Below are 57,671 nucleotides of genomic sequence, written 5' to 3'. Positions count from 1 at the left end.
GTCGAATTCGCGTTGCCTATGAACGTTGAAAGTATCTTCGTGGTGGTACTCGGAATGGCGCTTGGGTGTGCCATGGGTAGCCTGCAGAGAATGGTGATTATTGAGAGCCGCCAGAATGCAGCGTTTGTTGCCGGGCTGCTGCTGGTCAGCGCCTGTTCTGTGGCTTTCCTGTTGCCGGTTATCTTCGGCGCTGTGAACCACTGGCTGGGTGTCCGCAGTGCCGTGTTCATGATTCTGTTTCTACTGCTTTGTATCTGCCAGTTCATGTTTGGCCGCTTCAGTCGCCGCCACGAGCGCCAGACTCTTCTCCAGCCGGGGATATAGGCTCTGTACCCCCTCGGTGGTAGAAGCCGGTTATGTGGTAGTAACCACGCAGATTTCAGGGTTGTTCTCCCACACAATGGTCTCAATTCGGGAAAAGCGATCCTGCAGACGGGTTGATGGAGAGAGAGACCATGAGTCATTTGATCGATAAGCTGAGCTACTTCAGCAAAAAGCGCGAATCGTTCGCGAACGGCCACGGCGAAACCCACGATGTGAATCGTGACTGGGAAGACAGCTACCGCCAGCGTTGGCAGCACGATAAAATCGTGCGTTCCACCCATGGCGTGAACTGCACCGGCTCCTGCAGCTGGAAGATCTACGTCAAAAATGGCCTGGTCACCTGGGAAACCCAGCAAACCGACTACCCCCGTACTCGCCCGGATCTGCCTAACCATGAACCCCGTGGCTGCCCTCGAGGCGCCAGCTATTCCTGGTACATGTACAGCGCCAACCGTCTGAAATACCCGCTAATGCGTAAGCATCTCATGCAGCTTTGGCGCGCCGCCCGCATCCAGTTCAATGATCCGGTAGATGCCTGGGCTTCCATTGTGGAAGACCCGAAGAAAACTGCAGAGTACAAACCCCGCCGTGGTATGGGCGGTTTTGTGCGTTCAGACTGGAACGAAGTCAACGAGCTGATTGGTGCGGCTAACGTTTATACCGCCAAAAAGCACGGCCCGGATCGCATCATTGGTTTCTCGCCAATCCCTGCAATGTCCATGATTTCTTACGCCTCTGGCAGCCGCTATCTTTCACTGATCGGCGGCGTTTGCCTGAGTTTTTACGATTGGTATTGCGATTTGCCGCCGGCGTCACCGCAAGTCTGGGGTGAGCAAACCGACGTTCCTGAATCTGCAGATTGGTACAACTCGGGCTATATCATTGCCTGGGGCTCCAACGTTCCACAAACCCGTACTCCGGACGCGCACTTCTTTACCGAAGTGCGCTATAAAGGCACCAAGACCGTTGCCATTACTCCGGATTACGCCGAAGTTTCCAAACTGTCAGACGAATGGCTGAACCCCAAGCAGGGTACGGATGCGGCTCTGGGCATGGCCATGGGTCATGTCATTCTCAAAGAATTCCACATCGACAACCCCAGCGAATATTTCACCGACTACGTGCGTCGCTATACCGACATGCCGTATCTGGTGAAGCTCGACAAAATGGAAGATGGCCGTTATGTACCCGGCCGTTTCCTGCGCGCCAGCGATCTGGTGGGCGGACTGGGTGAAGAGAACAACCCGGAATGGAAAACCATTGCCATTGATGAAACCAGCAATCAGCTGACCGCGCCCAACGGCTCTATCGGCTATCGCTGGGGTGAAAAAGGCAAGTGGAACCTGAAGCAGACTGCAAAAACTGAAGACGTGAATCTGCAGCTGTCGATGGTTGAGAAACACGATGAAGTGGTCGATGTTGCCTTCCCTTATTTTGGTGGCATTAAACACGAGCACTTCAAGTCGGTTGAAATCAGCGACACTCTGACTCATAAGCTTGGAAGCCGTAAAATAGAACTAGCCGACGGCGGCGAAGCCCTCGTGGTTACCGTTTATGACCTGATGATGGCCAACTACGGCATCAGCCGCGGCCTGGGCGATGATGACAGCGCAACTTCCTACGATCAGGTCAAACCTTATACTCCGGCCTGGCAGGAGAAAATTACCGGCGTGCCCGCCGAAAAAGTAATTCGCATAGCCCGTGAGTTTGGTGAGAACGCCCACAAAACCAAGGGTCGTTCGATGATCATCGTTGGTGCCGGTATGAACCACTGGTACCACATGGACATGAACTACCGCGCACTGATCAACATGTTGGTTATGTGTGGATGTATCGGCCAAAGCGGTGGTGGCTGGGCCCACTACGTTGGCCAGGAAAAGCTGCGTCCGCAAACTGGCTGGCAGCCTCTGGCATTTGGTCTGGATTGGCAGCGTCCACCGCGTCAGATGAACGGCACGTCGTTCTTTTACGCCCACTCAGGGCAGTGGCGTTACGAGAAGCTGGATGTCAGCGAAATCCTGTCGCCCCTGGCCGACAAATCCAAGTTTGGTGGCAGCCTGATCGATTACAACGTGCGCGCCGAGCGCATGGGCTGGTTGCCATCCGCACCACAGCTTAACCGCAACCCGTTGGGTATTGCTGCGGAAGCTGAAAAAGCCGGAATGGACGTGCCTGCCTACGTAACCCAGTCCATGAAGGACGGCTCGCTTGCATTTGCTGCAGAAGATCCGGAAGCCCCGGAGAACCACCCGCGCAATATGTTCATCTGGCGTTCCAACCTGCTGGGCTCTTCCGGTAAAGGGCATGAGTACATGCTCAAGTACCTGTTGGGCACCACCAGCGGTCTGCAGGGCAAGGACCTGGGTCACAACGACGGTGTTAAGCCGAAGGAAGTGAAGTGGCACGACGAGGCGCCGGAAGGCAAGCTCGACCTGCTGGTGACTCTGGACTTCCGTATGTCTACCACCTGCCTGTATTCAGACATCGTTCTGCCGACCGCTACCTGGTACGAGAAGAACGACCTGAACACGTCAGACATGCACCCGTTCATTCACCCGCTGACTGCCGCTACCGACCCGGCGTGGGAATCCCGCAGTGACTGGGAAATCTACAAAGGCATCGCCAAATCCTTCTCGAAGGCGGCCGAAGGCCACCTGGGTGTCGAGAAAGACGTAGTTACCATGCCGCTGATGCACGATGCGGCGGCCGAGCTTGGCCAGCCGTTCGACGTGAAAGACTGGAAAAAAGGTGAGTGTGAGCTGGTTCCGGGCAAAACAGCGCCGAACTTCATAACAGTGGAGCGCGATTACCCGAATACCTACGCCCGCTTTACCTCTCTTGGGCCGCTGATGGACAAGCTGGGTAACGGTGGCAAGGGCATCAACTGGAATACTGAAGATGAAGTCAAGTTCCTGGGTGACCTGAACTACAAGCACATCGACGGCGCCAACGCAGGCCGGCCGAAAATTGAAAGTGCGATTGATGCAGCAGAAGTGATTCTGACTCTGGCGCCGGAAACTAACGGCCACGTAGCGGTGAAAGCCTGGGCTGCGCTGTCGGAGTTCACCGGGCTGGATCACAGCCATCTTGCGGTGGGTAAAGAGCACGAAGCGATTCGCTTCCGCGACATCGTCGCGCAGCCGCGCAAGATCATCTCCAGCCCCACCTGGTCTGGCCTGGAAGACGATCACGTGTCTTACAACGCCGGCTACACCAACGTGCACGAGCTGATTCCATGGCGCACGCTGACCGGTCGCCAGCAATTCTATATGGACCACGAGTGGATGCGTGCTTTCGGTGAAAGCCTGCTGGTGTATCGCCCGCCGATCAACACCAAAGCGGCAGCGCCGCTGCTGAACGCCAAGCCAAACGGCAACCCTGAAAAGGCACTGAACTTCCTCACGCCGCACCAGAAGTGGGGTATCCACAGCACCTACAGCGACAATCTGCTGATGCTGACCCTGTCTCGCGGCGGCCCCATTGTGTGGCTGAGTGAAGACGACGCCCGCGATGTTGGAGTGGAAGATAACGACTGGGTAGAAGTGTTCAACGCCAACGGCGCCATTTCGGCGCGGGCCGTGGTCAGCCAGCGGGTTATGCCGGGCATGATGATGATGTACCACGCTCAGGAACGGATTGTGAACATTCCCGGCTCGGAGATTACCGGTAGCCGTGGTGGCATTCACAACTCGGTTACCCGGGTATGCCCGAAGCCCACTCATATGATTGGTGGCTACGCGCAGTTCTCCTACGGCTTTAACTATTACGGAACCGTGGGTTCCAACCGCGACGAGTTTGTGGTGGTGCGCAAAATGAAGAACGTTGACTGGCTTGATGGCGAGGGCAACGACACTGTTCAGGAGGCTGTAAAATGAAGATCCGTTCCCAAGTAGGCATGGTGCTGAACCTGGACAAGTGCATCGGTTGCCATACCTGTTCAGTGACCTGTAAAAACGTATGGACCAGTCGCGAAGGCATGGAATACGCCTGGTTCAACAACGTCGAAACCAAGCCCGGTATTGGCTACCCCAAAGAGTGGGAAAACCAGGATAAATGGAAAGGCGGCTGGATGCGCGATGCCAGCGGCAAAATCCGCCCCCGCATTGGTGGCAGGTTCCGCGTGTTGGCGAACATCTTCGCCAACCCGGATCTGCCGGAAATTGACGACTATTACGAGCCGTTCGATTTCGATTACCAGCATCTGCACACCGCAGGCGACAGCAAGCACCAGCCGGTTGCACGGCCGCGTTCGCTGATCTCCGGCAAGCGTATGCAGAAAATCGAGTGGGGCCCGAACTGGGAAGAGATTCTGGGTACCGAGTTTGCCAAGCGTCGCAAGGACAAAAACTTCGATCAGATTCAGGCCGATATTTACGGCCAGTTCGAAAGCACGTTCATGATGTATCTGCCGCGACTGTGCGAGCACTGTCTGAATCCCACTTGTGTGGCGAGCTGCCCGAGCGGCGCTATCTACAAGCGGGAAGAAGATGGCATCGTGCTGATCGACCAGGACAAGTGTCGCGGCTGGCGGATGTGTGTATCCGGCTGCCCGTACAAGAAGATCTACTTCAACTGGAAAACCGGGAAATCTGAAAAGTGCATCTTCTGCTATCCGCGCATTGAAGCCGGTATGCCGACAGTGTGCTCCGAGACCTGCGTAGGCCGTATCCGTTACCTGGGCGTGCTGCTTTACGATGCCGACCGCATCGAAGAAGTCGCCAGCACTCCGGGTGAGCATGAGCTGTACGAGAAGCAGCTTGAGATCTTCCTCGACCCGAACGACCCGAAGGTCATTGAGCAGGCAACGAAAGATGGCGTGCCGATGAACGTTATCGAGGCTGCGCAGCGGAGCCCGGTGTACAAGATGGCGGTGGACTGGAAGCTGGCGCTGCCTCTGCACCCGGAATACCGTACGCTGCCCATGGTGTGGTACGTGCCGCCTTTGAGCCCGATTCAGTCGGCGGCGGAATCCGGCAAGGTTGAGTTCGACGGCGTGCTGCCGAAGATCGAAAGCCTGCGCATTCCGGTGAAATATCTGGCGAATCTGCTCACTGCAGGGGACGAGAAGCCGATCGTGCGTGCGCTCAAACGTATTATGGCCATGCGTCTATACAAGCGTGCAGAAACCGTAGACGGCGTTGAAGACCTGCGGGCACTGGAAGAAGCCGGTTTGACCAAGGCTCAGGCCGATGAAATGTACCGCTATCTGGCCATAGCCAATTACGAGGATCGCTTCGTGATTCCTACCAGCCATCGTGAGCTGGCGAAGGAGGCCTTCCCGGATGCCCATGGTGAACGCGGTGGTTGCGGCTTCAGCTTCGGCGACGGTTGCAGCGGTGGTGACAGCGAATTCAGCATGTTTGGTGGTCGTAAAAACACCTCCACCATGGTGCAGAAGCTGACCACGGTAAAGCAGATCGACCCGAAACAGCTACAGGAATAAAGAGGCCACTATGAAACTTTTAAAAGTACTGGCACGGATCCTGGAATATCCGTCCGCGGAGCTTCAGGCCTCCAAAGACGCCATGGTTGCGGTTGTCCTTGAGGACAGCCGGCTGCCACGGAAAAACAAGGAGCAACTGCTCCAGTGTATCGAGCGACTGTGCGACGGTGAGCTGTTGGATCTTGAAGAGATCTACACAGGTACCTTCGACAAGGGGCGCGCTACATCTCTGCTGTTATTCGAGCACGTGCACGGTGAATCCCGTGATCGTGGCCAGGCGATGGTTGATCTGATGGAGCAGTATCGCGCCAACGGTTTGGAAATCGACGCCAAAGAGCTACCGGATTACCTCCCGCTGTTTCTGGAGTATTTGTCTACGCGGCCCTGGGAAGAAATCAGGAACTGGCTGGAAGACATTCACCACATTCTTGGCTTGTTGGGTGAGCGGTTGTACCAGCGCGAGAGCTTTTACCATGTAGCGATGGACTCCCTGCTGGAGCTGTCTGGCAGGAAAACGGGTCGCCAGGAACTGGCCCAGATCGTAGCCTCGGAAGAGCGCGATGATACGCCAGAGGCGCTGGACAAGGTCTGGGAAGAGGAGATGGTGAAGTTTGTGGATGATCAGGGCAGCTCCTGCAACACCGGTGGCGTTGTTGGCCAGCGCCGCCGCGAGATGGAGCAGACCCAGACTATTCACCTCAGTGATCATCTGATGACGGATGTAACGCCCGCTCAGGCGCGTGCCGCCGCGAGAGACGCCTGACGGCGCAGGAGGAGACCAAGATGATGTCTTATCTGAATACACTGATTTTCGGGATTTATCCGTACATCGCCCTGGTGGTGCTGGTTGTTGGCACCTGGGCGCGATACGACCACGGGCAGTTCACCTGGAAGGCGCACTCGAGCCAGATGCTGCGCAAGAAAAACATGGTAATGGCCAGCGTGCTGTTTCATGTGGGCATACTGGTGATTTTCTTTGGCCACCTGGTTGGTCTGCTGACACCGCATTTTATGTACGAACCCTTCATGAGCGCAGGCACCAAACAGGTGATGGCAATCGTGGTCGGCGGCATTGCCGGCGTAATGACCCTGATTGGTGGCACCATGTTGGCGGTTCGCCGCCTGACCGATCCGCGGATCAAAGCCAGCAGCACCTTTGCCGATAACATGATCATCGTTGTTCTGGTGGTTCAGGTGGTACTGGGGCTGCTGACCATTCTGCCGACACTGGGTCACCTTGACGGTGGCACCATGATGCAGCTTGCCAGCTGGGCGCAAAGCATCTTCACCTTCCAGGGCGGAGCAGCCGAGTATATGGTAGGCGTACACTGGATCTACAAGCTCCATATGTTCCTGGGCCTGACGATCTTTGTGCTCTTCCCGTTCACTCGATTGGTGCACATGCTGAGTGTGCCGCTGGAGTATTTCGGACGGAAGTACCAGGTGGTGCGCAAGCGGGCGTAGCAAATAAAAACGCACCCCCTCTCCCCAACCCCTCTCCCTCCGGGGGAGAGGGGCTTTTACTGCACGGCTCTCTGGCTTGGGTATATTTTTGCCGGCATGGGTTGTGTGGCTCCCCTCTCCCCTTGCGGGAGAGGGGTTGGGGGAGAGGGGGCAGCACTGAACACATTTACGGAGACCTACCATGCAACTGATCCCCACCGGCGACGCCGAAAAGCCCAGAAACCAGTTTCCGCCAGTGTATGTGGGTGAAACCCTGATATCCGAGGAGGATATAGCACGGGAAATGCAGCACCATCCCGCTGAAGAGGTTGCCGAAGCATGGCATCAAGCCGCCAAGAGCCTGGTTATCCGTGAACTTCTGCTGCAACAGGCACAAGCCCTGAAGTTGCCTGAAGATCTGGATGAAGAGGCCTCCATCGCGCGCGTGCTCGAGCAGGAGCTGGATGTACCGCAACCGAGCGATGAAGATTGCGAGCGCTTCCACGCATCCAACCCCGGTCGTTTCCGGAGCCAGACGCTGATGGCTGTGAGCCATATCTTGCTGGCTGCGGCACCAGACGACGTGCAGGAACGCATGCGCCAGGAAGAAGTCGGAAGGCAATTATTGTCTTCCCTGCTGGAAGGTCGCGCTCAATTTGCGCCGCTGGCCCAGCAATATTCTGTCTGTGAGTCCCGCCATCAAGGCGGCAGTCTCGGCCAGATCAGCAAGGGACAGACCGTTGAAGAGTTTGAGCGGCCGGTTCTGACGCTTAAAGAGGGTCTTAACCCGGAATTGATCGAAAGCAGGTATGGCTGGCACATTGTGCGCGTAGATCAGCGTATTGACGGCGAACAGTTGCCGTATGAGCACGTGAAACCTCAAATACGTCAATATCTGAGTGAAAGCGTTACACGCCGCGCATTCCGCCAGTACCTGCAGGTACTGGCAGCTGAGACCGGCGTCAAAGGTGTGGATCTTGAGATACCGGACTCGCCGTTAATGCAGTGAATGGTTTTGCGCTGATTTGTGCGTGTCAGTCGGGATATTGATAGCAATGAAAACTATTGATTTAGGTCAATTTGTTGGAGTTAAGCGCTGTTCTACCCCCATGGAGGGAGCGATTTTCCGGGAGTATCCTCTTATTATCATAAAACATTATTCTGAATGCATGATATGAAAGAGGATAAAACGATGGTGGCGATGCAATCTACGGAAACCCGCTACACTAAACCTGTTCTGGTGGCTACCAACAAGCTGACGGGCGATGAAAGCGGGCTGGAGCCGCTGCGCAATCATGCTCTGTTTAACACGCTCAGTGATTCAGACCTCCAGAACGTTATTCTGCAGTCCCGCCGTCTTCGTCTTGGTCATCATCAACTGCTCTACCGGCAGGATATGCCGGCCCATCACTTCTTTTTTGTCATGTCTGGTCGCTTGCGGCTATACCGACTGGATTCGTCTGGTATTGATCGTACGCTCGACAGTATCGCTCCGGGTGACTGTTTTGCGGAGGTCATGATCTATGCAGATCCGCCTCGTTATGCCTGCTATGCCGAAGCCCTCAAATCCAGTGAAGTTCTGATGATTCCGGTAAAAGCGTATCAGGATATGCTGGACAAAAACCCGGAATACGCTCATGCAGCACTCCGGCATTATGCCCAGCGCGCTGTTTCCAGGTTCCATGACCTTGAAATCATGACGGTTCAGAATGCCCGCGACCGGTTGATTCGTTACCTGATTGACCTGCTGCCGAACGGCGCCGCAGAGGGCGGAGAAGTAGAGCTGCCTTTGCCGAAATGTCTGGTCGCGTCCCGGCTTGCGATGCAGCCGGAAACCTTTTCCCGAATTCTTGCAGATCTTAAATCCAATGGGCTGGTGCGCGTCAACCGCAGCAAGTTGTTCATCTCCGACCCCAAGCGATTGATCGAAATCAGCCAGTAGTCATTCTTCAACAGAAAGCCGTTTTCAGAAAGGATATTGTATTCATGATTGGCAGTTACAGTGATCTTATCAAAGCGACCCAAACCGAACAGGAGCCTCAACGTTTGCTGTTTGTGTTCTGTCGGGCCGAGCTTCCGGATGACGCCTCTGCAGAGGAAAGAGCCGCATTTGAACAGGGCGAAGGCGGTGCGCTTACCCCGGTTATCTGTGTCGACAAGACCCCGGACGAAGCCTCGGAGTTTTCATTACTGGTTGAAGAATCCCGTAACACCGGTCAGTCATGGGATGTTGTGTTTGTCGCTGCCATGTCCGGCAGAGCTGGCACCCCGCCGTCTTCAGATGAAGCGCAGCAGCCAATGACCATGATGGTGGAGTCGGTTCGTCTGGGATATGTCAGCAACTACCTGCCTCTGGATAAGAGCGGAAATGTCGTCAGCCTCGGCTGATCCAGGCCCTCTCATCGGTTTTCACGGGAAGATATATCCATATAGAGGTATTTGTTTTATTTCTCAATTGCCTAGGCTATTTAACTCAGGCTCAGGTGATTCGCTGTCTCTGTCGAGGGTTTGTTTTGAACGTTTTTTTCCGCACAGTGTTTTGTTTCTTCGCGTTTCTGCTGACGCTTGTGCCACAGGTTCAGGCCGAGCCGATCAATGCGTATGAACCGGTTGCCGGGCGCCAGGTTATCCAGAAAGCTTTCCCGGAAGTTACCCGGCTCGAACCCCGGGAAGGCAACCGCGCCATACAGGAGCTGTATGCCGGTGACGAGCTGGCAGGTTATGCCTACCAGTCCCTTGACTTCGTGCAGACACCAGCCTATTCCGGCAAGCCACTGAATGCCATGGTGGTGCTGGATACCGAAGGCGCTATCCGTTTTGCCAAAGTGATTCACCACGATGAGCCCATACTTCTGGTGGGTATCCCCGAGAGTAAACTTCACGCATTTACGGACCAGTATGCCGGTCTAAAGGCCGATCAGCGCGTAACGGTAGGCGGCACCTCCACCGAGCGCAAGGTTGCCGTTGATGGACTCTCGGGGGCAACCGTAACGGTGATGGTTGTTAATGAGGTCATCATGCGCACGGCCCATCGCGTGGGTGTTGAGCTCGGGCTGGTTGAAGGCAGTGGCACCAAGCGCCCGCCAACGGCCGAAGTGGTCCAGGACGGTTTTCAGCCCCGCACCTGGGAAGAACTCACCGGTGATGGTTCCATTCGCCGCTTGCTGCTCACCAAAGGCCAGGTTGATGATTCCTTCAAGGGCACAGAGGCGGAAGGCATAGAAACGGCCGCGCCTGATGCGCGTGGTGAGCCGCTGATTGATCTGTACACGACATACCTGAATACACCCACTATTGGCCAGAATCTGCTCGGTGAACGTCAGTACGAATGGCTCACCTCTGAACTCAAGGAAGGGGAGCAGGCCATAGCGGTTCTGGGCAGCGGTGAGTATTCCTTTAAGGGCTCGGGCTACGTGCGAGGCGGTATATTCGACCGCCTCCAAATTCGTCAGTACGGCGACACCTTCAATTTCCGCGATCTCGACTTTTACCGCCTTAGCGATGTTTACGCCGAGGGCATGCCTGATTTCACGGAAATGGCGATTTTTATCGTTCGGCAACAGCATAACTTTGACCCGGGCACGCCCTGGACTCTGGAGCTTACCGTAAAGCGCCAGACAGGCCCTCTGGACAGCGAGTTTCAGGTATTCCCGTTGGAGTACCAACTGCCGGAGCAATATTACACCCGCGCAGAGCCGGTACTTACTGAAGAAGAATGGCTTGAAGAGCAGCCGCTGTGGGTCCAGGTGTGGTATCAGCGCCAGTTCCAGGTGATCGTACTGGGGATCGGTATCTTTGCGCTGTTGCTGATTCTGTTTTTCCAGGATTGGCTGGTGAGCAAACCGAAGATCACTCGCTGGATTCGTCACGGGTTTCTTACCTACACGCTCTTCTTTATCGGCTGGTACGCGTTGGGTCAGCTGTCCATCGTTAACGTTCTTGCTTTTGTACACAGCCTGGTGAGCGGCTTTACCTGGGAAACCTTCCTGATTGATCCGATCATCTTTGTGCTCTGGGCCGCCGTAGCGGGCATCGTTCTGCTGTGGGGTCGTGCCGTTTACTGCGGTTGGCTGTGCCCGTTCGGTGCCCTGCAGGAACTGATCAACGAGATTGCGCGCAAGTTCAAGGTGCCACAATACACAGTGCCCTGGCCTATTCACGAGCGTTTGTGGGCAGTGAAGTACATTATTCTGCTGGTATTGTTCGGGGTGTCGCTGGACTCCTTGGCAACGGCGGAAAAAATGGCAGAAATCGAACCTTTCAAAACAGCCATTACCCTGCATTTTGATCGCAGTTGGCCGTTCGTAACTTACGCAGTTGCGCTGCTTGTTGTGAATATTTTTACCCGCAAAGTGTTCTGTCGCTATATGTGCCCACTCGGGGCCGCACTGGCATTGCCCACCAAGCTCCGTGTCTTTGACTGGCTGAAGCGCCGCAAGGAATGTGGTAACCCTTGCCGCCTTTGCGACAAAGAGTGCGAAGTGCAGGCCATCCATCCTGACGGCACCATCAACTATCAGGAATGCCATTATTGCCTGGATTGTCAGATGACCTATTTCGATGACCATAAATGCCCGCCGCTGATCGTCAAGCGCCGGGGTAAGCGTCGTGGTCACAACGCACCGGGCCACCCGGAGGAGATTCCGGTGGTTCAGGTGACCTAGCAGTGCAAAACCAAAAAAATAAGAAATAGAACCGCCATTACCAATAACGGAGTTGGACAGTATGAAAAAGACAAATGAGTTCGAAAAGGACATGCCGGAAACCGGTGAAAGCGGCTTGAGCCGTCGCCGGTTCCTGGGCGCCACGGCTCTGGCTGGCGCCGTGGGCGCTGCGGGCCTCGGCAGTGCCGTAATGACCCGTGAGTCTTTTGCCGCAGCGGCAAAGGACGCCCAGAACAAGATTCATGTGGGGCCTGGTGAGCTGGACGAATACTACGGTTTCTGGAGTGGTGGTCACCAGGGCGAGGTGCGCGTTCTTGGCATCCCATCCATGCGTGAGCTGATGCGGATCCCGGTCTTCAATGTTGATTCAGCCACAGGCTGGGGTATTACCAACGAGAGTAAAGACGTTCTCGGTCATGACAACAAATTCCTGAACGGCGACTGTCACCACCCACATATTTCCATGACCGATGGTCGTTATGACGGCAAGTACCTGTTCATTAACGACAAAGCCAACACTCGTGTGGCGCGTATCCGTCTGGATATCATGAAGTGCGATAAAATCACTCATATTCCGAACGTGCAGGCCATTCACGGCTTGCGCTTGCAGAAAGTGCCTCACACCAAGTACGTTTTCTGCAATGCCGAATATGTGATTCCCCATCCGAACGACGGTAGCGACTTCTCCATGGAGAACAGCTACACCATGTTCAACGCACTGGATGCGGAAACCATGGAAGTCGCCTGGCAGGTGATCGTAGACGGTAACCTAGATAACACCGATGCCGACTACACCGGTAAGTACGCTGCCTCTACCTGCTACAACTCTGAGAAAGCTGCGGATCTGGCGGGCACCATGCGCAACGACCGCGACTGGGTGGTGGTGTTCAACGTTGAGCGCATTGAAGAAGCCGTGAAGAACGGTGACTTCAAAACCTTGGGCGACTCCAAAGTTCCCGTGGTTGACGGCCGTGGCAAATCCAGGCTGACCCGTTACATTCCGGTGCCGAAGAACCCGCACGGTGTGAACACCTCACCGGATGGTAAGTACTTCATTGCCGCTGGTAAGCTGTCACCCACTTGCTCAGTGATTGCCATTGATAAACTGGACGATGTGTTTGATGACAAAATCGAGCTGCGTGATGTGATTGTTGCTGAGCCCGAGTTGGGCCTTGGGCCTCTGCACACCACCTACGATGGCCGTGGCAATGCCTACACCACGTTGTTTATCGACAGCCAGGTAGCCAAGTGGAACATTGCGGATGCCATCAAGCACTACAACGGTGAAAAGGTTAATTACCTGCGCCAGAAGCTGGATGTGCATTACCAGCCGGGGCATAACCATGCGTCACTGACGGAATCCCGCGATGCCGATGGCAAGTGGCTGGTTGTGCTGTCGAAGTTTTCGAAAGACCGCTTCCTGCCGGTTGGCCCGCTGCATCCGGAGAACGATCAACTGATCGATATTTCCGGCGAAGAGATGAAGCTGGTTCACGATGGCCCTGCATTTGCCGAGCCGCACGACTGCATTATGGTGCGCCGTGATCAGATCAAGACCAAGAAGGTCTACACTCGCGACGATCCATACTTCGCCAGTGCCCGTGCTCAGGCTGAGAAGGACGGCATTACTCTGGAATCCGACAACAAGGTAATTCGTGACGGCAACAAGGTGCGCGTTTACATGACGTCGGTTGCGCCCATGTACGGCTTGACGGAGTTCACGGTGAAACAGGGCGATGAGGTGACTGTATATGTCACCAACCAGGATACCATTGAGGATGTGACTCACGGTTTCTCTATGGTAAACCATGGTGTGAGCATGGAGATCAGCCCCCAGCAGACGTCTTCGGTAACGTTTATTGCGGATAAGCCGGGCGTTAACTGGTATTACTGCAACTGGTTCTGTCACGCTCTGCACATGGAGATGACGGGTCGGATGCTGGTCGAGAAGGCCTGATTTAGTAGGTATAGCCGGAGCCCTTTGTTGGGCTCCGGTTTTTTTAGTCATACTTTGGAGAAGCAAATCAAGGGAAGAGGGCCTTTCAAAACACGCTGTGAATACGTCCGTGTACGCTTGGCTCCGCCATCCATGGCTTCGCACAGTTTTGAAAGGCCCTCTTCCCTTGCTTTGCCAGAATTTATAGCAAGCCTTGAACTCACTTGAGTAACTGTTAATGCACCACATTTTGCGTTTAGGAGCGGCCCTGACAGTCGCTTTGCTATCGCTAACCGCGCAGGCTGATATTCAGCAGCAACTGGACGATCTGGAGCCGGGCGCTACTTTTGAGCTTCCCTCTGAAAACCTTTCGCCGTTGGCCATTCGGGTGCCGGGGGTAACTGTTGCATGCGGTCCGGAAACGCTCATTGATGGTGGAGGCACGGGAAATGCGGTGGAGATTCTGGCAGAGGGTGTAACGCTCACCGGGTGTCGTATCCGGAACTGGGGTACGGACCTGAATGAGATGAATGCGGGAATTTTCATTAGCCGAGAGTCGGTTAATGCGACGGTTGAGAACAACGATTTGCAAGGTACAGCGTTCGGTGTCTGGCTGGATGCGACACCGGATGTGACGGTTGTGAACAATACCATTCGCGGCGATGCGACCGTTCGCCCGAATGATCGTGGTAATGGTATTCACCTGTTCAACACGACCGGGGCGTTGATCGAGGGAAATGACATCCGTGAGACGCGGGATGCGATTTATATTGAGACGGCTAACGGGAACAGGATTCGTAATAACACGATGACGGATCTGCGCTATGGCATTCACTATATGTATTCCATGGATAACCTTCTGGAAGGCAATGTGACCCGGGGCACGCGCACGGGCTATGCGTTGATGCAGAGCAAGCGGCTTACGGTGATCAACAACCGGTCTGAGAATGATGAGAATTACGGCATTCTGATGAATTTCATTACCCAGTCGGTGCTGCGGGGGAATGTGGTTTCGGGGGTGTCGCAAGGGCAGACTGCCGGGGTGTCGGTTTCGGGCGCGGAAGGCAAAGCCGTGTTTATTTACAACTCTTTGTACAATACTTTTGAAAACAATGTTTTTCGGGATAGCGGCGTGGGTATTCATCTGACCGCAGGCTCGGAAGACAATGAGGTTTTCCGTAATGCGTTTATCAACAATCAGCGTCAGGTGAAGTATGTGGCGCTGCGCACCCAGGAGTGGTCGAAGAACGGCGAGGGTAATTTCTGGAGCGATTACCTGGGTTGGGATCGCAACCAGGATGGCATTGGTGATGTGCCTTATGAGCCTAACGATAATGTGGATCGCCTGTTATGGACCTATCCGGAAGCCAAGATCCTGATGTTCAGCCCGGCGGTGGATACGCTGCGCTGGGTTCAGGAGGCTTTTCCAGTGGTCAAGGCCGCGGGTGTCAGTGATTCGCACCCGTTGATGAGTCCTCCCAAAATGTTACAACCGGAGTCCTGATGAGCTGCTTTCGTCTTGAGAATGTGAGCTACCGGTACGATAAGGCGCTGGTATTGAATGGCATTGACCTGCGACTTGAACCCGGGGAAATTCTCGGGTTGTTTGGCCACAACGGCGCCGGCAAAACCACCAGTATCAAGCTGATTCTGGGGCTGATGGAGCCGTCCCAGGGCAAAATTTCGGTGCTGGATGGTGAAGCGGGCGACCCCAAAATCAGCCAGTGCATCGGTTACCTGCCTGAAAACGTGATGTTCTACCCGCAGCTCACCGGGCGTGAAATCCTTGCGCATTTTGCTCGGCTGAAGGGCGCGAATCTGCGCCAGGTTCCTGAGCTTCTGAGCCAGGTGGGGTTGGATGATGCCATGGACACCCGGGTTAAAACCTACTCCAAAGGTATGCGCCAGCGTCTGGGGCTTGCCCAGGCTTTGCTCGGCAAACCGCGCCTTTTGATGCTGGACGAGCCTACGGTTGGTCTGGACCCGGTCGCCACGGCTGATCTTTACCGGTTGTTGCGCACACTGCGCGATCAGGGCACCGGCATTGTTCTGTGCTCCCATGTGCTTCCAGGTGTGGAGCCGTACATAGACAGAGCGGCTATTCTTACCGATGGCAGCCTGAAAGCCGCTGGAGATCTCGCCTCGCTGCGCCGGCAGGCGAACATGCCAATAACCCTGTCTCTTGAGCCGGAGAACAGCGTGGCCGCGCTGGAAACTGTCGTTAACAACGCCCAGGCCTCTGCTGGCCTGATGATGCGGCGTGACAACGGGCGGCTTCATGTGGATGTCCGGTCAACGGAAAAAATGGCGCTGGTTAAAACCCTGATGACATCGGGCGAGGTGCGTGATCTGGGCATCTATCAGCCAACACTGGAAGATGTGTACGTGCATTTTATCGGCTCCGGTGGCCTTGCTCATCGCGGAGGTGCGCAATGAACAGTATCTGGACCATCGCCCGCAAAGAACTCAGCGACAGCCTGCGTAACCGCTGGCTTATTGCCATCGCTCTGGTCTTCGCCACGCTGGCAGTGGGCATCGCCTGGTTCGGCGCGGCTGCGTCCGGGCAGGTGGGCTATGCCTCCACGCCAGCGACGATTGCCAGCCTCGCCAGTCTGGGCATATTTCTGATCCCGCTCATAGCACTGCTGCTGGCTTACGATGCCATTGTAGGCGAGGAGGAGGGCGGCACTCTGTTGCTGTTGATGACTTATCCGCTGAGCCGCGGGCAGTTGCTGTCCGGCAAGTTTCTCGGCCACGGGTTGACACTGGCGCTGGCCACTCTGATGGGCTTTGGGGTTGCCGGTGTGGCCATTGCCCTGCTGGTAGAAGATGTTGGCGTTGGCGCGCTCGCCGTTGCCATGCTGCGCTTTATTGTTTCTACTACCCTGTTGGGCTGGAGCTTTATTGCACTGGCGTATGTGGTCAGTGTGCGGGTGGGGGAGAAGCCGGTTGCTGCCGGCCTGGCCCTCGCCATCTGGTTCTTTTTCGTGCTGATTTTCGACTTGCTGCTGTTGGGCACACTGGTTGCCAGCCAGGGCGAATTCAATCCCGATTTGCTGCCCTGGCTTCTCTTGCTCAACCCTACGGATATCTACCGTTTGCTCAATATCGTCGCCTTCAGCGATGGTGCCCAGCTAAGCGGTGTTCTCAGCCTTGGCGCGGACTTACCCATTGGCCCGGCAGGGCTATGGCTGGCACTGGTGCTTTGGTTTGTCATCCCCTTGACTGGCGCTTGGGCACTGTTCCGTCGCCGTCGTATTTGATTCCGGCTAATCTGTTTCTGGAGAGCTTAATGAAATCTGTTCGTTTTAAATTTCTGCCTGCATTGCTGATGTTTGCGGTATTCCTGAGCGGGTGCTCTGGCGAGGCGGAAAAAGTCGCCGAAAAGCCCGCCCCAGTGCATATTGAGGACAGCGATGAGTGCCACGTATGCGGCATGGCCATTACCCGTTTCCCAGGGCCTAAAGGCGAAGTGATTACGGAGAAAGAACAGACCGTCCACAAGTTCTGCTCCACCCGTGACATGTTCGCCTGGGTGCTGCAGCCTGAGAATGTCATGCGCAAACACACTCTGTACGTTCACGACATGAGCCAAACCGAATGGGCCAGCCCGGACGACGCAGCCCTGATCGACGCCCGCGAGGCGGTTTACGTGGTTGGTTCAGAACGCAAAGGTGCTATGGGCCAGACATTGGCATCGTTCTCCACCGAATCGGCTGCCCATGATTTCATGATGGAATATGGCGGTGAAATTTTGCAGTACGATGCAATCACCCTGGAGCATCTCAATACAGAGATGCCCGCTGGTGATATGCACGGTGATATGCAGCACTGAAATCGGAGGAGTTTGCGGGGCGGGGCGTTCCGAAACTGTGCGGAGCCATGGATGGCGGAGCCAAGCGTACATGGATGTATCTACAGCGTGTTTCGGAACGCCCCGCCCCGCAAACTCTTGGCACTATTGCTAAGGCCGGACTTTTCTCCAAAGAGCCCGTCCGACAACCCGTATCTTGTCCCGGCTCGCCATGCGGCCTAGGTTTGTCTTCACAACGCCGTTGGTGAAGCGTGTCGATTTGGAGTAATCAATGCGCACGTCTATCAGTACGGGACGGCCAGCTGCTGATTTCTGAAGCGCGATCTCTATGCTTTCGGAAATGTTCTGATTCCCCGCCAGAGAAACGAACTCAACGCCGCAGGCCTTGGCAAAAGCTTCATAGTCCACCGCGCCAAGCACCGTGCAGGTTTTCTGGTTGTAGGGGATCTGTTGCGCCTGGGCAATCTGCGACAACTCGCCATCGTTGAACACGAAAATCATCACCCCGACCTCCAGGCGTGCGGCCGTTACAAGCTCCATGCCGGTCATCAGCAGTGCACCGTCGCCCACAATGCCCACTACCTGACGCTTGGGGTTGGCCAGTTTTGCGCCGATAGCGCCGGGAACACAGTAACCCATGGCGTTGAAATCGCTGGGTGACATGTAGTTCCGGGCACCCAGTATGGGCATCAGCTCAGCAACCAGGAAGGTATGATTGCCGTCGTCAGCTACGATAATCGCCTCGTCGTTCAGGCGCTCGCGCAGGTGGCTGAAAAACAACTCCGGGTTCACCCTGTCGCCGCTGTCGTAGTCCCGCCACTCTTTTTTGTAGGCGGCTTTGTCGTTGGCAATCTGTTCGCGGATGCCGGTATTGGACGCAGAGGGTTTCAGTGCTTTTACGGCTTTCAGGAGAGCAGGCACGGTCACCCTCGCGTCTCCCTCGATGGTATGGCTGGCAGGGTAGTTCGCGCTGAACACCTCGGGGTTTATGTCGAGGTGAATCAGGCATTCCGGCGGATTGATGCCATAGCTGCCGGTGGGGATTTCCGAGAATCGCGTACCGATCGCCAGCAGACAATCTATCTGGGCGAATGCATTGGTCGCTGCCGGTACGGCATAGTTACCCATGCCCATTCCGGTATGCAGCGGATGGTTGCCCGGGAAGGCGCTAAGCCCTTGAAGGGTCGTTGAAACAGGTGCGTCCAGCAGCTCCGCCAGTTCGATCAGATCGGCCTGGGCATCAACCGAACCCCAACCCGCAAAAATCCCCGGTTGGTTTGCCTGCACCAGTGCCTCGGCTGCAGCATCAACCAAAGCTTGTTCCGACGTCGACGGTTTCGGCGAGGGCGGCGCCTGATAAAGTGGCATATCGTCGACGTCGCCCAGAAAGTTGCTGATGTTGACCGGGATTTCGATAAAAACAGGCCCGGGCTCGCCACCCATTGCTAGGTCATAGGCTTCGTACAGCGTCGGAATGATTTCCCGGTGGCTGGCAATGCGCCAGGTTTTCTTGGTGATTGGCTTGAGCAGGGTGTGCTGATCCATCTCATGGAGTTGGTAGCGGTGCCCGGATTCCGAATGAATTCCGCCGGAAATGATCAGCATGGGTATGCCGTCAACGCCGGCTTCGCCGATGCCGCTTGCAGCGTGGGTAACGCCCGCCGCTGGCACAATCAGCAGGGTGCCCAGTTCGGTGCCGGTACGGCTTATTGCGTCAGCCATGAATGCACCACCACACTCATGGGTAACAAGCGTCGGCTCGATGCTTTCCGAGCGGTTCAGCTCGTCATAAATTTCAGTGGTGTGCACGCCCGGAATACCAAACGTGCGGCGTATGCCGAGCTGTTCCAGTGCGTGGCGAACGAGGGTAGCGCCGGTTTTCTTCATGGGTATGTCCTGAAAATTATTATTGTGGATGCACGGTGATTATTGCAGCGCGGCTAGGCAGTGCACTGAAGCCTTAAAGCTTGCCAGCGATACCTTGAGCGGCCCTCCGACCATTGAGAATACAGTTGGACAGAAATGTGCCTTCCAGAGATCTTATGCCGGAGATACCGCCACCGCCAAACCCGGTGGCCTCGCCCGCAGCATAAAGCCCGGAAATGGCCTCTCCGGCTTGGTCGAGAACGCGGGACTGGGTGTCTGTTTGCATGCCGCCCATACTTTTTCTGCTGATTAACTGTTCGCGAATTGCGATCAGTGGGCCTGCGGCGGGGTCGATTATGGGCTGCAGGTTGCAGGTGCGAAAACGGTCGGGCAGCCAGTTCCGGAGCTGGATGAGCCGGCGTATCTGGTCGTCATTCTGCAGTTTTTTACCCCGGGCTATGTTGTTGTCGTAGGTGCGTATATCGCGAATCATGTCTTCGGCGCGAACATCATGGTTGCCGGCAGCCTGGTTCATCTTCGCAACCAGTTCTTCCGGGGTGTTTGCGCTGACAACATCCGGGCACTGCTCTATGAGCCAATCCATAAGCGCCGGATCGCCGCCGCGCAGGCTGTTCCAGACCACACGGAGCAGTTTGCCATCACGAAAGTCCGGGTTGGTATCGGTGCCTGACACAGCTAGCTCCCGCACCGCAATCCGGTAGTTCATAACCTGCCAGGAAATCTGTCCAGGCAGGTTTCCGATCTGTTTGCAGAGATCGTGTGTATCGAAGCCGGTAATCAGCGGCATGGGGCCAATCCGACGACCATGCTGATCCAACCATAGCGCCGAGCGCGGAGGTATCAGGCTGAGGCCGTGGTCAGGAAAGGCGGGTTCCGGGTGGCGAACGCCCGCAGCGTAATTCCACATCTGGTTGAGATTGACGACCCGACCGCCAGCCCTGGCAACTTCATCGTGCATGGCGCCGTCGGCATCCGGGCTGGACCCGCTGAGCAGGTTTGCCGGAGCCGAGCCGTAGCAGGGGTCCCAATGTTGTCGCACTTTTTCCAGATTGCCGTTGATCCCTCCGGTACAGACCACCGTGTGAGTGGCGGAAACAGAAAAAACGCGGCTGCCTGGTTCGCTGTCATTGCCAGTGATGATGCCTTCGCAACCGGTGATCTTTCCATCGCTCAGGCTCAGGGTGCTCACACGGTGGCCGCTGAGAAAGGTGAGCTGTTTAAGGTTCGGGTGGGATTCCAGTTGCCGTACTAGTGTTTGCACCACGCCTCGGCCACAGCCCCAGGCAATATGATACCGGGGCACACTGTTACCGTTGCCGAAAAGGCCACGTTCAACCCACTGCACGGAAGGGAAAAAGCGGATGCTGCGCTGCTTCAGCCAGTCGTAGATCATGGGCCGGTTCTGTTCCGCATAGAGCTCAGCCCAGCGTTTGGGCCAATGGTCGTCGTCACTGAAACAGGCCGCATTGTGCCAGTCAGCCAGCAGTAATTCCGGGGAGTCCTTGATCTTGTTGCGTGCTTGCTCAGCCGTGTTGCTCAGCAACATGCCACCAAACGCTTCGTTAGCCTGGCCTCCGGGTTTGCCATCCGGCGCGCCATCCAGCAACACAACCGGCACGTTGAGGTCGAGCAACTCCAGTGCCGTTGCAATTCCGGCAAGGCCGGCACCTATCACGACGACTTCACTCTTGTAGGTATGCATGGCTCGTTATCAGCTCATTCTTATTGTTTGTTGATCTAAGAGCTTAATGCTTAACGATAAATCAAACCAGTGCAATGACGGGCGTCAAAGGTTGGAGAATTGCCGGGATTAGCCCCCGGTCATATTCATGAAGCGCAGAATCTGAACATCGCCATTGGTGGAGAAGTGATGGCGCTCGGGCTTCAGGTCCATGGAGTCAATAATAGTTTGCCGGAGTTTGTCATCGGTTACCGGGTAGCCGCGCAGAACCCGCCGAAGGTCGACTGAGTGCTCGTTCCCAAGGCAAAGCAACAGTCTGCCTTCAACTGTTACTCGCACCCGATTACAGGTGGAGCAAAAATTGTGGGAGTGGGGCGAAATAAAGCCCACCTTGATAGGGCTATCAGACATCCGGTAGTAACGGGCTGGGCCACCTGAGTCTTCCGGTGTCGGGATCAGTTCATGGTGCTGGCAGACGATGTCACGCACTTCATCACTGGTGCACAGCGACTTCCCGCGATCGTGTTCGGAAATATCGCCCAGGGGCATTTCTTCAATAAAGGTAATGTCGACGTTTTTCTTTCGTGCAAACTCGATCAGATCCGGAACTTCGTAATCATTCCCGCCTTTCATTACCACAGTGTTCAGTTTGATGCCTTTAAACCCCGCTTCCCGAGCGGCATCTATACCTTCCAGTACCCGCGACAGTTTTCCGGTACGGGTAATGCTCGCGAACTTGATCGGATCCAGTGAGTCCAGACTGATATTCAGGCGCTTCAGACCAGCTTTGCGCAGCGGCTCTGCCATGGTGGGTAACTGGCTGCCATTGGTGGTCATGGCAAAATCACGCAGGCCGTAGGTTCCGATTTCCCGGACAAGCTCAATAATGTCTTTGCGCACCAGCGGCTCACCGCCGGTCAGGCGGATTTTTTCTGTACCCAGAGACACAAACGTTCTGGCAATTCGGGCGATTTCTTCAAGCGTGAGAACCTGCTGTCGGGGCAGGAATGTCATCTCTTCCGCCATGCAATAAACACAGCGAAAGTCGCAGCGATCGGTAACGGATAGGCGCACGTAATTGACGGTCCGGCCAAAACGGTCTGTCAGCTTGCTCTGTGACATCGGTTTCTTTCCTGTAACTGCTGAATACGCGTTTACGGATTGGTAATGAAATGAGTATCGCAGAATACTCTGGCGAATCCGATACCCCACGCGGGGTAAGCCTGGCGATTTTTATTGGCGGGCGCCGTTTTGTCGGGGTCTCGTAAAACTTTTCAGAAAGTGGTTGATTTTCGACCTAAACACAACTATAAAATATATGTTATTAGTTAGGCGAATAAGCCTACGATCTTTGTGCTGGAGGACAAGATGGAAAAACTGCTGTTTCGTGCAAATAGTGCCATGGCCTGGTCGCTGCTTGGCCTGATTGCCACTATTTTGATGGCGTATCCCCTTGCCGGGCGATTTCCGATGATGATTCAGGTATTCGCTCATGTGGGCACCTTGTTATTTGCGGTAGGTATCAAAATCTCCTATGTCGCCCGGCTGGTGTTTTTAAGTCGCCTTGGAAGACCTGTTCACTGATTAGCGATAGAATGGATGAAGAATTAAACAGTGCTGAGGTATCGGCTATGGCCGCGCAATCCGGCAAAACCGGTTTTAGAATTCTTGCGTATATAGCTATCGGGCTCGCGGCAATCGGTGTGGTACTGCCTCTGATACCAACCACACCGTTTGTACTTCTTGCCGCGTTTTTTGCCAGCAAGGGTTCCCCTGCGTTTGCGACTTGGCTTGAAGGACATCCTTCGTTCGGGCCAGCCATCAGAGACTGGCAACGGAACCGGGTTATACCCTTAACGGCAAAGGTGCTGGCGTGTAGCATGATGATGCTGAGCTGGAGCCTTCTCTTATTTTTGGGAGCCGCAGGAACGGTACTGGCTATCTCGGGAATTTTTATGGTTTGCGTAGCGGGTTATATCGTTACCCGGCCTTCGTACTGATCGCTATGATTGAACAACCGGAGTGTTAAATGCACATTACTCGCTACACCGATTATTCGCTGCGTGTACTGATTTATCTGGCGCTGCAGGGTGATCGCTTGACGACGATTCAAGAGATCGCCGACAGCTATGACATCTCCAAAAACCACCTGATGAAGGTGGTTCACCAGCTCAACAAGAAAGGTTATATCGAAACAGTTCGTGGCAAAAAAGGTGGCATGCGGCTGCACATGGAGCCCGAAGATATCAATGTGGGCATTCTGGTACGTGAAACCGAGCACGATCTCAGTATCGTGGAATGTTACTCCGACAAAAACGCCTGCAGAATCACTCCGGTCTGCGGGCTTAAACCCATGTTCGGTGAAGCCTTGCAGGCATTTCTTGCAGTGCTCGACAAGTACACCCTGAAAGACATCATGAAAGATCAGCACAAGCCGCAATTATTAAGACTGCTTCAGATCGCCTGATCCCCTCCATGTTCCTGCCTGATTCAGGCCGGTTGACTCGTAAGCTTCATGAGTAGCCGTAGTCCCGATCTTTGCCGATGATGTTGGTGTTGGTGTAGGTGTGGTGCTCGTAATTATGCGTGCGGCAGGTTGCAGAACAAATGTTCGCGTATCAGGGGGTTCCTGAATCACCTGCTCGCTACGCGCGAGAACGTATTGCAGGCGAGAGCCGGGCTATACGGGAAGGTATCCGCAGTGAAATGCGATATTTCGCCAGTGAGTTGGCGAACGATTTGGGACGACTAAAGCTGGTTGATCATCTTTCCGACGGGATCTGGAAATGATCTGTGATCTGATGGTTCGTAGCGTTGCCTCCAGCTCATCTTTGTTGGTGCGAAGCACTGGGATAACCGGCGCCCCTGATAACAACCGAGCGGCCTCAGGCCTTCCCGCTTTTGCTTGCCACCGCTTTTTTGGGTTTCGGTTTGGCTTTGGGTGGAAGAATCAGGTTCTCCAGATCGTCCAGTGCTTCTCCGGTATACACCGCCAGTTTCTGCATGCTGGGCAGGGTGTCCCTGCAGCCGGTATACCCGAAATTCAATGATCCTGCATAGCTCAGGCAGGTAATGTTAAGGGCGCCGCCGTGGGCAATCAGCGAAACCGGATACATGGCCTCCAGCTTGGCGCCCTCGTAATACAGTGTTTCCTCAGGGCCCGGAACATTGGAGATGGTTACGTTGAATACAGGGCGCATTCGCCCGCCAAGGCCTGACATCAACTGAAGGATATAGGGCGACATCAGCAACATGGTGTACTGATTAAGAGCGCTCTTCGGAAGTTTTAGCAGGTGCTCTTTTGCCCGCCGGGTGGATGACTTTATATTCTTCAGCCGGGTAAGAGGATCAGCCTCGTTTGTGGCAAGGGAAGCGATCATGAAACTGATCTGCGTGCCCGTGCCCTGATCATCCAGCGGGCGGATATTGACCGGAATGCCGGCCGTCAGCGGGGTATCCGGCAGGTCATCCTGCTCAAGCAGGAAGCGCCTCAGCGCCGTACCGCAAAGATAAAGCACAATGTCGTTCAGTGAAGAGCGGGATACCTGGGCCAGCTCTTTCAGGCGCTCGAGATGATAATGCTGCGTGGCAAACCGGCGCTGGCCGGTTACCCGATGATTGATTTTCGAAACTGGCCCTGTAAAAGGTGCAGTCAGGCCATCTTCAGGGTGGCGCACCGAGTGCACGAGACGGCTGCCCGCGCGCCAGAGTGTGGGCGCCCTATCGGCCTGTAACTTGAGAGCATCCAGAGCCTGAGAAAGTGCGGCAGGAACCTTCGCTTCTGCATCGTCTTTGCGGCCCCCGTGCTTTTCTGGCCGTACTGACCAGGGCGGCAACATACCGCGTTCTTCTGCGTCAGTGCTCAGGACCCTCTGCAGCAGTCGCACACCGCTGATACCATCGATCATGGAATGATGCATCTTGGTGTAGAGTGCAAAGCGGTTGTTCTCCAGGCCCTCAATAACGTGGCACTCCCAAAGTGGCCGGACGATATCCAGAGGATTGGAGTGCAGGCGGGAGACCAGCACACCGAGTTCCCGCTCACCGCCCGGTTTGGGCAGTGCCGAGTGGCGCACGTGGTAATCCAGATCGATATCCTTGTCGACTTTCCAGGAGGGTGCCAACAACCGGCCTAAAAAACCGGACCATGCCAGTTTGTAGCACCAGGGAGGGGCGATATCCCCGGTTTCCTTCATGCTATTGACCATGTCACGCAGGAAAGTATCGGGTGCGCCTTCCGGCAAGGAGAAAATCTGCAGGTTGCCCACATGCATCGGCGTATCTTCAGATTCTACGGCTAGCCACGAGGCATCCAGTGTTCCCAGGCGTTTCATTCCTTTTGCACCCCCGCCCGAGTCGGGCTTGAAAGAAAGTCTTTTAATTGTTATCTGCAAGTATACTTGTTACTTCCTTTACAGACGATCTTCGATGCGAAAAAAGTGCAAGCACGCCGGTTATCGAAGGTTGTTCGGTGTTGTTGTTTTCAGGCTCCCGTAAACCAGTCGCTTATGCTATTTTCAATACAAGGAATGAATAAAAACAACGACATCCGGAGGCACTGTGGAATCCAGTTCTATGTCCATGTCCATGCCTGCTGCCGTATACGGGGTTCTGATGTCCCCAATCGGGTTTTTACTGGCCATGGTTGGCCGGCGGATGATTCCCAAAGCCAGCCCTGGCGTTGTGAAGTAATCGGAGAACTGCACCATGAACTTCCTCAACGGGATAACCCTGCTGCTTGTCTATCAGTTGGCAGGCGAAATAATCGTGCGTCTTCTTGGAATGCCTATTCCCGGTCCGGTGCTCGGCATGGTCATGCTGTTTGTCACCATGATGATCCGTGGGCGGGCACCGGAATCCGTGGAGCAGGCCTCTACTGCGTTGTTAAGTCATCTTTCCTTGCTGTTTGTTCCTGCAGGTGTTGGCATGATGACGCACTTTGGCCGGATTGCGGATGAATGGCTGCCGATTACCCTCGCTTTGCTTCTCAGCACGGTTATTACCATGGTAGCCACAGCGTTGATCATGCAGCACACCAGTCGCTGGTTTGCAAAGCCCGCGAGAGGACAGAGTGATGAATAACCCGGGGCTGCAGGACATTTGGGTTTATCTCTCGACGACCCCTTTGTTGGGGCTTACAGTCACGTTGGTAGCCTACGGATTGGCGTACCGTTTTTACCTGAAAACCAATTCCAGCCCGCTTGCCAATCCTGTGGTTACATCGGTGGCCATGCTGATCGCGCTGCTGATGGTCTCCGGTATTTCCTACAGCGATTATTTTGCCGGCGGACAGTTTGTGCACTTTCTGCTGGGGCCTGCCACTGTGGCTTTGGCGGTTCCGCTTTATCAGCAGTTTTCAAGGCTGCGACAGCTGTGGTTGCCGGTTCTTATATCGCTGATTTGCGGCGTTGGAATCGCGGCGGGCAGCTCTATTTTGCTGGCGCGGCTATTGGGCGGATCGTTGGAAATCCAGATGTCTCTGGCGCCTAAATCGGCTACTGCCCCTGTGGCTATGGGTATCTCCGAGAAGATCGGAGGCTTGCCGTCGCTGACTGCAGTACTGGTGGTAATTACCGGTATTACCGGGGCCGTATTGGGCACCAAGCTGTTCGAATGGGTTGGTGTAAAGGATGACACCGCAAAAGGCATTGCCATGGGCGTTGCGGCTCACGGTATAGGAACCGCGAGAGCGTTCCAGGTGAGCAATCGAATGGGGGCGTTTTCGGGGCTGGCAATGGCACTATCTGCGTTTGCGACAGCGCTTTTGGTGCCGTGGATGGTCGATTGGATTCAGACGCTGCTCTGATCGTGCCGGCACTGCGAGTTTGTTCTGCCTCTGCCGCAGCCGCGATCAGGAGCCTGGCGGAGGCGCGGACGGGCAGTGGTAATCTTCCACCACGATGCCTTCTTCCACGCTTTCCAGGTGCACATCAAAGCCCCAAAGCCTGTGCGCATGCCGTAAAACCTCTTCTGTATCCTTGCCCAGCGGCACTCTGTCTACGGGCACGTGCCGCAGCGTCAGAGAGCGATCACCGCGAACATCCACGTCCCACACCTGGATGTTGGGTTCCCGGTAACTGAGATTGTACTGGCGGGCCAGTTTCTCGCGCAGTTCGCGGTAGCCCGGCTCGTCGTGAATAGCGGTTACCTTGTAACTGTCTTCCATGTCGTCATCTTCAATGGCAAACAGCTTTAAATCCCGCATGACTTTGGGCGACAGAAACTGCTGGATAAAACTTTCATCCTTGAAGTTGGCCATGGCAAAGTGCAGGGTTTTCACCCAGTCTGTACCGGCGATGTCTGGAAACCATTCGCGATCCTCATCGGTGGGCGCTTCACAGATCCGCCGCAGGTCAATGAAAATGGAAAATCCAAGGGTGTAGGGGTTGATGCCGGAATACCACGGGCTGTTGAACGGGGGCTGATACACCACCGCTGTGTGGCTTTGCAGGAACTCCAGCATGAAGCCGTCGGTCACAAGGCCCTTCTCATACATCCGGTTCAGCAGGGTGTAGTGCCAGAACGTGGCCCAGCCTTCGTTCATAACCTGAGTCTGGCGTTGCGGGTAGAAATACTGAGCCAGCTTACGCACAATCCGGACGATCTCCCGCTGCCAGGTTTCCAGCAGAGGGGCGTTTTTTTCGATGAAGTACAGGAGGTTTTCCTGGGGTTCTTCCGGATAGCGCTTTTTGCGTTGTACCGCGTCTTCATCCTCGTCCATTTTTGGAATGGTGCGCCACAGATCGTTCACCCTGCGCTGCAGGTATTCCTCTCGTTCTTCCTGGCGCAGAATTTCGTTAGCAGCAGAAATAGGAGCGGGTCGCTTGTAGCGGTCAACGCCGTAGTTCATCAGCGCGTGGCAGGAATCCAGTATTTGCTCAACTGCGTCTACGCCATGGCGCTCTTCGCACTCCGAAACATAGTTCCGGGCAAACACCAGGTAATCGATAATGGCGCTGGCATCTGTCCAGGCGCGGAACAGATAATTACCCTTGAAGAAAGAGTTGTGGCCATAGCAGGCATGGGCAATTACCAGCGCCTGCATGGGCAGAGTGTTCTCTTCCATCAGATAGGCGATGCAGGGGTTGGAGTTGATCACTATTTCATAGGCCAGCCCCATCTGCCCGCGCTGGTAGCCTTTGGATGTGCTGAGAAACTGCTTGCCAAACGACCAATGATTGTAGCCTACCGGCATGCCAACGGAGCTATAGGCGTCCATCATCTGCTCAGCACTGATCACTTCAATCTGGTTGGGGTAGGTGTCCAGGCCGAGCTCGGCGGCGCACTTCGCAATTTCCTCATCGTATCTTTCGATAAGCGCGAAAGTCCATTCCGAGCCGGTGGAAACCGGTTTGCGAGTTGCCGGGCTCTCACTGCCCGCCGCACCGGGGCGATCGAGGGCATCACTCATGCCGCTTTCCTCTCAAAAAGCCGGCGGAAGACCGGGTAGATCTCACTTGGGTCGGCAATCTGCTGCTGGGCAAACCTCTCGGGGAAACGCTCCTGCACCTGCTCGTATTCGTACCACAGCATCTGGTGGTCCTGGGGCGTAATCTCCACATAGGCGAAATACTGCACCAGAGGCAAAATGCGCTCGGTCAGCAGCTTGCCGCATACAGGAGAATCGTCGTTCCAGTTGTCACCATCGGAGGCCTGGGCGGCGTAAATGTTCCATTCCGCAGGCGAGTAGCGGGATTCAATGATCTTGTGCATCAGTTTCAGGGCACTGGAAACAATGGTGCCGCCGGTTTCCCGGGAATAGAAAAACTCTTCCTCGTCCACTTCCTTGGCACTGGTGTGATGGCGTATGAACACCACGTCGATTTTCTTGTAGTTTTTTCTCAGGAACAGATACAGCAGGATAAAAAACCGCTTGGCGGTGTCCTTGTGCATCTGGGTCATTGAGCCGGATACGTCCATCAGGCAGAACATGACGGCGCTGGTGGCTGGCTTGGGCTGCTTCAGGTGCTGGCGGTAGCGCAGGTCGATTTCATCAATGAAGGGGATCCGCTTTACATTGGCCTTGAGACGGGCGATTTCGTCTTCCAGTACCTTGATCTGATCTTCATGGCTGAACGCTGCATCCAGCTCAGTAGGAGCGGTTCTGAGGTCGGCGAGCTGGGCTTCCAGTTCGCGGATTTTCTTCCTGCGGGCACCGCCCAGGCCCAGACGGCGAGCATGGGCACCGCGCAGTGAACGAATGACGTCCAATTTGGCGGGCACGCCTTGGGTACTGAACCCGGAGCGCACGTAGTTGAAGGTCTCAGTATCCTTGAGTTTTTTGCGTACGAGATTTGGGAGTTCGAGGTCATCGAACAGAAAGTTCAGAAACTCTTCCTGGGTGATCTGGAACGCAAATTCATCCATGCCTTCGCCATCGGGGCTTGCCTGGCCTTGTCCCTGGCCCTGACCATCGCCACCTTCTGGCTTGGGCAGCCGGTCTCCCGCCACAAACTCCCGGTTACCCGGGTGCACCATCTCGCGATGGCCGCCCTGACCGTGATGGAAGACCGGCTCGCCAATATCCCGCGTGGGAATGCTGACGCTCTCTCCCCGCTCTATGTCGGTGATTGAACGCCGGTGCACCGCATCAGAAACGGCCTTCTTGATGTGATGCCGGTAGCGGCGCAAAAACCGCTCCCGGTTTACCGCGCTCTTGTTTTTGCCGTTCAGTCGTCGGTCGACAATGTGGGTCATACCCATAATTCACACTCCACTTACACGTTCAGGGCAAAGATCGCAGGCTCGTTTTCCGAGCCCGCCATCACTGCTAGTGAGACTTGCGAACTCGCAGGTACCACTCTGCCAGCAGGCGCACCTGCTTCTCCGTGTAGCCTCGATCGACCATGCGTTCGACAAACTGCTTATGCTTGTTCTGATCTTCCTGGCTGGCTTTGGGGTTGAACGAAATGACCGGCAGCAGGTCTTCGGTGTTGGAGAACATCTTCTTCTCGATCACGCTGCGCAGTTTTTCGTAGCTGAGCCAGGATGGGTTCTGGCCGTGATTATTGGCCCGGGCCCGCAGCACAAAGTTGACCACCTCGTTGCGGAAATCCTTGGGGTTGCTGATGCCTGCCGGCTTTTCGATTTTCTCCAGTTCCTCGTTGATAGAGGAGCGGTCGAGAATCTCGCCGGTTTCCGGATCCCGGAATTCCTGATCCTGAATCCACAGGTCGGCATAGGTTACATAGCGGTCGAACAGGTTCTGGCCGTATTCGCTGTAGCTTTCCAGATAGGCAGTCTGGATCTCCTTACCGATAAACTGAACGTAGTGCGGAGCCAGGAATTCTTTTATGAAACGCAAATAGCGCTCTTGAATGTCAGGCGCGAACTGCTCCTGTTCAATTTGCTTTTCAATCACATACAGCAGGTGCACCGGGTTGGCTGCGATCTCGGTGGTGTCGAAGTTGAAAACCTTGGAGAGAATCTTGAACGCAAACCGGGTTGAGAGCCCATCCATGCCCTCATTAACCCCCGCTGCATCCCGGTATTCCTGAATGGATTTGGCCTTGGGGTCGGTGTCCTTGATGTTCTGGCCGTCGTAGACCCGCATCTTGGAGAAAACACTGGAGTTTTCCGGCTCCTTGATGCGCGAGAGCACGGAAAACTGGGCCAGCATGTCCAGGGTATCCGGTGCGCAGGGCGATCCCGCCAGGGAGCTGTTTTTCAGCAGTTTTTTGTAGATCTCGATCTCTTCCGTCACGCGCACGCAGTAAGGCACCTTGACGATATAGACCCGGTCGAGGAAGGCTTCGTTGTGCTTGTTGTTTCGGAAGGTCTGCCATTCGGATTCGTTGGAGTGGGCCAGAATAACGCCGTCAAACGGCACCGAGCCCATGCCTTCAGTGGTGTTGTAGTTGCCTTCCTGAGTCGCAGTCAGTAACGGATGCAGCACCTTGATCGGCGCCTTGAACATCTCCACAAACTCCAGCAGCCCCTGGTTCGCTTTACACAGGCCACCACTAAAGCTGTAGGCGTCCGGGTCATCCTGGGAGTAATCTTCCAGCATGCGGATGTTTACCTTACCCACTAAAGCGGAGATGTCCTGATTGTTGTCATCCCCCGGTTCGGTTTTGGACACCGCGATCTGATCAAGAACGGAGGGGTATTTTTTCACCACACGAAACTTGCTGATGTCGCCACCATATTCGTGCAGGCGCTTTACCGCCCAGGGCGACATGATGGATTTCAGATAGCGGGAAGGAATGCCGAATTCTTCTTCCAGAATGGCCGCGTCCTCTGCCGGATCAAAGAGCCCGAGGGGGGATTCGTTAAGCGGAGAACCCTGAATCGCATAGAAGGGAACCTTCTGCATCAGGTACTTGAGTTTCTCCGCCAGTGACGATTTACCGCCGCCAACCGGCCCCAGCAGGTAAAGAATCTGTTTCTTTTCTTCCAGGCCCTGAGCTGCGTGCCTGTAGAACGACACGATATTCTCCACAGCCTCTTCCATGCCGTAGAACTCGGAGAATTCCGGGTATCGTTTGATGATTTTGTTGGAAAAGATACGTGACAGGCGGGTATCACGGGAAGTATCGACAAATTCGGGTTCGCCGATGGCAATCAGTAATCGTTCTGCGGCCGTGGCATAGGCCGTAGGGTCCTTTTTACAGATCTCGAGGTATTCCTCGAGGCTGCACTCTTCTTCCTGGGTGCTCTCATACCGGTTTTTGAACTGCTGCAGTATGCTCATGGGTAGCCCCTCGCTCGCTGTTCTTCAGCTTTCAGTACACGCAATATCCCCGTTGCAGTTACGGTCGCCATGCTGGCGATTCGGTTGGTTGTGGGTGGAAGGAATGGATATTTTCAGCCGGTCACGATCTGTGTCGGATTTCGGCCTGTTCAATCTGAGCTTAGTTCACGGTCACGAAGTTGGACAGGCAGTAAATGGTTAAGGTTCATTAAATTATGTTACCGCTGCGGCTCCGGAGCTACCGTTTAGTGATCCGGAAGACGCTCTCGGTTGCGCCAATCAGGCCTTTACGTTTCATGAACGGATGGTCGCTGGCGAGGGTATTGGTAAGGATGTGCTGGATGTCGTAGTCGGCAGAATAAAGCTCCCGGACTTCGTCGTCGCTGACGTTGAAAGGCGGTGCGGTGATTCTGGTGTTGTAGTCCAGAGTAATGAGCAGGATCCTCGTGCCTTCGGGAATGATTGCCGTGAGGTGTTCCACGTAGGCCTTGCGCAAAGACGGGGGCAGGGCGATGAGAGCGGCGCGGTCGTATACCAGGCGGATATCTTTCAGATCATCGGGAGCCAGTTGAAAGAAATCACCGGCCCAGAGTTCCAGGTTTTCATGCCGGAAGGTGGTGAAAGGCTCGCCGGGATGAACCAAGGCTTTTTCGCCGGCCTCCGCAAAGAAATCCTTGCAGGCGATTTCACTCAGCTCCACGCCGATAACCGGGTGCCCCCGATCATGCAGCCACCACATATCATGGGCTTTGCCGCATAGCGGGACAAACACGCCTTCAGTGCCACCGCCAGAGAGCTCCGGCCAGTGGTCGTAAAGAAATTGATTGACGGAGCCTTCGTGGAAGCCGATTTCTTTTTTGCTCCAGCGCTCGTGCCAAAATTCGTGTTCCATGTTTTCCGTTCTCTTATTTGGACGTTTGCATCAGTCTACCTTAATCTCTGACGGTATTGACGAGGGAGAATAATATGAAATGTGTATTTCTTGATGCCAGCACGCTTGGCAATGATGTAGATCTGGCGCCTATCGAACGGGTTGCCGGTGATATTGTAAAGCATGGTGCAACGACATCGGCTCAGGTAACAGAGCGGATTCGGGGCTTTGATACCGTGTTGTTGAATAAAGTTGTGCTTGCGCGAAAGCACTTTGAAAGCTGCCCTGAGCTGAAAACCATCGCCGTTGTGGCCACCGGGTTGAACAATATTGACCTGGAAGCGGCCAGAGAGCATGGGGTTCGGGTGCTCAATGTGACCAACTACGGGCGTTCAACGGTGGCGCAGCACACCATGGCGCTGATGCTGGCGTTGGCAACGCGGCTGCTGGATTACAATCGTGATGTGCAGGCAGGGCGCTGGGCGCAAAGCGACATGTTCTGCCTGATGGACCACCCGATCATGGAGCTGGAAGGCCGTACCCTGGGTATTCTTGGTTACGGGGATCTTGGACAGGGTGTTGCCGAGCGGGCCAAGGCATTTGGCATGAATATCCTGTTGGGCGCACGGCCGGGGCAGCCGGCAGGTGAAACCGACGGTTATGCCAGAATCCCTCTGGACGAACTTCTGCCCCGGGTGGATGTTCTCTCGCTTCACTGCCTGCTCACTGACGAAACCCGGAACCTGATTGGTGCCCGGGAGTTGCAGATGATGAAACCGGATGCACTGCTGATAAACACCAGCCGTGGTGGCCTGGTGGATGAGGAGGCTCTGGCCCACGCGCTGCGTAACCGCGTTATTGGCGGTGCCGGATTTGATGTGCTGACCGAAGAACCACCGAAAAATGGCAACCCCTTGCTGGGAGATGATATTCCAAACCTGATCATTACCCCGCACTCGGCCTGGGCCAGTCGCGAAGCACGTCAGCGGATTGTGGGCATTACAGCGCAAAATCTTGCGTCGATTTCCTGATGATCCAACGAATAGCAGTTTGCAAAGGGTAACGGTTTGAAAGCACTTCGGCGTCTGGTTCTGGCAGTCATTGCAGCGATCTTTGTGTCAGGGTGCTCGTCATTCCAGCAACGTGATCAGCTGGCGTCGTTCAATGCAGCTTATGTCACCGGTGACTACAACGCTGCGTTGAAGGCTGTGAGCTTCACGGTGTCGGAAAACAAACCTGTCGATTCCCGGGAGCACCTGCTGGAACTGTTGCACCAGGGCGAGATGTACCGCCTGACGGGTCGTTATGTTGAGTCAGCCGAGGCTTTTGATCTGGCAGAAGCGGGCATGAAGTTTCTCGACACAGAGGGGCTGCTCGCACGTGCCTCGCAAGGGTTTATGGCCGTGATGGTGAATGACTCGGAACGCGATTATGAGGCGTTGATGTCCGAGGCCGTTCTGGTCAACACCTACAAAGGGCTGGCGTTCCTCGCTTTGGGTAATAATGACTACGCGAGGGTTGAGTTTAACCGGGCCGATGACAGGACCCGGCGCGCTGTTGATTACTTTCGAAAAGAAATCGCCGAACAGCAGGCTGCCCTTACAACTGCGGCCCGCAACGGGAACAGTCAGGCCTCCATGGTCCGCAGAAGCCTTGGGAACAGGAACTTTCAGTCCGCAGTTGATAGTCAGTATGGCGCACCTTCAAGCTGGTCGGTTTTTTCGGAATTTATCGTGCCTTCAAGCACCTATCTCCACGGCATCTACTTTCTGGCAAATGCCGCGGGCGGTGCTGACTATGAGCAAGCTGCGACCTCACTTGGGCGCGTGGCACAAATGAATCCAGGGAGCGCTGTGCTGCAGGCCGATGCAGACCTGGCGAGCAGCCTGGCTGCTGGCACTCAGAGCCTGGCGGGGTTGTCTCCCCAGGTCTGGCTTGTGTATGAGAACGGATTGGGGCCGGTTCTGAGGGAATCACGTCTGGATGTGCCGTTGTTTCTTATACACGGCAACCAGCAAGTGCCCGCCTATTTCGGAATCGCGTTACCTGTATACGCCGAGCGCTCTGCAGTGCCCGGGAATATTGGTGTGGCAGGTGATCGCGGTGAGGTGGTGCGAACCGAGCGAATCTCGGATATGGGTAAGGTTATCCGCACCGAAATGAAAGAACGCTTCTCCGGCGTGCTCGCCAGAGCCGTTACATCTGCGATAAGCAAAGCGGTTCTTCAGAACGAGGCCGCCGAGCAGTTTGGGCCATGGGGGCAGCTGTTTTCTGCTGTATTTACGGTGGCAACGACCCAGGCTGATTTGCGCAGTTGGCAGGCGCTGCCAGATCATTGGCAGGCCGCCCGCATCGATCGCCCCGACAACGGACGGCTGACACTGCTGGGTGAGCGGGGTGAGCTGTTGGGCACCCTGGAAATCCCACAACAACCTTTCACTCTGGTGTATGTTAAGCGACCCACACTGAAGGCACCGGCAACGGTCATGATCATGGATTTGCAGGGTAAAACCGAGGCAGCTTTTGCACGCTTGCCCGAGTAGCATGGAACTATAGGGTTTTTACAGATCAAGCAGTCAATACACCAGAAAAGCAGGACGTGCGTTATGAAATCAGTATTGTTAGCCGGCGTGCTGGTCTTTGGTCTTGCAGGCTGTGCTTTGCAGCCAGACGTCAGCAGCACAATGATCGACAGGCAGGAGCTGAAGGTAGATCCCGAAGTGATCTACACAACGGATGTGACAGAGCTCTTTCAAAAGCGAGTGACACAGCCCGGTGGCGATAGTCTTCTGCATGTGCAGTTTGCGGTGGAAGCGAGATCAGATACCGAGCTGGCGTGGAAAGTGACCTGGTTCGATGACAGCGGCATGGTGGTTAAAAGTGTCGGTGAGGGCTACCGCAAAGCGACCCTGCTAACCGGCCAGACTCGCTATTTCAACGCGACAGCTCCGCATTCCCGTGTCACCAGTTTCCAACTACACCTTCGTGAACCTGAATAAAAGGAGAATCCAATGTTGATACGTGTCCTTGCCATCTCCGTCAGCCTTGCTGTTCTGGCCGGCTGTGCCGCGCCCACCCGCTATATTGATCCAGCCGCAGATGATGGCCCAGTAGCGATGACTATGGATTACCGGGATTTTGAAAAAGCGGCAACCGATGCTGTCGAAGATATGCTCTCCAGTGGTGCTGTGAACAACCCGAACGGTGGCCGCTATATCATGGTGGTAAGCCGTATTACCAACGACACCATGCAACGCATTGATACCGACCAGCTCACCAAGAAAATCCGTGTCGCCCTGCTGCGCTCAGGGAAGGTTGTGACCACCACAGCGGTCGGTCTCAACGGCGCCGAAGATGCAATGAACATGAAAGCCCGTGAGCTGCGCGATTCCGAGGAGTTTGACCAGTCCGGCGTGCAGCGCAAAGGCACGCTTCAAGCGCCCGACATGAGCCTTTCCGGAAAAATTCTGCAGCGTAATCACAAGGTTGGTAAAGAGCAGCAGGTGGAGTATTACATTCAGTTGTCGCTGACAGAGCTGGCGTCCGGCCTGGCCGTGTGGGAAGGCGAAACGCCTATTATAAAGCGCGGACCCAACAAGTCCGTTTCCTGGTAGGGCCAGCTTTCCCCTCCCAGGCAAAGTAGGCCATACTGAATTTGCTTCGTATCCGTTACAGGGTACCTCCACCTTATATGGAAAACAGGATGTTGCGTGGCTTCTTTCCAATTTAAAGAACGCCTCCAGGCCGCTGAAACCTGGATTCTGGCAAACCCGAACCCTCCCCGCAGCTGGCCCTGGACTTGGCTGTATAAGGCAGGGCGCTCCGCTTATGCTCTCATGCGAGATGTCATCAGCGGTCAGCTAACACTTCATGCCATGAGTCTGGTGTACACCACGCTGCTCAGTATTGTGCCTTTGCTGGCTCTGAGTTTCTCAGTGCTGAAAGCGATGGGTGTGCATCAGCGTATGGAACCTTTCCTGTTCCAGTTCTTCCAGCCCATGGGCCCTCAGGGTGTCGAAATAGCTGAGCGCATACTGGGCTTCGTGGACAACATGAAAGTAGGTGTTCTGGGCTCTGTAGGTTTGGCTTTGCTGGTTTACACTGTGGTGTCGCTGGTGCAGAAAATCGAACGCTCGTTCAATATGATCTGGCGGGTGCCGGAGATGCGCTCTGTGGCGCAGAGGTTCAGCAACTATCTGAGCGTTATCATGGTCGGGCCGCTGTTGATGGTCTCGGCCATTGGTGTCAGCGCGACCATTTTCTCGTCTTCTTTTGTTCAAACGCTTATTGCCGTTGAGCCGTTTGGTTCGTTGATTATTGTGATCAGCCGTTTTACGCCGTTCTTTCTTGTGGTGGGTGCATTCACTTTCGTTTACGTGTTTATGCCCAACACTCGAGTCAAACTCAGGTGTGCGTTTATTGGTGGCCTGGTTGCCGGGGTTTCCTGGCAGGCGGGTGGGATACTGTTTGCGTCCTTTGTGGCTGGCTCAGCCAAGTACGCAGCCATCTACTCCAGTTTTGCGATCGGGATTACCATGCTGATCTGGATATACCTGAACTGGATGATCCTGCTTCTCGGGGCGAGCTTGGCGTTCTACCTGCAAAACCCGGGTGCTGTTGCCAAGCGCAGTCACGTTCAATTATCGCCGGAACTGCAGGAGAAGGTTGCGTTGGCCATGATGTGGCTTGTGGCGCGTCCGTTCAGTGAGGGCGCCAAAGCGCCTCAGCAGGAGGCTCTCGAACAAACGTTGCGGGTGCCAGGTGAGGTAACACGCGGTGTCAGTGACAAACTGATTCGAGCGGGTTTGCTTTCCTTGGCGGGCAAGCAGGGCGACCAGCTTGTGCCCGGGCGGGCTTTGGACCTGATTACGGTAGGTGACGTGCTTCAGGTGGTGCGCCACGATGAGGATCGTGTCGTTGACCGTTTGCCGCCGGTATTTCCTGCTGAATTGCTCAAGGGCGAGCGCAAGAACGAATCCACGACATTTGCGGCCCTGCTGAAAAATGGTGCCAGCTCAGAGGTTAGCCCCGAGCTCCCTCGATGAGGCCCGCCTTCAGGGCTGCGCGAACGCGGTTGGTCTGTTCCGAAGTAAGATGCACGATTTTAGCGAGGTCGTCTTCAGGCAGGTTGCGTTGGTGGGCATGGCGCAACACTTCGCGGCTGCCTATCACCATGCCGTCGCTCAGAGTGGTCTGTTCCTGATCCGGGGCAGGGCGCTCTGCCGCCATGAGGTAAGCATGGTACTTGGGCGGCAGGTTCCACTCGCTGGCAATCAGTTGGCAAGCAACCCACTGATAGCGCGTGAGTGCATGGCGAATCAGCGCAACGTCAGGTTCTCCAGCACCCGGCAGTGCCCGGCAAATGCGCTGGAGCTCCCGACGAATCGTTATATAGGAAAGAGCTGGCAGCAATCCGGCGGTAAAAAGTGCGCTCGCATCTTCGTTGCGAAGCTTGGCTATAAACTCGGCAGCACGCGCGCAGGTCAGGCCCCAAAGCCAGGCCCTTTGGGCAAACAGCGCTTCGCGGCTGTTGCGGGCGGCCATCATCGGACGCATAACCGCTGCAGCAATTACATTCCGGATGCCGTCCATGCCGAGAATAAACACCGCCTGGTCCACAGACTCAATGGTGTGATCTCCGGTGCGGAAATAAGGGCTGTTGGCAACCTGCAGGATCTGATCCGTTAAAGCGGGATCACCAAGAATAATCTGAGTCAGCTTATGACGGTCGGTGCCTTCATCCGAGAGTGCTTTCATCAGCATGGGCAGCGTCATGGGCTGCCTCGGCACCTCTTCCATCTTGTTGTCTGTAAGGCGGGTGTGAAGCTCTTGAAGTGCGGCGTTCGACGGGTTCAATTTTGCGCGCAAGTTTGAAGGCCCAGTGTCCAGAAGCCAGCAGAAAAGGTTTTCTTCAAGCTGCAGCGTATGGCTCTGCGCGTCTTTTGGTGTTTCACCTTGCCCGGTGGTTTTCGCAGGATTAAACAGCCGGGCCTCTGAAACCGGAGGAGGTGGCGGTTCTGCTGATTTGAAAAATCCTGCAATCCAGGATAAGAAGCTTGGCATCCGCTGCCTCCGGGTCAATCAGTCGTGAAAGAGTACGTACTCACACCTCCGCAGTATAGAGATCAGCCGCAGGCTTGCACAGGTTAACCCCCTTGCGGTTAGCAAACTGTTTACACCAGAGTGCCGCCGAATACGAAGACAAGTTGGCAGACACCCGCTGCGAAGCCAAGGGTCGCGCCTACCAGAATCAGCTTGATCTCATCTTCCTGGAAACAGGGGCGGAGCAGGTCCTGGAACTCTTCCGAAGAGAGCGCAATCATCCGCTCTACCATAATAGACTCAACAGCGCGTGCGCGGTCGGTCTCGAACACCGGATTGTTAAAGGAGGTTTTTGATATCTCGATGGCTTTTTCGCCCACCTGGTTTTTGAGTGAGGCAAAGCCGGTAGGACCAAATGCTACTTGGGTCAATGCCTTGCCCAAGCCAGCGGTTTCATCCACCAGAGGCTTGATGTGCTTCTTCACCATGTTGCGGGCGCGATCGCCTTTTGGGCCTTCCAGGATGGCGTTGATGATATTGCCGACGGTGAGGATTTCATGGGTCACTATGTGGCAAAAAGATTCGGCGACTTCCGGCTGCCGTTTCAGGAACAGCCCCTGAATGCGTAACGGACCGATCTTTTTCGCGTGTAAAGGTCTGAAAATAACGTTCAGTGCAATCCAGTTGGTTGCCCAGCCGACCAATAGCCCGAAGAAAGGCAGCACCCACCAGCTCTGGTAGAAGTACCAGGCAGCCATTTGAATCAGGCCGAATAAAAAGCCGAAGTAGAGGCCGGAGTTCACGATAAAACGGAACTCCGCGTCGCCGCATTCCAGGAAAATACGGTTCAGCAGTTGTTTGTCAGCGGCGAGGCGCTCGATCACCATACCTTTGATATCAAGAAGATCTTCGACGTTGTCGGATATGTCGTCTACCAGGTTGTCAACGAGTTGCGGTGTGGATTTGCGTACCCGGTCGTAGACTATTTTTCGCGCCGACGCAGGGAGGTTTTCCCAGAACGTGGGGTGTTCCCGGAGCATCAGTTCGTCGACGTACTCTTCGATACGAGGGTCAACAGAGTGGACAACGTGGGTGGCGAGTACTCTGGGGTCAATCTGCTGAAAAATTTCCCGCACAGTGCCGATTTTGGAGATGGTGGCGTCGACGCTGATGGCGGCCATTTTTCGGGCTTTTGAAGGAATAATGCCCTGCCAGCCCAGCAACGGCGGTTTGCCAACGAACTCCAGCGGGTAGAAGGTCATTTTGATGGCGAGCCAGTTGGTGGTCCAGCCAATGAGGGCCGCAATAACGGGGATGCTGAGGTATTGCCAGAATTCTGGGTTACTAAACAGGCTTGTCATCCGGGCTCGTACTCGCTTTTTTGATTGTGTCTGCGGGATGGAGCATGTGTGGAAGGTGGGGGTCTGTCAATGACTCGCCAGACCCTTCAGAAATGGCAGTGCGGTCTAGTGACCAATGTCTCCCCACAGCCAGTGGCAAAGAGCCATGGCTGCGACCGGCGCGGTTTCCGTCCTCAGAACACGGGGGCCGAGTGCGACAGGTATAAATCCTTCCTTCTCCGCCTGAGCAATTTCGTCTGCCGTCAGGCCGCCTTCCGGGCCGATCATCAGAGCTATGCTGCCAGGCTTGGCCATGGATTCCAGTGACTGTTCAGTGCGGTGGTGCAGCACCAGGCGCAGGTCGCAGTTTCGGCTGTGTTCCAGCCATTGGTCCACGGTCATAACCGGCAGGATCTCGGGCACCCGGGCGCGGCCACATTGTTCTGCAGCACTCACCGCGATGGATTGCCAGTGGCGCAGACGTTTATCCTCGCGGTCGCCTTTGAGTTTTACCTCGCAGCGGTCAGTGGTGAGCGGCACTATGCCGGTTGCGCCCATCTCCACTGCTTTCTGTACGGCGTAATCCATACGGTCGCCTTTGGACAGGGCCTGGCCAAGGGTGATTTTCAGCGGCGATTCCGTGGCGTTGGCCTCGGGTGCTCCCACAAGCACTGCTACGCGCTTCTTGCCCGCTTCGGTAATGGTGGCCAGGTAGTCCTGGCCGTCGCCGTTAAACAGCTTCAGCTCCTGCCCTGGCTGCATGCGCAATACGCGGCCAACATGCTGGGCAGCGTTTTCGTCCAGTTCAGCCTGAGATCCTTCGCTCAGTGGCGAATCGGTGTAGATTCTGGGGATGCGCATGCGTGTTTACCTTGATCAGTCCCTAACGGCGATGTCGATGCCTTCGGTCGCCACCTGAGCCAGATGGCGAATCTGATCTTCGGTGATGACGTAAGGCGGCATGAAGTAAACCACATTACCCAGGGGGCGAAGCAAGGCCTGGCGCGTGAGAGAGTGCTGATAAACGCGAACACCTCTGCGCTCCTGCCAGGGAAAAGGCGTTTTTGAGGCTTTGTCCTTCACCATTTCCACTGCGAGAGTCATGCCGTGCTGGCGGATATCCCCTACGTTGGGGTGATCGACAAGGTGAGCGACGGATTCCGCCATGCAGGCCGAAAGCCGGCGGTTGTTCTCGATAACATTATCATCCCGGAAGATATCGAGAGTCGCCAGTGCTACAGCGCAGCCGATGGGGTTGCCGGTGTAGCTGTGGCTGTGCAAAAAGGCTTTCAGGGTTTCGTAGTCATCGTAAAAGGCGTTGTAAACGGTATCTGTGGTCAGCACCACGGATAGCGGCAGGTAGCCGGCGGTTAGCCCTTTGGAAAGACACATGAAATCCGGGGTGATTCCAGACTGTTCGCAAGCAAACAGGGTACCAGTGCGGCCAAAGCCGACGGCAATTTCGTCTGCGATCAGATGCACGCCGTAGCGGTCACAGGCTTCGCGCAGTTTGGTGTGGTAAATCGGGTGGTGCATGCGCATGCCGCCAGCGCACTGGATCAGCGGCTCCACCACAACGGCGCAGATTTCCTCGTGCTTCTCTGCCAACAGCTTTTCCATGGCCTCGAACTGGCGCAGGGCATAGGCCTCGTCGGTTTCACCCTCTTCCTTGTTGTAGGCGTCCGGCGAGGGCGCGGTTAGCACTTCCATCAGCAATGGCTGATAGGTGTCCTTGTACAAAGCCACATCGCCCAGTGCCAAAGCACCCAGAGTTTCGCCGTGGTAGCTGTTGCTCAGGTTCACGAAATTCTTCTTCCCGGATTTGCCCTCGTTCTTCCAGTAGTGAAAGCTCATTTTGAGTGCTGCCTCTATTGCAGAGGAGCCGTTGTCCGCATAGAAACACTTGTTGAGACCTTCCGGGGTTACTTCAATGAGCCGTTCAGACAAGTTGACCACGGGCTCGTGGGTAAACCCGGCCAGAATGACGTGCTCAAGCTCGCCGATCTGTTTTTGAATCGCAGCGTTGATTCTGGGGTTGGCGTGGCCGAACAGGTTGACCCACCAGGAACTGACGGCATCGATAAACCGGTTGTTTTCGAAATCCTCCAGCCAAACGCCTTCGCCCCTTTTTATCGGCACCAGAGGTAACGTTTCATGGTCTTTCATTTGGGTGCAGGGATGCCATACGGACTTGAGGCCGCGGGCGACGAGGTCGGCATTGCGCATAGGGTTCTCCGGCAGGGCGATTGGTTCTGACGTGATAAATCGGCGGCTGTTAACCTTGAAGAATAATACAGTTAACAGCTATGGCTGACTACTGTGTCACGGGCTGGCTAACTCATGTAGAACACGACTGGGGTGGTTTTCTGAAAAGATATCGCCTGACGGTTGTCGTCAGCTCAACGATAAAGCCCCCGAATTCGAGGGCTTTAATCATTATGACCTAGTGCGCCAGCACTCTCGAGAGAAACGCCTGAGTGCGTTCGTTCCGGGGGTTGTCGAACACGTCGTCCGGCTTGCCTTGCTCCACAATCTGGCCTTCGTGGATGTAGATCACCCGGTCGGCCACTTCGCGGGCAAAGCCCATTTCGTGGGTGACGACCATCATGGTCATGCCTTCTTTTGCCAATTCGCGCATTACGTCGAGCACTTCACCGATCATTTCCGGATCCAGCGCCGAGGTGGGCTCGTCGAACAGCATCAAGCGCGGTTCCATGGCGAGGGCTCTGGCAATGGCAACGCGTTGCTGTTGGCCACCGGAGAGGTGGCTGGGGTATTTGTCAGCCTGGCTGCCGATACCTACCCGCTCCAGCAGGCGTTCTGCTGTGGCTTTCGCAACGGTTTGCGAGGTGTTTTTGACTTTCTGGGGCGCCAGCATGATGTTCTTTTTCACCGTAAGGTGAGGGAACAGGTTGAACTGCTGGAACACCATGCCGACTTCCTTGCGGATTTCCGCGAGGGCTTGCTGGTTGCCGCCTTTCGGGGCAAGCGCCTGGCCGTCTACTTCCAGGTGGCCGGATTCGAACTCCTCCAGGCCGTTCACACAGCGGATCAGGGTGGATTTACCGGAACCACTGGCGCCGATAATAACCACCACTTCGCCCTGCTCTACAGATAAATCGATATCTTTAAGGACATGCAGTTTGCCGAAGTACTTGTTCATGCCCTTCATTTTTACAATATGAGTCATGGGTCAGGTTCCTTCAGACAGAGGCCAGTCCGCGCCGTTCAACCAGGCGGAGAATCAGGGACAGTGAGAGGGTAATGGCCAGATACATAATCGCGACCACAAAATACACCTCAAAGGCAGTGAAGGTGCTGGCAATGTAAACCTGGCCCTGACGAACGAGTTCGCCCACGCCAATAACCGAGAACAGAGAGGTGTCCTTGATGCTTACAATGGCCTGGTTACCAAGCGGCGGGATCATACGCCGGAAGGCTTGTGGCCAGATGATAGACCAGAATGTCTGAGAGCGAGTGAGGCCCAGAGAAAGCCCGGCTTCCGCCTGCCCCTTGTCGATGGACTGAACACCACCACGTACCACTTCAGAAATGTAAGCGCCCGAGTTCAGCGCAATCGCGGCAATACCCGCGGTAAGAGGATCAATGGGGCCTCCGATCAGATCCGGCAGGCCGTAAAAAATAAACAGAACCTGAACCAGAATCGGGGTGCCACGAAAGATTTCGATGTAGGCCGTCGCGGGCCATTTCAGAAACCATTGTTTGTTGATGCTCAGCAGGCCAAAAATGATGCCGAGGGCAAAGCCAATAGCCAGGCCACCAAAAGAAATCATCAGTGTGTAGGGTATCCCTTTGATGAGGAAAGGGATGGAGTTGATGGCTGCTTGCCAGTCAAATTGGAACTGGGAATCCACAGTGTGCGTCTCCGCAGGGGTTGGGGGCAGAAGTCGCCAGGGCAATTAGCCCCGGCGCTACAAAAAAGAAAGGACCTGGCGGCCTCTTCAGCCTTTACATGCCTTCAGGCATCGGGCCAAACCACTTTTCGTAGATGTTTTTGTAGGTTCCATCTTCTTTCATTGAGGCGAGGGCTTCATTAACTTCGTCAACCCACTCACTGCCGTTTTTAAGCGCGATGCCATACTGCTGGCCTTCGTATAGTTTGCCAACGGTTTTGACCTTGCCTTCACCCTTGGTACGGGCAAAGTAGCCAACGTTCGGAGCATCGTAGAACACTGCGTCTACTGCGCCGGACATCAGAGCCATATACATGTCAGAGCTGCCTGGATACGGGGTTACACCGTCGTTTTTATCCAGGTTTTTCTTGAGGAAATCGTAACTGGTGCTACCAATCTTGGAGCCGATCTTCAGGCCTTCGAGGTTGGATACTTCTGTAACGTCGTTGTTGTCGGTACGGACCAGAATTCTCAGACCGGAGTCGTAGTACGGGTCGGAGAAATCAACGATTTTTTCACGCTCTTCGGTAATGGTAATACCGGCGATGGCGATATCCACGTTGCCTGTTTGCAGGGCCGGGATGATGCCGTTGAAGTCCATGGTGTTGAGCTTGTAATCAAAGCCCGCGCGCTGAGCGACTTCGGCGATGATTTCCATGTCGAACCCGATCATTTCGCCGGTTTCCTGATCCAACATCTCGAATGGAACAAAGCTGGGGTCGGTAGCCACTCGCAGCGTTTCAGCGCTTACGGCACTAGCCGCAACGGTAAGTGCAAGGCCGGTGCCCAGTGTTTTCAGCCATTTCGTGCTCATGCTTTCTCCTTTTCTTTCTTATGAGGCTCCGTTTGCCCGGTAAGGCAGGCCGGGAGGTTCACCGCTGGTGACCGCGATTCCCGGGGAGCATTAGTAGAACTGCATCACGTACACTCTAGACTATTACCCGGATGGACGCAGGAAATCAAAAAGCGATCTTCTCCTGATCACTGATCCCGAGATTTTTCCAGATGCTGATACTCGGCTCAGCCTGGTTCAGAGTATAAAAATGCAACCCCGGCGCGCCCGCTTTCAACAGCTTTTCACACATCTCAGTGATCACTTCTTCACCAAACTTGCGGATGCTTACGGTGTCGTCGCCATAGGCCTCCAGCTGCTTGCGAATCCAGCGCGGTATTTCTGCACCGCACATGTCGGAGAAACGCACCAGGCTGGAGAAGTTCACGATGGGCATGATGCCCGGCACCACCGGAATGGTGACCCCAAGCTTTTCCAGCCGGTCGATGAAATAGAAGTAGCTCTCCGGATTAAAGAAGTACTGGGTAATGGCGCTGTTGGCACCAGCCTCCACCTTGCGGGCGAAGTTTTTCAGATCTTCTTCAGCGTTGCGGGCCTGGGGATGGAACTCCGGGTAGGCCGCTACTTCCAGATTGAAGTGATCGCCGCTGTGCTCACGGATGAACGCAACCAGCTCGTTGGCGTAACGCATCTCGCCGGAAGCACCCATACCGGAGGGCATGTCACCCCGAAGGGCAACAATCCGGTTGATGCCGTTCTCTTTATACACGTCCAGCAGCTCAGCAATCTCTGCCCGCGTACCACCGACGCAGGAGAGGTGCGGTGCTGTGGAAATGCCCTGCTGGTGCAGGTTGAGCACGGTTTCAATGGTGCGGTCCCGGGTGGAACCGCCCGCACCGAAGGTGACCGAGAAAAAATCCGGATTCACCCCGGCAAGCTGATCGCGCACCACCTGGAGTTTTTCCTTGCCCTGGTCGGTCTTGGGCGGGAAAAACTCAAAGCTGAAGCGGCGTTTGAACTGTTTCTGGGATTGCATCTTGTTACCCGATCAGTACTTGTAGCTTTCTGGCTTGTACGGGCCTTCGACCGGTACACCAATGTATTGCGCCTGCTCCGGGGTCATCTTGGTGATCACACCACCAAAACCTTCCACCATGGCACGGGCCACTTCTTCATCCAGGTGCTTGGGCAGAACCTGCACATACACGCCTTTGGCGCGGGCATCTTCCGGCAGGTCTGCGAACTTGCGCTCAAACAGATACATCTGTGCCAGAACCTGGTTGGCAAAGGAGCCGTCCATGATCCGTGACGGGTGGCCAGTAGCGTTGCCCAGGTTTACCAAGCGGCCTTCGGACAACAGGATCAGGTGGTCGTTAGTAGCCTTGTCGCGGTAGATCACGTGGACCTGCGGCTTAACCTCGTCCCATTCCCAGTTCTTGCGCATGTAGGCTGTATCGATTTCGTTATCGAAATGACCGATGTTGCACACAACCGCGCCGTTCTTCAGGGCCTTGAGCATGTTCGCATCACACACGTTCATGTTGCCGGTGGTGGTGACCAGAATATCCGTGTTCTGCAGCAGAGCTTTATCTATGGCTGCTTCGGTGCCGGTGTTCACGCCGTTCAGGTATGGGGAAACCACTTCATAGCCGTCCATGCAAGCCTGCATGGCGCAGATAGGGTCGGCTTCGGTTACTTTTACAATCATGCCTTCCTGGCGCAGGGAAGCGGCGGAACCTTTGCCCACATCACCATAACCGATCACCAGCGCCTTTTTGCCGGCCATCAGGTGGTCGGTACCGCGTTTGATGGCGTCGTTAAGGCTGTGGCGACAACCGTATTTGTTGTCGTTTTTAGCTTTTGTGACGGCATCGTTGACGTTGATGGCGGGAACTTTCAAAGTGCCATCGCGCAGCATTTCCTGCAGGCGGTGTACGCCGGTGGTGGTTTCTTCAGTCACGCCGTGGCAGTTGGCCAGAATTTCCGGATACTTTTCGTGGAGCAGGGCAGTCAGGTCGCCGCCATCGTCCAGAATCATGTTGGGTTCCCAGCCTTCTACGTCGGCACCGACAGTGCGCTCCAGGCACCAGTCGTATTCTTCGTCAGTTTCACCTTTCCAGGCAAACACAGGTATGTTCTGGGCTGCGATGGCTGCGGCAGCCTGATCCTGAGTAGAGAAAATGTTGCAGGATGACCAGCGTACATCTGCACCCAGCTCGATCAGAGTTTCGATCAGCACGGCTGTCTGAATGGTCATGTGGATGCAGCCCATGATATTGGCGCCTTTCAACGGCTGCTCTGTTTTGTACTTGTCACGCAGAGCCATCAGGGCAGGCATCTCGCCTTCAGCAATATTGATTTCTTTGCGGCCCCAGCCTGCCAGGGAAATATCGCGGACTTTGAAGTCTTCGGAGTTGCTCATTCTGGTGTTCTCCAATCAGTTCTGTTTTGGCAATTGAAATCATCAATACGCCCGAAAATCGTTTAGATGCCAGCGGCGTCTTTAAGAGCGGTTGCGCGGTCAGTCTTCTCCCACGGGAACGTCGTGAAGGTCTTGCCGCCAACGGTTATCTCTTGTGGCTCGCGGCCGAAGTGGCCATAGGCTGCGGTAGCCCGGTACATCGGGTGCAGCAGGTCGAGCATTTTGGTGATCGCATACGGGCGCAGGTCAAAGTTCTGGCGAACCAGTTCGACGATCTTGTCGTCGCTGATCTTGCCGGTGCCGAAGGTGTCCAGAGAGATCGATGTAGGCTGTGCCACGCCGATGGCGTAGGAAACCTGAATCTCGCACTTGTCGGCCAGGCCCGCGGCGACGATGTTTTTGGCAACGTAACGGCCCGCGTAGGCGGCAGAACGGTCAACCTTGGAGGGGTCTTTGCCGGAGAAGGCGCCGCCGCCGTGGCGTGCCATGCCGCCGTAGGTGTCTACGATGATTTTCCGGCCGGTAAGACCGCAGTCGCCAACCGGGCCACCGATAACGAATTTGCCGGTGGGATTGATGTGGTACTGGGTGCCTTTGTGCAACAGCTCAGGTGGCAGCACATTTTTCACGACCAGTTCCATAATGGCTTCTTTCAGATCTGCCTGACTAACGTCGGGATCGTGCTGGGTTGAAAGTACAACCGCGTCGATGCCCACAACCTTACCGTTTTCATAGCGGCAGGTTACCTGGCTTTTTGCGTCCGGGCGCAGCCACGGCAAGATGCCGTTTTTGCGCGCTTCGGCCTGGCGCTCTACCAGGCGGTGGGCAAAGGTGATCGGCGCAGGCATCAGTACTTCGGTCTCGTTGCTGGCGTAGCCGAACATCAGGCCCTGATCGCCGGCGCCCTGGTCTTCAGGCTTCTGGCGGTCAACGCCTTGGGCTATATCCACAGACTGTTTGCCGATGATATTGATAATGCCGCAGGTGTCACCATCAAACCCGACGTCCGAGGAGGTATAGCCAATGTCCTTGATCACGCCCCGAACCAGATCTTCCAGATCTACCCAGGCGCTGGTTGTGATTTCACCACCAACGATGGCTACACCGGTTTTCACCATGGTTTCGCAAGCCACACGGGCGTGTGGGTCTGTCGTCAGTATGGAGTCCAGAACGGCGTCGGAAATCTGATCAGCCAGTTTATCTGGATGGCCTTCGGAGACCGATTCGGAGGTGAAAATGTTGTAGTCGGACATGGGTTGCTCCTCTGTGAGCGTTTCGAAATCTTGTGGGTTGTTGTGTAGGTAGTACCACCTACAGCAATATCAAAGTTTTTGGATGTTCCCCCGGAAGCGTTGCAGCCTCCGGGTTAAATCATCTCAACGGCAACTGGGTTTTCCAGAATTCTCTGACCTGAACCTGAAAGCCGTTACGCAAACCTATAAAAAGCTGCTCGCCGGCTTTAAGGCCCGCAGCTACCGCCCAGGCGGTAAGCTCTTCCGGTTCGAAACCAAGCCAGAGGTCGCCGCAGTTGTCCTTTGCCCAGTTCTGATCGTGGCGGCACAGGTCGCTGACAACCAGGCAACCTCCGTTATTCATCAGCGCCGCCGCATCCAGAAAAATGTCTGCCGGGCTGGGTACGTGGTGCAACACCATATTGGCCACTACGAGATCAAACGCATCCCCACGGGCCAGCAAGGTATCGGTTACACCCTCTATCAGATCAACGTTATCAAGACGCTCATCAATGCAGGTGCGCGCTGCCTTGGCGAGCATATCCCGGCTGTTATCAAGCGCCACAACGTGTTCGCTAAGTTCCGACAGCACGGGCAAAAAGCCACCTTCACCGGGGCCAATTTCCAGAGCCGTTTGCCACTGGCTCTTGCGTGTCCGTTTGCGGATCATGTCCGCTACAGGCACTGCATAAAGGTCAAAGGCGGCAATCAGTTCCTGCTGCTCCCGGAACTGCTCTGAATGCCGGGAGAAAAACGCCTGCGATTGATCCGCACGCTGGTTGCGGATGGATTCAATTTTTTCCTGCAGGTGCGCGGGCAAAGGCACGCGGTCCACGGCTTCAAAAATCTGGCAAATGGTCAGGTCGGTTGGCTTGTCGTTATCCAGGTGCAGTGGGCGACGATAAAAAATGGCGTTGCCTTCACGCTGTGGCTCTACCAGCCCGGCCTTGTGCATCACCTTCAGGTGATGGCTCATGCCCGACTGGCGCATATCGAACAGTTGGCTCAGCTCCAACACGCCAAACGTATCGCGGCGCAGCACACGCAGTATCTCCAGGCGCAACGGGTCGCCGCTTGCTTTGAAGATCGGAGCAAGAACGTCCACAGAGGATATTGGGTTAGCGTGTGCGCTTAAACTTGTCATGGTTGCGGAGTGTAAGGGGGTTGAGGTGTTCAATCAATAGGCATATCAAAGTTTTTTGATATAGATTTATCATTCTTTGAAATCAATCCCTTTCGGGAATCCCCGACAGGATATTCCCAAAGAAGCTGAATGCCGATTTGCCCCGGCACACCCTAATCGGCGAAAATACGCGCCATATTTTTGAGCGGCTTTTTATTGCCCGTTAAAAACGCCGGGTTACCCCCTATTTCCCTGAAAAGACACTGGAGAAACGTCAATGCCCTCTCGTAAAGATCTCGCCAACGCCGTTCGCGCGCTGAGCATGGATGCGGTTCAGAAAGCCAAATCCGGCCACCCGGGTGCGCCCATGGGCATGGCGGATATCGCCGAGGTGCTGTGGAATGAATATCTGAGCCACAACCCGGCTAATCCACAGTGGGCCAACCGCGACCGTTTTGTACTCTCCAATGGCCACGGCTCCATGCTGCAGTACTCACTGCTGCACCTGAGCGGCTACGACGTTTCCATCGATGACATCAAAAACTTCCGCCAACTGCACTCGAAAACCCCGGGCCACCCGGAATACGGCTACACCCCGGGCGTAGAAACCACCACTGGCCCATTGGGGCAGGGCCTGGCTAACGCTGTGGGTTTTGCACTGGCTGAGAAAACCCTGGCAGCTCAGTTCAACCGCCCGGGCCATAACGTTGTTGACCACTACACCTATACCTTTGTAGGCGATGGCTGCCTGATGGAAGGTATTTCCCACGAAGTGGCCTCGTTGGCGGGTACTCTGGGCCTGGGCAAACTGATCTGTATCTACGATGACAATGGCATCTCCATTGATGGCAAAGTCGACGGCTGGTTCACCGACAACACCCCGCAGCGTTTTGCTGCCTACGGTTGGCAGGTGCTTGCCGGTGTTGACGGCCACAACGCCCAAGCCATCAGCTCTGCGCTGGAAGTGGCTCGCACCACCACCGACAGGCCAACGCTGATCTGTTGCAAAACCGTGATTGGTTTTGGCTCACCCAACAAGCAGGGCAGCGAATCTGTCCATGGCGCACCGCTGGGCGATGATGAAATTGCACTGACCCGCGAAGCACTGGGTTGGGCGCACGGCCCGTTTGAGATTCCGACCGACATTTACCAGGCCTGGAATGCCAAAGAAAAAGGCGCCAGTGAAGAAAACGCCTGGAACGAAACCTTCGCCGCGTATGAAAAAGCCGAGCCGGAACTGGCTGCCGAGCTGAAGCGCCGCATGGCCGGTGATCTGCCTGCCGACTTCTCTGAGAAGGCCCAGGCATACATTCAGGAATGTCAGGACAAGAGCGAGACCATCGCCAGCCGCAAGGCTTCCCTGAATTCCCTGAACGCCTACGGCCCGATGCTGCCGGAACTGCTGGGCGGCTCTGCTGACCTGGCCGGCTCCAACCTCACCATCTGGAGCGGCACCAAAGGCGTCACCAAAGAAGACGCGAGCGGCAACTACATCTATTACGGTGTGCGCGAATTCGGCATGGCCGCCATCATGAACGGCATCGCCCTGCACGGTGGTTTCGTACCCTACGGCGCAACCTTCCTGATCTTCATGGAATACTGCCGTAACGCTGTGCGCATGGCTGCACTGATGAAGCAGCGCTCCATCTTTGTGTTCACCCACGATTCCATTGGCCTTGGCGAAGACGGCCCGACGCACCAGCCGGTCGAGCAGCTCGCAAGCTTGCGTACTACCCCGAACATGAGCACCTGGCGCCCGGCCGACGCAGTAGAATCTGCGGTGGCCTGGAAAGCCGCTCTGGAGCGCACAGACGGCCCGAGTGCCTTGATCTTCTCCCGTCAGAATCTGCCCGCTCAAACCCGTGATGCGCAGCAGTTGGCCGACGTGGCCAAAGGTGGCTACGTGCTGACGGACAGCGAAGGCGAGCCAGATCTCATCCTGATTGCCACCGGCTCTGAAGTTGGCCTGGCGCAGGACACCGCCGCCAAACTGCGAGAGCAGGGTAAAAAGGTGCGCGTTGTTTCCATGCCGTCTACCGACGTATTCGATGCCCAGAGCGCCGAGTACAAGCAGCAAGTGCTGCCGCTGGAAGTGACCAACCGCATTGCCATTGAAGCTGCGGTTGCCGATTACTGGTACAAGTATGTCGGCCTGGACGGTCGCATTGTGGGCATGACCACCTTCGGTGAATCTGCGCCTGCTGGCGAGCTGTTCAAAGAGTTCGGCTTTACCGTCGAGAACGTCCTGGAAGTGGCCTCGGAGCTGCTGGACGCCTGATGACAGCCTCCGTGCCCTATCGTATCGCTATCAACGGGTATGGCCGTATTGGCCAGTGCGTGTTGCGTGCCCTGTACGAAAACGGTTTTCGCGATCACCTGCAGGTGGTCGCGATTAACGAGCTTTCTGATATCGACACGATTGCACACCTGACCCGTTACGACTCCACCCATGGCCGGTTCTCCGGAAGCATTGCGGTGCAGGGGCAGGACCTGATCATCAACGGTGATCCTATCCGCGTGCTGCGCCATTCAGACCCGGCAGAGCTGCCGTGGAAAGAACTAGATATCGATCTGGTACTGGAATGCTCGGGCGCATACTCGGATAGAGCAACAGCCGAACTGCATCTTCAGGCCGGCGCAAAGCGGCTGTTGTTTTCCCAGCCTGCAGAATCGGATGTCGACCGCACCGTGGTTTATGGCATTAACGAGGCCGAGCTTTCGCAAGCAGACCGGATCGTGGCCGCAGGTTCCTGCACCACCAACTGCCTGGTGCCTGTGATTACTGTGCTTGATAAAGCCTTCGGTGTGGAGCAGGGCAGCACCACAACTATCCACGCCGCCATGAACGACCAACCGGTGATCGATGCGTATCACCACCAGGATCTTCGCCTTACCCGCAGTGCACTCCACAACATAGTGCCGGTGGATACAGGCCTGGCGCGGGGCGTAGAACGGCTGTTGCCTCATATGGAAGGTCGCTTCAGTTCTGTGGCTCTGCGCGTACCCACCATGAACGTGTCCGCCATCGACATGGTGTTCAACGTGCGGCAAGACACCGATGTGGCGTCCGTGAACCGTGTAATTAAAGAAGCGGCGAGTGGCCCGTTAAAAGGCATTCTGGGCTACACCGACGAATTGCTGGCCAGCTCGGACTTCAACCACGATTCCCACTCCGGCGTAGTGGACGGAGGCCAAACCCGGGTAACCCGAGGCACCATGGTGAAAGTACTGTGCTGGTTTGATAACGAATGGGGATTTGCGAACCGCATGCTGGATGTAAGCCAGAGCTGGTTGCAGAGGGTGGTTTAATACTGCGCCCCCTCTCCCCGGCCCTCTCCCGCGAGGGGAGAGGGAGTAAAAAATCGTAGACGCATGCTTTAGCCCCTCTCCCGCGAGGGGAAAGGGAGTAGATAATCGTAGGCGCTGCTTTAGCCCCTCTCCCCTCGCGGGAGAGGGGTTGGGGAGAGGGGGCAGAACCCCCACTCCCCGTTCTTAGCCAACAACCCGAAACAACGGAACCCAGATCATGGCCATCAAAAAAATGACCAACCTGAACCTCGCTGGTAAGCGGGTTCTGATTCGCGAAGACCTCAATGTGCCGGTAAAGAACGGCGTGATCTCAAGCGATGCCCGCATCCGCGCCTCCCTGCCTACCATCAAGGCAGCGAAAGACGCTGGCGCCAAAGTCATGCTGATGTCCCACCTGGGCCGCCCGGAAGAAGGCGTGTACGACGAAGCCTCCTCCCTGAAGCCGGTTGCTGAGTACCTCACCAAAGCGCTGGGCCAGGAAGTGCGCCTGATTAAAGACTACCTCGGCGGCGTAGACGTGGCCGAAGGCGAAGTGGTGCTGTTCGAGAACGTTCGCTTCAACAAAGGCGAAAAGAAAGACGACGAAGCCCTGGCAAAGCAATACGCCGCCCTGTGCGACATCTACGTGATGGACGCCTTCGGCACAGCCCACCGCGCTCAGGCCTCCACCCACGGCGTTGCACGTTTTGCACCGGAAGCCTGTGCAGGCCCGTTGCTGGCGGCGGAACTGGAAGCCCTGGGCAAGGCCCTGGATAACCCGGCCAAGCCGGTAGTGGCTATTGTTGGTGGCGCCAAAGTCTCCACCAAGCTCGACGTACTCAACGCTCTTGAAAAAGTGTGTGACCAGATCATCGTAGGCGGCGGCATCGCCAACACCTTCCTGGCCGCAGCCGGCCACCCGGTGGGCAAATCCCTGTGCGAGCACGACCTGCTGGATACCGCCAGAGACATCGCCTCCCGCGTTAACATCCCACTGCCGGTCGACGTAGTGGTTGCCAGCGAGTTCGCTGAAAACGCAACGGCTACCACCCGGAATATCTCCGACGTTACCGAAGACGACATGATCCTCGACGTAGGCCCGGAAACCGCTGGCCAGTTCGCGGAACTGCTCAAGAACGCCAAAACCATTTTGTGGAACGGTCCGGTAGGCGTATTCGAGTTCGAGCAGTTTGGTAACGGCACCAAAACCCTGGCCGAAGCCATCGCCGAAAGCGACGCCTTCTCACTGGCCGGCGGCGGTGACACCGTCGCTGCCGTTGACAAATACGGCATAGCTGACAAGATCTCGTATATTTCCACCGGCGGTGGTGCCTTCCTGGAATTCGTGGAAGGTAAAGTGCTGCCGGCTGTCGCCGTATTGGAAGAGCGCGGCGCATAAGGACGCTAAGCCAGATATAGATTCGCAAGGCAGGTGGGGGCTTTCCCCAGGACTGTCGGCAGCATGGACGCTGCCGTCAAGCTTACAGGGACGTATTAACAGCGTGTCCTGGGGAAAGCCCCCACCTGCCGCAGCAGGCTCGAATTCACGATTACCCCAAACTATTGTTTAACCAAGGAGACAACCAAATGGCCCTGATTTCGATGCGGCAAATGCTGGACCACGCCGCCGAGCATGGTTACGGTGTGCCAGCCTTTAACGTAAACAACCTGGAACAGATGCGCGCCATCATGGAAGCCGCCGACAAAACCGACTCCCCGGTGATTGTTCAGGCCTCCGCCGGTGCCCGCAAATACGCCGGAGCCCCCTTCCTGCGCCACCTGATCCTCGCGGCCATTGAAGAGTGGCCACACATCCCGGTAGTAATGCACCAGGATCACGGCACCAGCCCGGCCATCTGCCAGCGCTCCATCCAGCTGGGCTTCAGCTCCGTAATGATGGACGGCTCCCTGGGCGAAGACGGTAAAACGCCTATGGACTACGAGTACAACGTAGACGTAACCCGCCGCACCGTAGAAATGGCCCACGCTTGTGGCGTATCCGTAGAAGGCGAGCTGGGTTGCCTGGGCTCCCTGGAAACCGGTCAGGCCGGTGAAGAAGACGGCATTGGCGCCGAAGGTACTCTGGACATGAGCCAAATGCTGACCGACCCGGAAGAAGCCGCCGACTTCGTGAAAAAGACTCACGTAGACGCCCTGGCTATCGCCATCGGCACCAGCCACGGCGCCTACAAGTTCACGCGCCCACCCACGGGCGACATTCTGGCCATCGAACAGATCAAAGCCATTCACAAACGCATTCCCGATACCCATCTGGTTATGCACGGCTCCAGCTCCGTACCCCAGGAATGGCTGAAAATCATCAACGAATACGGCGGTGAGATTCCCGAAACCTACGGTGTACCCGTTGAAGAAATTGTAGAAGGCATCAAGCACGGTGTGCGCAAAGTAAACATCGACACCGACTTGCGCCTCGCCAGCACCGGCGCTGTGCGCCGCTTCCTGGCCCAGAACCCGGCCGAGTTCGACCCGCGCAAATTCCTGCAAGCTACCATGGTAGCCATGACCGATATCTGCATCGCGCGTTATGAAGCTTTTGGTTGTGCTGGCAATGCGAGCAAGATCAAGCCGATCAATCTGGATCGTATGTTTGAGCGCTACGCGTCTGGTGAGCTGGACCCGAAGGTTAAGTAAGCCTGTTGTGAAACAGCCCTGGGCACCTTGCCTGGGGCTGTGATTTCCCCCCTCCTGATTCTCCTCACGATAGTCGCCGTTGGAGCTCTATTTGCCCCATGAGCATGCGGCGGTAAGGTATTCTTCACTCGAGTTAACAAGATGTTGCAAAGCGCAAAGGAAGATAGCCCAGAAATGGGCTAGTGTTGGAACTAATAAGGTATGGATGTAACTCTGCCTGTGGCTGACGCATTGCTGTTCGAAAGAAAACTCAGAGCGACTACCCGAAACGGAAAGCCGCCGAGGGTTCGGCGTTATTGCAATAATGAAGACGTCACGCGATTACAGAATATGGATGATCCGGGCTTTTAAGTTGTTGGTATTTTGGGATAAAAACTTTCAGCCTTAGAGTGGAGGCTGCGTAAAATGTGGAAGTCACGTTTTTGCAATGATGAGGCGTTCTATCTAATACGCTGTTAAATGCCTATGGATAAAGTTGAAGAGATCGCCAAATACCACGAGCTGGCTAAAGACGCCGGGAATCGCCTACGGGCCTATATTCTCTCGGTTTCGTCAGGTGCTACGGGTGTGTTTTTTCTTGCACTCACCAAGTCGGATGGGAGCGAGTTGGGTGCTACCGATAAGTGGTTGCTATCAGTCGCGCTGGTCTCATTCGTTGCTACAGTGGGGTTGTGCTTGTACGAGCTTCGAGTCGACGCAAAAAGGTTCTTTGCGCTTACACAGGAGTTGAACAAGCCTGAATCTGAACAAAGCTGGGAGCAAAATAAACAATATAAATTAAAACGGTATTGGCTGATTCATGGTTCGTACGTGACACTAGCTGTCGCCATTTTGGCAACGAGTATTTACCTTGTTCGCGCCATCTTCAGCATTTAACCAAGTGTTCCAGTTCGTTCCGGGCCTGTCGGCCCTCCACCGGATGCCCTTTTCGCTGCGCTACAAGGGCACCGCTGAACAACGGCGTTATATTTTCAAGGCGGACAGAAAAGTAGGGAAAAATGACACCTGAGTATCGCGTAGAAGCTGAAAAAAATATTGTATCTTACCTAGCCGATAATGATGTTAATGGCATCAAGTACATGCAGGTAGAGCAAACCTTCGATGATCTGGGGGATGAGGTCCATGTATGGAATGTAAGGGCTGACGACGGCAACTGGTGGGTCGTCGAAGGAGAAAGTGTCCCTATGAACCTTTACACTCAAAACGAATTCTACTTCTCGGCCGACGAAGCGTATTCGTTTCACATAGGGATAGCTCAAAGGCTTCAAACACGGCATCACCAGACATTTAAACATGTAATTGATGAAATTCCGCTTGATATTGATGGAGTAAAATCAATCAGCCGTAGGCTTAATAGTGCCGCACTCGAGTTAAACGATGTGTCTGGGCCGGAGGACATTCAGTCTATTGGACTGACTTGTAGAGAGAGTCTTATTGAGTTGGCCGGGATTTTGGCGCAAGGAAATCCTGAGCTTCTCAAAGATCATGGATTGAAGGCCGCTGATTTCAAAGGCATAGCCAAAGCTGTAATCAGCATTTATGCCGGAGGTAGGCAAAACAGCAATCTTCGGAAACGGTGTAGAAGTTTAATCGAGGCCGCTTGGGATCAATCTTCTGAAGTTGTGCACTCTCCTAACAAGAATGTCCCTGATGCAAAGATATGCTTGCTCTTTGCATGCTCTGCGGTATCGGTTATTCAAAATATTTTTCTTAAATACCTAGGCTTTGATAATGAGCCAAAATGCCCAGAATGCAAAAGCATGGACTTTGATATCACCGATGGGGAAAATCCTGAGAAGTTTATTCTGATCTGTAAATCATGTGGCCATGAGACGTCTGTTGCACAAGAAATATAACCAGTGCAGGCACGGCGACGCCCATTACATTGCGCCTTCGGCTCCATTTCATGGGCGCGCATGCTGCAAGCGTTAGTTGCGACATGAAGTTGCATGAATATATGTTGTAACCCGATGTTTTTTTTTTTCCGTAACTGAGCGGATGTCGGAAGCGCAACCTGGTGTTCTACCACCAGTATCCTACCCACCATGCGAAAAGGACTTGGTATGAAGCGTTGGGGACAATGAACCCTGTTAAGAGGAACCGTGAGGG

50 protein-coding genes (1 of these 50 running past the window's edge) are annotated in these 57,671 nt (G+C 55.2%); 30 read left to right on the top strand and 20 right to left on the bottom strand.

What is annotated here, in order from left to right; translation table 11 throughout:
• The 14 genes from ACN0V1_RS10605 to ACN0V1_RS10540 all read left to right on the top strand — a co-directional run.
• Positions 1–324: the 3' end of an MFS transporter gene (locus ACN0V1_RS10605; protein WP_417544968.1), read on the top strand. 987 nt of this gene lie to the left of the window's left edge; the window shows 324 of its 1,311 coding nt (coding positions 988–1,311); its start codon lies off the left edge, out of view; its stop codon occupies positions 322–324.
• Positions 325–455: 131 nt separating this feature from the next.
• Positions 456–4,199, top strand: a complete 3,744-nt coding sequence (locus ACN0V1_RS10600) for a nitrate reductase subunit alpha (protein ID WP_417544967.1) — start codon at positions 456–458, stop codon at positions 4,197–4,199.
• The gene (gene narH, locus ACN0V1_RS10595) at positions 4,196–5,767 is read left to right on the top strand and encodes a nitrate reductase subunit beta (RefSeq protein ID WP_417544966.1); all 1,572 of its coding nucleotides are present in this window, start codon (positions 4,196–4,198) and stop codon (positions 5,765–5,767) included. The genes ACN0V1_RS10600 and narH overlap by 4 nt, the downstream gene beginning before the upstream one ends.
• A 10-nt stretch (positions 5,768–5,777) precedes the next feature.
• Positions 5,778–6,530: a nitrate reductase molybdenum cofactor assembly chaperone gene (narJ, locus tag ACN0V1_RS10590; RefSeq protein WP_417544965.1), complete on the top strand. Its 753-nt coding sequence runs from the start codon at positions 5,778–5,780 to the stop codon at positions 6,528–6,530.
• 23 nt (positions 6,531–6,553) lie between these two features.
• Entirely contained in the window at positions 6,554–7,231 is a 678-nt protein-coding gene (narI, locus tag ACN0V1_RS10585) for a respiratory nitrate reductase subunit gamma (RefSeq protein ID WP_291946612.1), read from the top strand.
• A gap of 181 nt (positions 7,232–7,412) precedes the next feature.
• Positions 7,413–8,219: a peptidylprolyl isomerase gene (locus tag ACN0V1_RS10580; protein ID WP_417544964.1), complete on the top strand. Its 807-nt coding sequence runs from the start codon at positions 7,413–7,415 to the stop codon at positions 8,217–8,219.
• 156 nt (positions 8,220–8,375) lie between these two features.
• Positions 8,376–9,152, top strand: a complete 777-nt coding sequence (locus ACN0V1_RS10575; protein ID WP_417544963.1) for a Crp/Fnr family transcriptional regulator — start codon at positions 8,376–8,378, stop codon at positions 9,150–9,152.
• Positions 9,153–9,196: 44 nt separating this feature from the next.
• Complete coding sequence (locus ACN0V1_RS10570) at positions 9,197–9,598, top strand: ribonucleotide reductase subunit alpha (protein WP_417544962.1); 402 nt, start codon at positions 9,197–9,199, stop codon at positions 9,596–9,598.
• Between the two features lie 125 nt (positions 9,599–9,723).
• The gene (gene nosR, locus ACN0V1_RS10565) at positions 9,724–11,874 is read left to right on the top strand and encodes a transcriptional regulator NosR (protein WP_417544961.1); all 2,151 of its coding nucleotides are present in this window, start codon (positions 9,724–9,726) and stop codon (positions 11,872–11,874) included.
• A gap of 61 nt (positions 11,875–11,935) precedes the next feature.
• Entirely contained in the window at positions 11,936–13,831 is a 1,896-nt protein-coding gene (gene nosZ / locus ACN0V1_RS10560; protein WP_417544960.1) for a TAT-dependent nitrous-oxide reductase, read from the top strand.
• Between the two features lie 217 nt (positions 13,832–14,048).
• Complete coding sequence (locus ACN0V1_RS10555) at positions 14,049–15,314, top strand: nitrous oxide reductase family maturation protein NosD (RefSeq protein ID WP_417544959.1); 1,266 nt, start codon at positions 14,049–14,051, stop codon at positions 15,312–15,314.
• On the top strand, positions 15,314–16,246 hold the full coding sequence (locus tag ACN0V1_RS10550; RefSeq protein ID WP_417544958.1) for an ATP-binding cassette domain-containing protein: 933 nt from the start codon (positions 15,314–15,316) through the stop codon (positions 16,244–16,246). The genes ACN0V1_RS10555 and ACN0V1_RS10550 overlap by 1 nt, the downstream gene beginning before the upstream one ends.
• A complete protein-coding gene (locus ACN0V1_RS10545; RefSeq protein WP_417544957.1) occupies positions 16,243–17,073 on the top strand; it encodes an ABC transporter permease in 831 nt (276 codons plus the stop codon). The genes ACN0V1_RS10550 and ACN0V1_RS10545 overlap by 4 nt, the downstream gene beginning before the upstream one ends.
• Before the next feature lie 29 nt (positions 17,074–17,102).
• The gene (locus ACN0V1_RS10540; RefSeq protein WP_417544956.1) at positions 17,103–17,645 is read left to right on the top strand and encodes a nitrous oxide reductase accessory protein NosL; all 543 of its coding nucleotides are present in this window, start codon (positions 17,103–17,105) and stop codon (positions 17,643–17,645) included.
• Positions 17,646–17,774: 129 nt separating this feature from the next.
• Here ACN0V1_RS10540 and ACN0V1_RS10535 read toward each other — a convergent pair whose 3' ends face one another.
• From ACN0V1_RS10535 to moaA, 3 genes are all read right to left on the bottom strand, one after another.
• Positions 17,775–19,511, bottom strand: a complete 1,737-nt coding sequence (locus tag ACN0V1_RS10535) for a thiamine pyrophosphate-binding protein (protein WP_417544955.1) — start codon at positions 19,509–19,511, stop codon at positions 17,775–17,777.
• Between the two features lie 73 nt (positions 19,512–19,584).
• Positions 19,585–21,213: an FAD-binding dehydrogenase gene (locus ACN0V1_RS10530; protein WP_417544954.1), complete on the bottom strand. Its 1,629-nt coding sequence runs from the start codon at positions 21,211–21,213 to the stop codon at positions 19,585–19,587.
• 108 nt (positions 21,214–21,321) lie between these two features.
• Positions 21,322–22,314: a GTP 3',8-cyclase MoaA gene (gene moaA, locus ACN0V1_RS10525; protein ID WP_417544953.1), complete on the bottom strand. Its 993-nt coding sequence runs from the start codon at positions 22,312–22,314 to the stop codon at positions 21,322–21,324.
• A 246-nt stretch (positions 22,315–22,560) separates the two neighbouring features.
• Here moaA and ACN0V1_RS10520 point away from each other — a divergent pair, with 246 nt between their 5' ends.
• Genes ACN0V1_RS10520 through ACN0V1_RS10510 form a run of 3 tightly spaced genes read left to right on the top strand, consistent with a single transcriptional unit; the run spans position 22,561 to position 23,659 of the window.
• Positions 22,561–22,776, top strand: coding sequence for a hypothetical protein (locus tag ACN0V1_RS10520; protein WP_417544952.1), 216 nt, complete (start codon positions 22,561–22,563; stop codon positions 22,774–22,776).
• 11 nt (positions 22,777–22,787) lie between these two features.
• A complete protein-coding gene (locus tag ACN0V1_RS10515) occupies positions 22,788–23,192 on the top strand; it encodes a YbaN family protein (RefSeq protein WP_417544951.1) in 405 nt (134 codons plus the stop codon).
• Positions 23,193–23,221: 29 nt separating this feature from the next.
• On the top strand, positions 23,222–23,659 hold the full coding sequence (locus ACN0V1_RS10510; RefSeq protein ID WP_417544950.1) for an RrF2 family transcriptional regulator: 438 nt from the start codon (positions 23,222–23,224) through the stop codon (positions 23,657–23,659).
• A 418-nt stretch (positions 23,660–24,077) separates the two neighbouring features.
• On the opposite strand, the gene ACN0V1_RS10505 is transcribed toward ACN0V1_RS10510, so the two are convergent.
• Both ACN0V1_RS10505 and ACN0V1_RS10500 read right to left on the bottom strand, forming a co-directional pair.
• Positions 24,078–25,526 (bottom strand): WS/DGAT/MGAT family O-acyltransferase, encoded by a 1,449-nt coding sequence (locus tag ACN0V1_RS10505; RefSeq protein WP_417544949.1) that lies wholly within the window; start codon positions 25,524–25,526, stop codon positions 24,078–24,080.
• A gap of 183 nt (positions 25,527–25,709) precedes the next feature.
• Positions 25,710–25,901, bottom strand: coding sequence for a hypothetical protein (locus tag ACN0V1_RS10500; protein ID WP_417544948.1), 192 nt, complete (start codon positions 25,899–25,901; stop codon positions 25,710–25,712).
• Between ACN0V1_RS10500 and ACN0V1_RS10495 the strand changes: the two genes are divergently transcribed.
• Together ACN0V1_RS10495 and ACN0V1_RS10490 are read left to right on the top strand one after the other, a co-directional pair.
• Positions 25,900–26,274 carry a CidA/LrgA family protein gene (locus ACN0V1_RS10495; protein WP_417544947.1) on the top strand — a complete coding sequence of 125 codons (375 nt, stop codon included), beginning with the start codon at positions 25,900–25,902 and terminating at the stop codon, positions 26,272–26,274. The genes ACN0V1_RS10500 and ACN0V1_RS10495 overlap by 2 nt on opposite strands.
• A complete protein-coding gene (locus tag ACN0V1_RS10490; RefSeq protein ID WP_417544946.1) occupies positions 26,267–26,998 on the top strand; it encodes an LrgB family protein in 732 nt (243 codons plus the stop codon). Before ACN0V1_RS10495 ends, ACN0V1_RS10490 begins: the two co-directional genes overlap by 8 nt.
• 45 nt (positions 26,999–27,043) lie before the next feature.
• Here the strand turns inward: ACN0V1_RS10490 and ACN0V1_RS10485 are convergent, their stop codons facing one another.
• The 4 genes from ACN0V1_RS10485 to tmpT all read right to left on the bottom strand — a co-directional run bounded on the left by ACN0V1_RS10485 (position 27,044) and on the right by tmpT (position 32,777).
• A complete protein-coding gene (locus ACN0V1_RS10485) occupies positions 27,044–28,603 on the bottom strand; it encodes a SpoVR family protein (RefSeq protein ID WP_417544945.1) in 1,560 nt (519 codons plus the stop codon).
• A complete protein-coding gene (locus tag ACN0V1_RS10480) occupies positions 28,600–29,895 on the bottom strand; it encodes a YeaH/YhbH family protein (RefSeq protein WP_417544944.1) in 1,296 nt (431 codons plus the stop codon). The genes ACN0V1_RS10485 and ACN0V1_RS10480 overlap by 4 nt, the downstream gene beginning before the upstream one ends.
• 67 nt (positions 29,896–29,962) lie before the next feature.
• Positions 29,963–31,885: a PrkA family serine protein kinase gene (locus ACN0V1_RS10475; RefSeq protein WP_417544943.1), complete on the bottom strand. Its 1,923-nt coding sequence runs from the start codon at positions 31,883–31,885 to the stop codon at positions 29,963–29,965.
• Between the two features lie 238 nt (positions 31,886–32,123).
• Positions 32,124–32,777, bottom strand: a complete 654-nt coding sequence (tmpT, locus tag ACN0V1_RS10470) for a thiopurine S-methyltransferase (protein ID WP_417544942.1) — start codon at positions 32,775–32,777, stop codon at positions 32,124–32,126.
• A gap of 74 nt (positions 32,778–32,851) precedes the next feature.
• On the opposite strand from tmpT, the gene ACN0V1_RS10465 reads away from it, so the two are divergent.
• From ACN0V1_RS10465 to ACN0V1_RS10445, 5 genes are all read left to right on the top strand, one after another.
• Complete coding sequence (locus tag ACN0V1_RS10465) at positions 32,852–33,787, top strand: D-2-hydroxyacid dehydrogenase (protein WP_417544941.1); 936 nt, start codon at positions 32,852–32,854, stop codon at positions 33,785–33,787.
• Between the two features lie 36 nt (positions 33,788–33,823).
• Positions 33,824–35,299 (top strand): COG3014 family protein, encoded by a 1,476-nt coding sequence (locus tag ACN0V1_RS10460; protein ID WP_417544940.1) that lies wholly within the window; start codon positions 33,824–33,826, stop codon positions 35,297–35,299.
• 63 nt (positions 35,300–35,362) lie between these two features.
• A complete protein-coding gene (locus ACN0V1_RS10455; protein WP_417544939.1) occupies positions 35,363–35,755 on the top strand; it encodes a YcfL family protein in 393 nt (130 codons plus the stop codon).
• Positions 35,756–35,767: 12 nt separating this feature from the next.
• A complete protein-coding gene (lpoB, locus tag ACN0V1_RS10450; protein ID WP_417544938.1) occupies positions 35,768–36,370 on the top strand; it encodes a penicillin-binding protein activator LpoB in 603 nt (200 codons plus the stop codon).
• A 96-nt stretch (positions 36,371–36,466) separates the two neighbouring features.
• Complete coding sequence (locus tag ACN0V1_RS10445) at positions 36,467–37,801, top strand: YihY/virulence factor BrkB family protein (protein ID WP_417544937.1); 1,335 nt, start codon at positions 36,467–36,469, stop codon at positions 37,799–37,801.
• On the opposite strand, the gene ACN0V1_RS10440 is transcribed toward ACN0V1_RS10445, so the two are convergent.
• From ACN0V1_RS10440 to ACN0V1_RS10390, 11 genes are all read right to left on the bottom strand, one after another.
• Positions 37,779–38,819, bottom strand: a complete 1,041-nt coding sequence (locus ACN0V1_RS10440) for an HDOD domain-containing protein (protein WP_417544936.1) — start codon at positions 38,817–38,819, stop codon at positions 37,779–37,781. The genes ACN0V1_RS10445 and ACN0V1_RS10440 overlap by 23 nt on opposite strands.
• 110 nt (positions 38,820–38,929) lie before the next feature.
• On the bottom strand, positions 38,930–40,159 hold the full coding sequence (locus ACN0V1_RS10435; protein WP_417544935.1) for a hypothetical protein: 1,230 nt from the start codon (positions 40,157–40,159) through the stop codon (positions 38,930–38,932).
• 105 nt (positions 40,160–40,264) lie between these two features.
• Positions 40,265–40,999: a 16S rRNA (uracil(1498)-N(3))-methyltransferase gene (locus ACN0V1_RS10430; protein WP_417544934.1), complete on the bottom strand. Its 735-nt coding sequence runs from the start codon at positions 40,997–40,999 to the stop codon at positions 40,265–40,267.
• A 15-nt stretch (positions 41,000–41,014) separates the two neighbouring features.
• Entirely contained in the window at positions 41,015–42,364 is a 1,350-nt protein-coding gene (locus ACN0V1_RS10425; RefSeq protein ID WP_417544933.1) for an adenosylmethionine--8-amino-7-oxononanoate transaminase, read from the bottom strand.
• Positions 42,365–42,581: 217 nt separating this feature from the next.
• Positions 42,582–43,328, bottom strand: a complete 747-nt coding sequence (locus tag ACN0V1_RS10420) for an amino acid ABC transporter ATP-binding protein (protein WP_417544932.1) — start codon at positions 43,326–43,328, stop codon at positions 42,582–42,584.
• 13 nt (positions 43,329–43,341) lie between these two features.
• Complete coding sequence (locus tag ACN0V1_RS10415) at positions 43,342–44,013, bottom strand: amino acid ABC transporter permease (protein ID WP_144778098.1); 672 nt, start codon at positions 44,011–44,013, stop codon at positions 43,342–43,344.
• 94 nt (positions 44,014–44,107) lie between these two features.
• Positions 44,108–44,866, bottom strand: a complete 759-nt coding sequence (locus ACN0V1_RS10410) for a transporter substrate-binding domain-containing protein (protein ID WP_417544931.1) — start codon at positions 44,864–44,866, stop codon at positions 44,108–44,110.
• Positions 44,867–45,011: 145 nt separating this feature from the next.
• Complete coding sequence (gene metF / locus ACN0V1_RS10405) at positions 45,012–45,881, bottom strand: methylenetetrahydrofolate reductase [NAD(P)H] (protein ID WP_417544930.1); 870 nt, start codon at positions 45,879–45,881, stop codon at positions 45,012–45,014.
• A gap of 12 nt (positions 45,882–45,893) precedes the next feature.
• Positions 45,894–47,267 (bottom strand): adenosylhomocysteinase, encoded by a 1,374-nt coding sequence (gene ahcY, locus ACN0V1_RS10400; RefSeq protein WP_339781339.1) that lies wholly within the window; start codon positions 47,265–47,267, stop codon positions 45,894–45,896.
• Positions 47,268–47,329: 62 nt separating this feature from the next.
• Positions 47,330–48,520, bottom strand: coding sequence for a methionine adenosyltransferase (gene metK / locus ACN0V1_RS10395; RefSeq protein ID WP_291951475.1), 1,191 nt, complete (start codon positions 48,518–48,520; stop codon positions 47,330–47,332).
• A 118-nt stretch (positions 48,521–48,638) separates the two neighbouring features.
• Positions 48,639–49,643 (bottom strand): ArsR/SmtB family transcription factor, encoded by a 1,005-nt coding sequence (locus ACN0V1_RS10390; protein ID WP_417544929.1) that lies wholly within the window; start codon positions 49,641–49,643, stop codon positions 48,639–48,641.
• A gap of 256 nt (positions 49,644–49,899) precedes the next feature.
• Here ACN0V1_RS10390 and tkt point away from each other — a divergent pair, with 256 nt between their 5' ends.
• The 6 genes from tkt (at position 49,900) to ACN0V1_RS10360 (ending at position 57,418) form a co-directional block, all read left to right on the top strand.
• Positions 49,900–51,900 (top strand): transketolase, encoded by a 2,001-nt coding sequence (gene tkt, locus ACN0V1_RS10385; protein ID WP_417544928.1) that lies wholly within the window; start codon positions 49,900–49,902, stop codon positions 51,898–51,900.
• Positions 51,900–52,931 carry a type I glyceraldehyde-3-phosphate dehydrogenase gene (locus ACN0V1_RS10380; RefSeq protein WP_417544927.1) on the top strand — a complete coding sequence of 344 codons (1,032 nt, stop codon included), beginning with the start codon at positions 51,900–51,902 and terminating at the stop codon, positions 52,929–52,931. The genes tkt and ACN0V1_RS10380 overlap by 1 nt, the downstream gene beginning before the upstream one ends.
• Positions 52,932–53,148: 217 nt before the next feature.
• Positions 53,149–54,309, top strand: a complete 1,161-nt coding sequence (locus tag ACN0V1_RS10375; protein ID WP_417544926.1) for a phosphoglycerate kinase — start codon at positions 53,149–53,151, stop codon at positions 54,307–54,309.
• Between the two features lie 188 nt (positions 54,310–54,497).
• Complete coding sequence (fba, locus tag ACN0V1_RS10370) at positions 54,498–55,562, top strand: class II fructose-bisphosphate aldolase (protein ID WP_417544925.1); 1,065 nt, start codon at positions 54,498–54,500, stop codon at positions 55,560–55,562.
• Positions 55,563–56,027: 465 nt separating this feature from the next.
• Positions 56,028–56,438: a hypothetical protein gene (locus tag ACN0V1_RS10365; RefSeq protein ID WP_417544924.1), complete on the top strand. Its 411-nt coding sequence runs from the start codon at positions 56,028–56,030 to the stop codon at positions 56,436–56,438.
• Between the two features lie 122 nt (positions 56,439–56,560).
• Positions 56,561–57,418, top strand: coding sequence for a hypothetical protein (locus ACN0V1_RS10360; RefSeq protein ID WP_417544923.1), 858 nt, complete (start codon positions 56,561–56,563; stop codon positions 57,416–57,418).
• Positions 57,419–57,671: the final 253 nt, after the last annotated feature.

It is taken from the genome of Marinobacter sp. (assembly GCF_048266785.1).
GTDB lineage: Bacteria > Pseudomonadota > Gammaproteobacteria > Pseudomonadales > Oleiphilaceae > Marinobacter.
Note: the sequence above shows the minus strand (reverse complement) of the source record. Positions and strands in the feature narration are given on the sequence as shown.

Coding starts and splice junctions, on each gene's coding strand:
- lpoB (WP_417544938.1), top strand. CDS start 35,768: ATGTTGATACGTGTCCTTGCCATCTCCGTCAGCCTTGCTGTTCTGGCC.
- narI (WP_291946612.1), top strand. CDS start 6,554: ATGTCTTATCTGAATACACTGATTTTCGGGATTTATCCGTACATCGCC.
- fba (WP_417544925.1), top strand. CDS start 54,498: ATGGCCCTGATTTCGATGCGGCAAATGCTGGACCACGCCGCCGAGCAT.
- ACN0V1_RS10600 (WP_417544967.1), top strand. CDS start 456: ATGAGTCATTTGATCGATAAGCTGAGCTACTTCAGCAAAAAGCGCGAA.
- ACN0V1_RS10475 (WP_417544943.1), bottom strand. CDS start 31,885: ATGAGCATACTGCAGCAGTTCAAAAACCGGTATGAGAGCACCCAGGAA.
- ACN0V1_RS10375 (WP_417544926.1), top strand. CDS start 53,149: ATGGCCATCAAAAAAATGACCAACCTGAACCTCGCTGGTAAGCGGGTT.
- ACN0V1_RS10440 (WP_417544936.1), bottom strand. CDS start 38,819: ATGCCAAGCTTCTTATCCTGGATTGCAGGATTTTTCAAATCAGCAGAA.
- ACN0V1_RS10435 (WP_417544935.1), bottom strand. CDS start 40,159: ATGACAAGCCTGTTTAGTAACCCAGAATTCTGGCAATACCTCAGCATC.
- metK (WP_291951475.1), bottom strand. CDS start 48,520: ATGTCCGACTACAACATTTTCACCTCCGAATCGGTCTCCGAAGGCCAT.
- ACN0V1_RS10490 (WP_417544946.1), top strand. CDS start 26,267: ATGAATAACCCGGGGCTGCAGGACATTTGGGTTTATCTCTCGACGACC.
- narJ (WP_417544965.1), top strand. CDS start 5,778: ATGAAACTTTTAAAAGTACTGGCACGGATCCTGGAATATCCGTCCGCG.
- moaA (WP_417544953.1), bottom strand. CDS start 22,314: ATGTCACAGAGCAAGCTGACAGACCGTTTTGGCCGGACCGTCAATTAC.
- narH (WP_417544966.1), top strand. CDS start 4,196: ATGAAGATCCGTTCCCAAGTAGGCATGGTGCTGAACCTGGACAAGTGC.
- ACN0V1_RS10480 (WP_417544944.1), bottom strand. CDS start 29,895: ATGGGTATGACCCACATTGTCGACCGACGACTGAACGGCAAAAACAAG.
- ACN0V1_RS10425 (WP_417544933.1), bottom strand. CDS start 42,364: ATGCGCAATGCCGACCTCGTCGCCCGCGGCCTCAAGTCCGTATGGCAT.
- ACN0V1_RS10515 (WP_417544951.1), top strand. CDS start 22,788: ATGGATGAAGAATTAAACAGTGCTGAGGTATCGGCTATGGCCGCGCAA.
- ACN0V1_RS10530 (WP_417544954.1), bottom strand. CDS start 21,213: ATGCATACCTACAAGAGTGAAGTCGTCGTGATAGGTGCCGGCCTTGCC.
- ACN0V1_RS10465 (WP_417544941.1), top strand. CDS start 32,852: ATGAAATGTGTATTTCTTGATGCCAGCACGCTTGGCAATGATGTAGAT.
- ACN0V1_RS10420 (WP_417544932.1), bottom strand. CDS start 43,328: ATGACTCATATTGTAAAAATGAAGGGCATGAACAAGTACTTCGGCAAA.
- ACN0V1_RS10430 (WP_417544934.1), bottom strand. CDS start 40,999: ATGCGCATCCCCAGAATCTACACCGATTCGCCACTGAGCGAAGGATCT.
- ACN0V1_RS10535 (WP_417544955.1), bottom strand. CDS start 19,511: ATGAAGAAAACCGGCGCTACCCTCGTTCGCCACGCACTGGAACAGCTC.
- ACN0V1_RS10570 (WP_417544962.1), top strand. CDS start 9,197: ATGATTGGCAGTTACAGTGATCTTATCAAAGCGACCCAAACCGAACAG.
- ACN0V1_RS10540 (WP_417544956.1), top strand. CDS start 17,103: ATGAAATCTGTTCGTTTTAAATTTCTGCCTGCATTGCTGATGTTTGCG.
- ACN0V1_RS10410 (WP_417544931.1), bottom strand. CDS start 44,866: ATGAGCACGAAATGGCTGAAAACACTGGGCACCGGCCTTGCACTTACC.
- ACN0V1_RS10545 (WP_417544957.1), top strand. CDS start 16,243: ATGAACAGTATCTGGACCATCGCCCGCAAAGAACTCAGCGACAGCCTG.
- ACN0V1_RS10580 (WP_417544964.1), top strand. CDS start 7,413: ATGCAACTGATCCCCACCGGCGACGCCGAAAAGCCCAGAAACCAGTTT.
- ACN0V1_RS10360 (WP_417544923.1), top strand. CDS start 56,561: ATGACACCTGAGTATCGCGTAGAAGCTGAAAAAAATATTGTATCTTAC.
- ACN0V1_RS10505 (WP_417544949.1), bottom strand. CDS start 25,526: ATGAAACGCCTGGGAACACTGGATGCCTCGTGGCTAGCCGTAGAATCT.
- tmpT (WP_417544942.1), bottom strand. CDS start 32,777: ATGGAACACGAATTTTGGCACGAGCGCTGGAGCAAAAAAGAAATCGGC.
- ACN0V1_RS10495 (WP_417544947.1), top strand. CDS start 25,900: ATGAACTTCCTCAACGGGATAACCCTGCTGCTTGTCTATCAGTTGGCA.
- ahcY (WP_339781339.1), bottom strand. CDS start 47,267: ATGAGCAACTCCGAAGACTTCAAAGTCCGCGATATTTCCCTGGCAGGC.
- ACN0V1_RS10520 (WP_417544952.1), top strand. CDS start 22,561: ATGGAAAAACTGCTGTTTCGTGCAAATAGTGCCATGGCCTGGTCGCTG.
- ACN0V1_RS10380 (WP_417544927.1), top strand. CDS start 51,900: ATGACAGCCTCCGTGCCCTATCGTATCGCTATCAACGGGTATGGCCGT.
- tkt (WP_417544928.1), top strand. CDS start 49,900: ATGCCCTCTCGTAAAGATCTCGCCAACGCCGTTCGCGCGCTGAGCATG.
- ACN0V1_RS10455 (WP_417544939.1), top strand. CDS start 35,363: ATGAAATCAGTATTGTTAGCCGGCGTGCTGGTCTTTGGTCTTGCAGGC.
- metF (WP_417544930.1), bottom strand. CDS start 45,881: ATGCAATCCCAGAAACAGTTCAAACGCCGCTTCAGCTTTGAGTTTTTC.
- ACN0V1_RS10485 (WP_417544945.1), bottom strand. CDS start 28,603: ATGAGTGATGCCCTCGATCGCCCCGGTGCGGCGGGCAGTGAGAGCCCG.
- ACN0V1_RS10390 (WP_417544929.1), bottom strand. CDS start 49,643: ATGACAAGTTTAAGCGCACACGCTAACCCAATATCCTCTGTGGACGTT.
- ACN0V1_RS10500 (WP_417544948.1), bottom strand. CDS start 25,901: ATGGTGCAGTTCTCCGATTACTTCACAACGCCAGGGCTGGCTTTGGGA.
- ACN0V1_RS10550 (WP_417544958.1), top strand. CDS start 15,314: ATGAGCTGCTTTCGTCTTGAGAATGTGAGCTACCGGTACGATAAGGCG.
- ACN0V1_RS10555 (WP_417544959.1), top strand. CDS start 14,049: ATGCACCACATTTTGCGTTTAGGAGCGGCCCTGACAGTCGCTTTGCTA.
- nosZ (WP_417544960.1), top strand. CDS start 11,936: ATGAAAAAGACAAATGAGTTCGAAAAGGACATGCCGGAAACCGGTGAA.
- ACN0V1_RS10510 (WP_417544950.1), top strand. CDS start 23,222: ATGCACATTACTCGCTACACCGATTATTCGCTGCGTGTACTGATTTAT.
- ACN0V1_RS10365 (WP_417544924.1), top strand. CDS start 56,028: ATGGATAAAGTTGAAGAGATCGCCAAATACCACGAGCTGGCTAAAGAC.
- ACN0V1_RS10575 (WP_417544963.1), top strand. CDS start 8,376: ATGCATGATATGAAAGAGGATAAAACGATGGTGGCGATGCAATCTACG.